This window comes from Novosphingobium mangrovi (assembly GCF_022818885.1).
In the GTDB taxonomy this organism is placed as follows: domain Bacteria; phylum Pseudomonadota; class Alphaproteobacteria; order Sphingomonadales; family Sphingomonadaceae; genus Novosphingobium; species Novosphingobium mangrovi.
In genome coordinates this window covers 1-55,502 of sequence record NZ_JALHAT010000041.1, presented here as the reverse complement: position 1 = coordinate 55,502, position 55,502 = coordinate 1, and the positions used below count along the sequence as shown (strand labels likewise).

47 protein-coding genes and 2 pseudogenes are annotated in these 55,502 nt (G+C 64.3%); 18 read left to right on the top strand and 31 right to left on the bottom strand.

The features are described 5' to 3' along the window. On the top strand, positions 1–205 hold a 205-nt coding region (locus MTR65_RS17460; RefSeq protein WP_243802478.1), incomplete at its 5' end, for a tyrosine-type recombinase/integrase. A gap of 586 nt (positions 206–791) precedes the next feature. Here the strand turns inward: MTR65_RS17460 and MTR65_RS17455 are convergent. Next, a complete protein-coding gene (locus MTR65_RS17455) occupies positions 792–1,532 on the bottom strand; it encodes a Crp/Fnr family transcriptional regulator (RefSeq protein WP_243802484.1) in 741 nt (246 codons plus the stop codon). Between the two features lie 277 nt (positions 1,533–1,809). Between MTR65_RS17455 and MTR65_RS17450 the strand changes: the two genes are divergently transcribed. Then, positions 1,810–2,007 carry a hypothetical protein gene (locus MTR65_RS17450; protein WP_243802476.1) on the top strand — a complete coding sequence of 66 codons (198 nt, stop codon included), beginning with the start codon at positions 1,810–1,812 and terminating at the stop codon, positions 2,005–2,007. Between the two features lie 93 nt (positions 2,008–2,100). Here the strand turns inward: MTR65_RS17450 and MTR65_RS17445 are convergent, their stop codons facing one another. Further along, complete coding sequence (locus MTR65_RS17445) at positions 2,101–3,498, bottom strand: alpha,alpha-trehalose-phosphate synthase (UDP-forming) (RefSeq protein WP_243802473.1); 1,398 nt, start codon at positions 3,496–3,498, stop codon at positions 2,101–2,103. A 373-nt stretch (positions 3,499–3,871) separates the two neighbouring features. Between MTR65_RS17445 and MTR65_RS17440 the strand changes: the two genes are divergently transcribed. Then, positions 3,872–4,102, top strand: a complete 231-nt coding sequence (locus MTR65_RS17440) for a DUF6894 family protein (protein ID WP_243802471.1) — start codon at positions 3,872–3,874, stop codon at positions 4,100–4,102. Positions 4,103–4,115: 13 nt separating this feature from the next. Here the strand turns inward: MTR65_RS17440 and MTR65_RS17435 are convergent, their stop codons facing one another. Continuing rightward, the gene (locus tag MTR65_RS17435; RefSeq protein WP_243802469.1) at positions 4,116–5,279 is read right to left on the bottom strand and encodes a MalY/PatB family protein; all 1,164 of its coding nucleotides are present in this window, start codon (positions 5,277–5,279) and stop codon (positions 4,116–4,118) included. 145 nt (positions 5,280–5,424) lie between these two features. Between MTR65_RS17435 and MTR65_RS17430 the strand changes: the two genes are divergently transcribed. Further along, on the top strand, positions 5,425–6,675 hold the full coding sequence (locus MTR65_RS17430; protein ID WP_243802482.1) for an MFS transporter: 1,251 nt from the start codon (positions 5,425–5,427) through the stop codon (positions 6,673–6,675). A gap of 4 nt (positions 6,676–6,679) precedes the next feature. On the opposite strand, the gene egtD is transcribed toward MTR65_RS17430, so the two are convergent. From egtD to MTR65_RS17415, 3 genes are all read right to left on the bottom strand, one after another. Continuing rightward, positions 6,680–7,678: an L-histidine N(alpha)-methyltransferase gene (gene egtD, locus MTR65_RS17425; protein WP_243802467.1), complete on the bottom strand. Its 999-nt coding sequence runs from the start codon at positions 7,676–7,678 to the stop codon at positions 6,680–6,682. Positions 7,679–7,680: 2 nt separating this feature from the next. Then, positions 7,681–8,979 (bottom strand): ergothioneine biosynthesis protein EgtB, encoded by a 1,299-nt coding sequence (egtB, locus tag MTR65_RS17420; RefSeq protein ID WP_243802465.1) that lies wholly within the window; start codon positions 8,977–8,979, stop codon positions 7,681–7,683. A 239-nt stretch (positions 8,980–9,218) separates the two neighbouring features. Continuing rightward, positions 9,219–10,331, bottom strand: coding sequence for a glycosyl transferase (locus MTR65_RS17415; protein ID WP_243802463.1), 1,113 nt, complete (start codon positions 10,329–10,331; stop codon positions 9,219–9,221). 132 nt (positions 10,332–10,463) lie between these two features. On the opposite strand from MTR65_RS17415, the gene MTR65_RS17410 reads away from it, so the two are divergent. From MTR65_RS17410 to MTR65_RS17395, 4 genes are all read left to right on the top strand, one after another. Next, positions 10,464–10,652, top strand: a complete 189-nt coding sequence (locus MTR65_RS17410) for a hypothetical protein (protein ID WP_243802461.1) — start codon at positions 10,464–10,466, stop codon at positions 10,650–10,652. Then, on the top strand, positions 10,633–11,304 hold the full coding sequence (locus MTR65_RS17405) for a response regulator transcription factor (RefSeq protein ID WP_243802459.1): 672 nt from the start codon (positions 10,633–10,635) through the stop codon (positions 11,302–11,304). The genes MTR65_RS17410 and MTR65_RS17405 overlap by 20 nt, the downstream gene beginning before the upstream one ends. Then, the gene (locus MTR65_RS17400) at positions 11,304–12,695 is read left to right on the top strand and encodes a sensor histidine kinase (RefSeq protein ID WP_243802457.1); all 1,392 of its coding nucleotides are present in this window, start codon (positions 11,304–11,306) and stop codon (positions 12,693–12,695) included. The genes MTR65_RS17405 and MTR65_RS17400 overlap by 1 nt, the downstream gene beginning before the upstream one ends. A 251-nt stretch (positions 12,696–12,946) precedes the next feature. Beyond that, a complete protein-coding gene (locus MTR65_RS17395) occupies positions 12,947–14,974 on the top strand; it encodes a TonB-dependent receptor (RefSeq protein ID WP_243802455.1) in 2,028 nt (675 codons plus the stop codon). A gap of 354 nt (positions 14,975–15,328) precedes the next feature. Here the strand turns inward: MTR65_RS17395 and MTR65_RS17390 are convergent, their stop codons facing one another. The 9 genes and pseudogenes from MTR65_RS17390 to MTR65_RS17350 form a co-directional block, all read right to left on the bottom strand. Beyond that, positions 15,329–15,502, bottom strand: a complete 174-nt coding sequence (locus MTR65_RS17390; protein WP_243802453.1) for a YbdD/YjiX family protein — start codon at positions 15,500–15,502, stop codon at positions 15,329–15,331. Next, positions 15,499–17,533, bottom strand: a pseudogene (locus MTR65_RS17385) (carbon starvation CstA family protein). Before MTR65_RS17385 ends, MTR65_RS17390 begins: the two are co-directional and overlap by 4 nt. A gap of 58 nt (positions 17,534–17,591) precedes the next feature. Further along, positions 17,592–18,779: a PepSY-associated TM helix domain-containing protein gene (locus MTR65_RS17380; protein ID WP_243802451.1), complete on the bottom strand. Its 1,188-nt coding sequence runs from the start codon at positions 18,777–18,779 to the stop codon at positions 17,592–17,594. 14 nt (positions 18,780–18,793) lie between these two features. After that, positions 18,794–20,944 (bottom strand): TonB-dependent siderophore receptor, encoded by a 2,151-nt coding sequence (locus tag MTR65_RS17375; RefSeq protein ID WP_243802448.1) that lies wholly within the window; start codon positions 20,942–20,944, stop codon positions 18,794–18,796. Positions 20,945–21,184: 240 nt separating this feature from the next. Then, positions 21,185–22,231 (bottom strand): c-type cytochrome, encoded by a 1,047-nt coding sequence (locus tag MTR65_RS17370; RefSeq protein ID WP_243802445.1) that lies wholly within the window; start codon positions 22,229–22,231, stop codon positions 21,185–21,187. After that, positions 22,228–22,818, bottom strand: a complete 591-nt coding sequence (locus tag MTR65_RS17365; RefSeq protein WP_243802443.1) for a cytochrome c oxidase assembly protein — start codon at positions 22,816–22,818, stop codon at positions 22,228–22,230. Before MTR65_RS17365 ends, MTR65_RS17370 begins: the two co-directional genes overlap by 4 nt. Next, positions 22,815–23,198: a hypothetical protein gene (locus MTR65_RS17360; RefSeq protein ID WP_243802441.1), complete on the bottom strand. Its 384-nt coding sequence runs from the start codon at positions 23,196–23,198 to the stop codon at positions 22,815–22,817. Before MTR65_RS17360 ends, MTR65_RS17365 begins: the two co-directional genes overlap by 4 nt. Continuing rightward, positions 23,198–25,720 carry a cbb3-type cytochrome c oxidase subunit I gene (locus MTR65_RS17355; RefSeq protein WP_243802439.1) on the bottom strand — a complete coding sequence of 841 codons (2,523 nt, stop codon included), beginning with the start codon at positions 25,718–25,720 and terminating at the stop codon, positions 23,198–23,200. Before MTR65_RS17355 ends, MTR65_RS17360 begins: the two co-directional genes overlap by 1 nt. Beyond that, complete coding sequence (locus tag MTR65_RS17350; protein WP_243802437.1) at positions 25,717–26,682, bottom strand: cytochrome c oxidase subunit II; 966 nt, start codon at positions 26,680–26,682, stop codon at positions 25,717–25,719. Before MTR65_RS17350 ends, MTR65_RS17355 begins: the two co-directional genes overlap by 4 nt. Positions 26,683–26,840: 158 nt before the next feature. Between MTR65_RS17350 and MTR65_RS17345 the strand changes: the two genes are divergently transcribed. Beyond that, positions 26,841–27,434, top strand: a complete 594-nt coding sequence (locus MTR65_RS17345; RefSeq protein ID WP_243802435.1) for a DedA family protein — start codon at positions 26,841–26,843, stop codon at positions 27,432–27,434. A 34-nt stretch (positions 27,435–27,468) separates the two neighbouring features. On the opposite strand, the gene MTR65_RS17340 is transcribed toward MTR65_RS17345, so the two are convergent. From MTR65_RS17340 to MTR65_RS17310, 7 genes are all read right to left on the bottom strand, one after another. Then, on the bottom strand, positions 27,469–27,651 hold the full coding sequence (locus MTR65_RS17340) for a YezD family protein (protein ID WP_243802433.1): 183 nt from the start codon (positions 27,649–27,651) through the stop codon (positions 27,469–27,471). Beyond that, positions 27,648–28,625, bottom strand: coding sequence for a sulfate/molybdate ABC transporter ATP-binding protein (locus MTR65_RS17335; protein ID WP_243802431.1), 978 nt, complete (start codon positions 28,623–28,625; stop codon positions 27,648–27,650). Before MTR65_RS17335 ends, MTR65_RS17340 begins: the two co-directional genes overlap by 4 nt. Then, positions 28,626–29,453 (bottom strand): sulfate ABC transporter permease subunit CysW, encoded by an 828-nt coding sequence (cysW, locus tag MTR65_RS17330; RefSeq protein WP_243802429.1) that lies wholly within the window; start codon positions 29,451–29,453, stop codon positions 28,626–28,628. It lies immediately after the preceding gene. After that, complete coding sequence (cysT, locus tag MTR65_RS17325) at positions 29,450–30,352, bottom strand: sulfate ABC transporter permease subunit CysT (RefSeq protein WP_243802427.1); 903 nt, start codon at positions 30,350–30,352, stop codon at positions 29,450–29,452. The genes cysW and cysT overlap by 4 nt, the downstream gene beginning before the upstream one ends. Positions 30,353–30,357: 5 nt before the next feature. Further along, the gene (locus MTR65_RS17320; protein ID WP_243802425.1) at positions 30,358–31,407 is read right to left on the bottom strand and encodes a sulfate ABC transporter substrate-binding protein; all 1,050 of its coding nucleotides are present in this window, start codon (positions 31,405–31,407) and stop codon (positions 30,358–30,360) included. 118 nt (positions 31,408–31,525) lie between these two features. After that, positions 31,526–31,981, bottom strand: coding sequence for an RrF2 family transcriptional regulator (locus MTR65_RS17315; protein WP_243802423.1), 456 nt, complete (start codon positions 31,979–31,981; stop codon positions 31,526–31,528). Positions 31,982–32,043: 62 nt separating this feature from the next. Further along, on the bottom strand, positions 32,044–33,783 hold the full coding sequence (locus tag MTR65_RS17310; protein ID WP_243802421.1) for an SLC13 family permease: 1,740 nt from the start codon (positions 33,781–33,783) through the stop codon (positions 32,044–32,046). A 146-nt stretch (positions 33,784–33,929) separates the two neighbouring features. Between MTR65_RS17310 and MTR65_RS17305 the strand changes: the two genes are divergently transcribed. From MTR65_RS17305 to MTR65_RS17295, 3 genes are all read left to right on the top strand, one after another. After that, positions 33,930–34,733, top strand: coding sequence for a lipid II flippase Amj family protein (locus MTR65_RS17305; RefSeq protein WP_243802419.1), 804 nt, complete (start codon positions 33,930–33,932; stop codon positions 34,731–34,733). Between the two features lie 522 nt (positions 34,734–35,255). Then, positions 35,256–35,906: an RBBP9/YdeN family alpha/beta hydrolase gene (locus tag MTR65_RS17300; RefSeq protein WP_243802417.1), complete on the top strand. Its 651-nt coding sequence runs from the start codon at positions 35,256–35,258 to the stop codon at positions 35,904–35,906. 210 nt (positions 35,907–36,116) lie between these two features. Next, positions 36,117–38,615 carry a TonB-dependent receptor gene (locus MTR65_RS17295; RefSeq protein WP_243802415.1) on the top strand — a complete coding sequence of 833 codons (2,499 nt, stop codon included), beginning with the start codon at positions 36,117–36,119 and terminating at the stop codon, positions 38,613–38,615. 45 nt (positions 38,616–38,660) lie between these two features. Here the strand turns inward: MTR65_RS17295 and MTR65_RS17290 are convergent, their stop codons facing one another. After that, a complete protein-coding gene (locus MTR65_RS17290; protein ID WP_243802413.1) occupies positions 38,661–40,574 on the bottom strand; it encodes an AsmA family protein in 1,914 nt (637 codons plus the stop codon). Between the two features lie 268 nt (positions 40,575–40,842). After that, a complete protein-coding gene (locus MTR65_RS17285) occupies positions 40,843–41,562 on the bottom strand; it encodes an SDR family oxidoreductase (protein ID WP_243802411.1) in 720 nt (239 codons plus the stop codon). Between the two features lie 65 nt (positions 41,563–41,627). On the opposite strand from MTR65_RS17285, the gene MTR65_RS17280 reads away from it, so the two are divergent. The 3 genes from MTR65_RS17280 to MTR65_RS17270 all read left to right on the top strand — a co-directional run bounded on the left by MTR65_RS17280 (position 41,628) and on the right by MTR65_RS17270 (position 44,028). After that, positions 41,628–42,260, top strand: coding sequence for a TetR/AcrR family transcriptional regulator (locus tag MTR65_RS17280; protein ID WP_243802409.1), 633 nt, complete (start codon positions 41,628–41,630; stop codon positions 42,258–42,260). A gap of 71 nt (positions 42,261–42,331) precedes the next feature. After that, positions 42,332–42,856 (top strand): TetR/AcrR family transcriptional regulator, encoded by a 525-nt coding sequence (locus MTR65_RS17275; RefSeq protein ID WP_243802407.1) that lies wholly within the window; start codon positions 42,332–42,334, stop codon positions 42,854–42,856. Further along, complete coding sequence (locus MTR65_RS17270) at positions 42,853–44,028, top strand: MFS transporter (protein ID WP_243802404.1); 1,176 nt, start codon at positions 42,853–42,855, stop codon at positions 44,026–44,028. Before MTR65_RS17275 ends, MTR65_RS17270 begins: the two co-directional genes overlap by 4 nt. Positions 44,029–44,277: 249 nt before the next feature. Here MTR65_RS17270 and MTR65_RS20325 read toward each other — a convergent pair. From MTR65_RS20325 to MTR65_RS17255, 3 genes and pseudogenes are all read right to left on the bottom strand, one after another. After that, positions 44,278–44,609: pseudogene (locus tag MTR65_RS20325) on the bottom strand (transposase); the annotation flags it as partial. 46 nt (positions 44,610–44,655) lie between these two features. Further along, entirely contained in the window at positions 44,656–45,156 is a 501-nt protein-coding gene (locus MTR65_RS17260; RefSeq protein ID WP_243802402.1) for a hypothetical protein, read from the bottom strand. Positions 45,157–45,222: 66 nt separating this feature from the next. Then, entirely contained in the window at positions 45,223–45,606 is a 384-nt protein-coding gene (locus tag MTR65_RS17255; RefSeq protein ID WP_243802400.1) for a hypothetical protein, read from the bottom strand. Between the two features lie 1,050 nt (positions 45,607–46,656). On the opposite strand from MTR65_RS17255, the gene MTR65_RS17250 reads away from it, so the two are divergent. From MTR65_RS17250 to MTR65_RS17240, 3 genes are all read left to right on the top strand, one after another. Next, on the top strand, positions 46,657–48,138 hold the full coding sequence (locus MTR65_RS17250; RefSeq protein ID WP_243802398.1) for a hypothetical protein: 1,482 nt from the start codon (positions 46,657–46,659) through the stop codon (positions 48,136–48,138). Between the two features lie 369 nt (positions 48,139–48,507). Beyond that, positions 48,508–48,831, top strand: a complete 324-nt coding sequence (locus MTR65_RS17245; RefSeq protein WP_243802396.1) for a hypothetical protein — start codon at positions 48,508–48,510, stop codon at positions 48,829–48,831. Next, positions 48,828–49,829, top strand: a complete 1,002-nt coding sequence (locus MTR65_RS17240) for a hypothetical protein (RefSeq protein ID WP_243802394.1) — start codon at positions 48,828–48,830, stop codon at positions 49,827–49,829. Before MTR65_RS17245 ends, MTR65_RS17240 begins: the two co-directional genes overlap by 4 nt. Positions 49,830–50,058: 229 nt before the next feature. Here MTR65_RS17240 and MTR65_RS17235 read toward each other — a convergent pair whose 3' ends face one another. The 4 genes from MTR65_RS17235 to MTR65_RS17220 all read right to left on the bottom strand — a co-directional run bounded on the left by MTR65_RS17235 (position 50,059) and on the right by MTR65_RS17220 (position 55,497). Then, positions 50,059–50,589 carry a hypothetical protein gene (locus MTR65_RS17235; RefSeq protein ID WP_243802392.1) on the bottom strand — a complete coding sequence of 177 codons (531 nt, stop codon included), beginning with the start codon at positions 50,587–50,589 and terminating at the stop codon, positions 50,059–50,061. Positions 50,590–50,755: 166 nt separating this feature from the next. After that, on the bottom strand, positions 50,756–52,609 hold the full coding sequence (locus MTR65_RS17230) for an FUSC family protein (protein ID WP_243802390.1): 1,854 nt from the start codon (positions 52,607–52,609) through the stop codon (positions 50,756–50,758). 43 nt (positions 52,610–52,652) lie between these two features. After that, the gene (locus MTR65_RS17225; protein WP_243802388.1) at positions 52,653–54,107 is read right to left on the bottom strand and encodes an HWE histidine kinase domain-containing protein; all 1,455 of its coding nucleotides are present in this window, start codon (positions 54,105–54,107) and stop codon (positions 52,653–52,655) included. Between the two features lie 127 nt (positions 54,108–54,234). Further along, on the bottom strand, positions 54,235–55,497 hold the full coding sequence (locus MTR65_RS17220; RefSeq protein ID WP_243802480.1) for a surface lipoprotein assembly modifier: 1,263 nt from the start codon (positions 55,495–55,497) through the stop codon (positions 54,235–54,237). Positions 55,498–55,502 lie beyond the last annotated feature (5 nt).

Here is a 55,502-nt window from a genome sequence, read left to right as displayed (position 1 = left end):
ATGGGTCACGGGAATTGGCTTGCCGTGCGAGGATTACGGCACGCATTCCTTGAGAAGGACCAAGGCATCCATCATCTACAAGGCCACGGGCAATCTCCGGGCAGTTCAGATCCTGCTCGGGCATACGAAGATCGAAAGCACGGTCAGGTACCTTGGGGTCGATGTGGAAGACGCCTTGGTTTTGGCGGAGGGCACCGAAATCTAAGATTTTCTGGCTCCCTGTTTAGGCGGGGAGCCAGAACCCTACTGCTACCGTTAACCGCAGCGAGTATTGCCCATCTACACAACGCGCACCGACGCATCGTTCATATCCGGCAAGGGGGAGCAGACCGTCCGCTCTTTGGGTGCCCAAATTGACCACCGATTGGAAAAGCAGGGTCGCGTGCTGAAATTCTGCCACGCGTCCATTTGGGGGGCTCGGCACAGGGCAATCGCTAATCACGAAGCTCCACTTGAATGCAGGCTTGGTATATGCCGGACTCGCCTTCTTCGCGGTGCCAGATTTCGACTACATGGTAATAGCCGAAATATCCGCCTATATCCTTCGATATGTATTCCCCAATTCGGGGCAGGAACGTGAACTCTCCCTCAAAAAGGGGGGTGTCTTCATTCTGCTCAAATACTTCAACTTTCGGCATTCGCATCCAGTAGAGCGACCCACAGATTCACGCAATATTCGCCGGAACGTGTAGGGTGCAACGCCCATGGAACGGCCGAGAGTTGTCAGCCTTACGCTGTGAACCTGACATTCCGCTACCGGCCCGTGTTGGGAGTCCAAATTGGAAATCTTGCTACGAAGTTGAACCGCTGCCCTTTGCCGTCAAAGCTTCCGTGTCCAGATAAAGGTAATGCGAATTGAAGTTGCCGCGTTGGGCGAGACCTGTGGGGTCGAGAAGTTCAACCGTGGGCGCATGAACCTCGCACAATCCGGCTTCGCGCAGCTGGCGCAAGGCGCGATTGGTGTGGACGGTGGTGAGGCCGCAGATTTCGGCGATATCGGCCTGGGTCAACGGCAAGGCAAATCGCGTGCCGTCAGATAGTCCGATAGCTTGGAGGCGCAGGTTCATCTCGCTCAGAAAGTGCGCAACGCGGCCAACCGCATCGAGCCGGCCAACCCGAAATAGCCAGGCACGATGCAGCGCTGCGTCAAGCAGTGTCGAGAACCAGAGCTTGCGGGCAAGCTCGGGGCGAGGGTCCAGTATGCGTCTCAGGGCTTCATGCGGAACAATCGCCACCCGCGCGGCGGTCAACGCGCCAATCCCGTGATCGAGCTCGCGCATGGGGTAGGCGTGCAGATCGACGAACTCGCCGGGCACGTGGATGGCGACAAGCTGGCGAAGCCCATGGCGGTCGTCGATGAAGCGAGAGACCAGACCCTCGATCAGCAAGGTGCTGATCTCGACCGTGGTTCGTGGAGGAACGATGACCTGTCGACTTTCGATCTCGCGGACTTCTGCAATCGCGGTTTCCAGCAGAGCCCGCTCTTCCAGACTGAGGTCAACATCGCGACGATTGGCAAGAAAGGCATCCATTAGCACGACGAGGAAGGCTCCATTCGAGTCTACGGCAGGCACCGAAGTAATTCGTGAAAGGGCAGGGTGCTCCCGGGATACGTGCCTTTTTATTGCCGGTCCGTGTCCGGGGCTGGCGGCGCATCACGCCTTGCGCCTCGCCGGGCTTCAGCCTGCGGCGCGTGTGGACTTGATAACTATCAAGGGGATTTGGGGCGTGGTGCCTTCGCTGTCATGCTATCCAGATGGCGCACGAAAGATGCTCGGGCCGTGCGAGCCGCGGGCAGAAAGGTACTCCATGCCCATCTATACGCTGACGTTTGCAGACGACGATCATGGCGTCGCCAAACGCCTGGATTTTACAGCGCCTGACGCCGGTGGCGCGCTCGCCGCGGCGAGGACCGAGGCCGAGAACCGGCCTGCCGAATTGTGGCTGGGAACCAAGCGGCTGTGCCGTGTCCAGCGCGCCGACGAGGTCTGGTATATTTCCCCCTGACACTGGGCTCCAACATCCCGTGCCCGGGGGGACGGGATGGCCGCGCTTCGCCCGTGGCCGACAATCGGCTTCGGCCCCTAGGAGCGGGCCCTGTCAGCCAAAAGGCTGCAGTTCCCCCTCTTCGAAATCGAGGTCGAGCGCCTTGAGGCTCGATCGCAAGACGTTCAGAAAATTATGCGCCCAGGCCGTGGCATCGGTCCTGCGAACAACTTCAATACAATGCCGATAGCGCCGCTGGCGTTCGTCCAGAGGCATGCGGAACGCGTCATCGATCCTGTGCGCCATGGCCTCGATGTCGTAGGGGTTGACCAGAAGAGCCTCGGTCATGTCTTCGGCGGCTCCGGCGAACTGCGACAGGACGAGCACGCCGGGATCTTCCGGATCCTGCGCGGCGATGTATTCCTTGGCAACCAGGTTCATCCCGTCCGCAAGAGAGGTGACGAGGCAGCAGCGAGCCGTGCGAAAGAGGCGCGCCAGACGGGCGCGCTCCACGGAGCGATTGATGAACCGGATCGGTGTCCAATCCAGCTCGGCAAACTGCCCGTTGATCTTGCCGGTCAGGCCCTGAAGTTCTTCCGTGATGTCCTCGTAAGCCTGTACGCCGAGACGCGTCGGAGGTGCTATCTGGACCAGGCAGGGGCGGATATCCTCGGGCCGCAGGTCCTCAAGGTATGTGCCGAAGGCCCGAAAGCGGTTCGGCAGGCCCTTGCTGTAGTCCAGACGATCGACCCCGATCGCGAAGGGAGCGGGACTGGCCCCGCCAAAGACATCGGGCAGCTCGCGCCGGGCTTCCTCCTCGAACGCGGCGGCGTCGATCCCGATCGGGAACGAGCGCACCTGTGAGACATGCCGCCCCAGCTTGATCGACCCATCCGACATGAACTCCGCGCGCGGGTCGTCGCGGAACATCTCCAGACAGCGCGCGACGTCTTCGCGAGTCTGCAATCCGATGAGATTGTAGTGCGCGAGGCATTCGGCAAAGGTTTCGGCCTGCGGCATGATCGAGAGGTCGGCCAAGACCGGAAAGGGAATGTGCAGAAAAAAGCCGATCCGGTTGGTGACACCTAGTTTGCGCAGCTCTCTTGCCAGTGGAATGAAATGGTAGTCCTGCACCCAGATGACGTCTTCGGGGGACACCTGCTGTGCGATCATCGCCGCAATGCGGCGATTGACCGCTTCATAAGCCTCCCGATAGGCGGGCCGGATCTTCACCAGGTCCGGACGGCGATGGCACAGCGGCCAGAGCACCGAGTTGGCATAGCCGAGGTAGTAGTTCTCCATCTCGCTTTCGGTGAGGCGGAAGGCAAGACGCTGGTAGGGCTTCTCGCCGATGCTCTCGAACGCTCCGTGATCGTCTCCGGGCTCGGGGTGTGAGCCGATCCAGCAGCCACCAGATGCCGCGAGCACGTCGTGCAGCGACACCACCAGGCCGCCTGAAGGCGTGTCTCCCATCGGCAGGCGGTTCGAAACCACGATCAGGCGCTCATTCATCGGTCTATCTCCACCTGCATGTGAAAGCTGGTGCAGCGAGAATGCGGCAGTGGAGCGCCTCGTTCCGTCTGGCGTTGGTCAATTGACAATTATCATAGGCTTTGACCGGACTGCGCACGGCATGCCTCATGGGAGCCCGTTCAGAGGCTTCTTTGGCCGCTGAGGAACTGATTGGATCAGATCACGTTCCGTTGGGGAGCGGGCAATGCATACACTCCTAACGGCTTGCGCGCTTTGACGAGGTTTCGTTCCTACCACGTATTCCGTGGCTGTCTGTGCCCTGCGCCAATCCGGCACATGAGTTCCCGGTTGGCGCGCCCATTTCACGCAACACCCGAAAATCGCAGAGCGTAGGGAGACTGGAGCAAGGTCCGTGAACCGTTTCTATTTTGAAGTTCGTGACGGCACGCCCGACGCTGGCGACGTGTCGGCGGACTTCGCGAACGAGGACGCTGCCATCCTTGCCGCGATTCAGCTTGCAGGGGAGCTCCTGCTCGAAGCTCCGCAGCGCTTCCGGCAAACCCAGCCCTGGCAGGTACGGGTTGTCGACGAGAGCCGCGAAGAGCGTTTCGCGATCGCACTCGGTTCGGAGCAGGACGGCTAACGGGCCAAAGCGGCTATCGCGAAAGTCCGCGGATCAGCCGGTCGAGGCCATCTTCGAGCCGTGCGCGCGGGCAGGCGAAGTTGACGCGGATGAAGCCTTCGCCCTGTGCTCCAAAGATCGAGCCGGGCGTGACGCGCACGCCAGCTTCGTGAACCAGTCGATCCGCAAGAGCCTCACTGGACATGCCCAGGCTTCGGCCGTCGATCCAGGCGAGGTAGGTTCCGTCCTGATCGATCACATCGATGTGGGGAAGGTGCCGGGCAAAGGTCTGGCGCAGCAGGCGCTCGTTGCCTTCCAGGTAGGCGATGAGTGCGTTCAGCCAGGCTTCCCCATGCGTGTAGGCCGCCGTCGTGGCGGCCAGCCCCATCGGGTTCAGGTCGCGGATCTGCTGTGCGGTCATGGCGGCCTCCACACGCGCTCGCAATTCGGGATCGTCTACGACCACAAACGCATTCTGCAGCCCCGAAATGTTGAAGGCCTTGCCAGCTCCGGTACAGGTGATGCAGCCCGCCGGAGCGTCTCCAGCCAATGCCGCGAAAGGGGTGAAAGGGTGGTCGCAGAAAGCGAGATCGCCATGGATCTCGTCGCTCACCACGCGTACGCCATGGCGCGCACAGATGCTGGCGACCTGCTCCAGTTCAGCCCGGGTCCACACCCGCCCGCCCGGGTTGTGGGGGTTGCACAGCAAGAGCACGCGCGCCCTTGGGCACGCCGCCTTTCGTTCCAGGTCGGTGAAATCCATTTCGTAGCGACCCTCGCGCAGGACAAGCGGGTTCTTGATCCGGCGGCAGCCCCTGTGCTCGATTGCGGAAAGGAAGCGGTTGTAGACCGGCGGCTGCACGATCACGCCATCCCCCGGCGCGCACAAGGCACCCAGAATGGCCTGGATCGCGGGTGCGACCCCGATCGTCGGGATGATGGCGCTGCGCGGCAGGCGAACGCCGTGGCGCCGCGCGAACCAGTTTGCGATAGCCTCGAAATAGGCCGTATCGGGTGCGGGGTAGCCGAACACGCCATGCGCCACCCGCGCTTCCAGTGCCGCACGCACGGCCGGTGCGCTGCGAAAGTCCATGTCGGCCACCCACATCGGCAGGATGTCTGGACCCTCCTGCCACTTGGCGCAGTCCGATCCGCTGCGCTCCACAGGGGTGTCAAAGTCGAAAAGTCCCTCAGTCACACAGAACGGCCCCATTCGCAGGCAAAGGTGCGGTCACGCTGGCCTTGTTCGGGCCGCTCGAATGCGGCACCCTTGGCAGATGCACGGCGAAGCCAGCCAAAGCGCGCGCAGCGCCGAACCCTTGCCTTCTGCTCATCACGTGCCGATGCCCCGGCGCTCGATGGTCATTGCCGCGCTCTCGACGATGGTCGAGTGGTACGATTTCACGCTCTATCTCTATTTCGCGACGGTCCTGGCGCGGGTGTTCTTCGCAGCGGACGGACATTCGATGACGCAGACGTTGGGGGGCTTCGCCGTCGCCTACCTGCTGCGTCCGATCGGCGCGCTGGTGTTCGGCCACCTTGGCGACCGCTTCGGGCGGCGGTTTTCGATGCTCGGCTCGATGGCGCTGATGACGGCGGCCATGCTGGCCACGGCCGTCTTGCCCACTTATGCGCAGGCGGGCCCTGTGGCGGGCGTGTTGCTGGTGCTCCTGCGCTGCGTGATGTCGTTTTCGGTCGGCGGTGAATATACCGGGGTTGTCGCCTACCTGCTCGAAGGCGCGCAGGCGCATCGCCGGGGCCTCGTCGCCAGCTGCGCGTCGGCATCGAGCGAAATCGGCGCTCTTCTGGCGGCGGGTGCCGCTGCGCTGACGGTGTGGGTCCTGCCGCCCGACGCGCTGGTCGTATGGGGCTGGCGCATCCCGTTCCTGTTCGGCGGGGCGCTGGCAGGCTCTGTGCTGATCGCCCGGGCCGCGCTTGCCGAAACCCCCGAGTTCCATGCCCAGAAACGCAGCGGCACGGTCCCGGAGCGACCGATCCGGCACATTCTGGCGGGACATCGCGCCGCCATCGCACGTGGCTTTGCGATCTCGGCCCTGGGTTCGATCACCTACTATGTGGGGATCACCTATGTGCCCGCGTTTCTCGACGCGACCGGAACCATGCCCGAAACGCAGGCTCTCTCGATCTCGACCCTGGCCGCGCTTACGGTGATCCTGGTGACGCCGCTGACGGGAATACTCTCGGACCGTATCGGCCGGCGCCCGGTGCTCGTCGTGTTGGCTCTTGTCGCGATCCTCCTGCCCTCGGCCCTCTTTGCAGGCATGACCACGAACGGGCTCGCGACCTGGACAGGCGCCCTGATCATGGCCGCGCTTGGCGGAGCGGTCAGCGCGGTGGGCGCGGTGACCACGGCCGAACTGTTCCCGGGCGAGGGGCGTCTCAGCGGCCTGGCTCTGGGCGCGACGAGCGCGACCGCCATCTTCGGCGGACTTACCCCCGTGCTCGCGCATCTTCTGGTGACCGGCACCGGTTGGGCGGGGGCACCGGGCGCCATGATATCGGCTGTTGCGCTGTGCGTGCTCGCGGTGTTCGTGCGCATGCCCGAAACGGCGCCTGTTCGCCAAGCCCGCTAACCTCTCAGCCACGCTCCTGATCGCAGGCTCGGGCGAGCAACAGGGAATAGTCCCCATCCGCATCGCTCCAGTGGCACTGCGTGGCCCAGCCTCCGGCGGCAAGCAGATCTTCCATGCCCTGAGGCGTGTACTTGTGGCAGTTTTCGGTGTGAATGGTCTCGCCATGGCCCATGGTGAACGGCCTGCCGGCAACTTCGAAGCGGACATCGCGAAGCGCTTCGAGGTGCATCTCGATGCGGCTACGCTCCTCGTTCCAGAGAGCCAGATGGCGGAAGCCGTCGAGCGGTATCGATCCCTCGAGTTCGCGGTTGATGCGGGTCAGGAGGTTGAGATTGAACCGGGCGGTGACGCCCTGGGCATCGTCGTAGGCGGCAATGAGCCGGTCCGGCTCCTTCGCGCGGTCCATGCCGATGAGCAGCCAGGCGCCTTCGCCGAGGGTACGGCGCATGGCGCGGAGCATGTCGAGAGCTTCGGCGTGCAGCAGGTTGCCGATGGTGGAGCCGGGAAAGAAGCCGAGCACTTCGGGTGACTCGCGGTCGGAGGACTTCACGCAGGAGGGCAGCGCCACTTCCTGCATGAAATCGCCTTCGACGGGCAGAATCTCCAGTCCGGGGAAGCGCGCGCCCAGTTCGGCGCAGGCGGCATCCATGAATTCGCCGCAGATATCGATGGGAACGTAGGTCGTTTTCGGCATGTGTTCGAGCAGGATGCGTGTCTTGAGCGAACTTCCCGATCCGAATTCGACCACCGGCGCGTCCGCGCCGCTCTGGCGCACGACGTCCGCGCTGTGCGCGCGCAGCAACGCGGTTTCGGTGCGCGTGGGATAGTACTCGGGGGCCTGCGTGATCGCCTCGAAGATCTCCGAGCCTGTCTCGTCGTAAAGCCAACGGGCCGGGATGGACTTGGCCCTCCCGCCAAGGCCGCTGAGCACATCGGCCCGAAAGGCGGGGTCGAAGCAGGGGGGGCGCGATTGCCGGGGTGCGTCGAGCGGTGATGTGGCCATGTCTAGAGATCCCTTGCAAGGCGCAGGCCGGTGAATTGCCAGCGCTGGTGCGGATGGAAGAAATTGCGGTAGGTCGCACGCACGTGGCCGCGCGGGCTCGCGCAGCTTCCTCCACGCAGGACGAACTGGTTGGACATGAACTTCCCGTTGTATTCGCCCACAGCGCCCGGAGCGGGGCGAAACCCCGGCCAGGGGCGATAGGCCGACCCCGTCCATTCCCAGACATTGCCGAAAAGCGAGGCAAAGTCCCCTTCCGGGAGCACGCCACGGGGGTGGACGGCTTCGGCGCGGTCGAGCTGGACTCCGCCCGTCGCGGCATGCGCGCTGGCGGCCGCTTCCCATTCCTGCTCGGTGGGGAGGCGCGCGCCGGCCCATGTGGCATAGGCGTCCGCTTCGTAGAACGAGATGTGCGTCACGGGCGCGTCGAGGTCGATCATTTGCCACCCCGAAAGCGTGAAGGTCTCACGCGCTTCGGGCTCGGCCTCCTCGCGCCAGTAGAGCGGAGCCGCCACGCCCTCGCGGCGGACCCAGTCCCACCCGTCGGACAGCCATAGGGAGGCCGTCGCATAGCCACCATCGGCGATGAAGGCGCACCATTCGCGGTTGGTGACAGGGCGATTGGCGAGGGCGTGGGGCGCAAGCCATTGCGTGTGCGCTGGCCCCTCGTTGTCAAACGCGAACCCCTCGCCGGTGTGGCCGAAGGTCCGGGCGCCTGTCGGTCCTTCGATCCACTTGAGATCGGCGGGAACGCAGGAGGATGTCCGGAGGCCTTCCTCACGATAGGAGGGCCCCAGCGGGTTGCACGAAAGGAGATGTTTCAGGTCGGTCAGCAGCAATTCCTGGTGCTGCTGTTCGTGCTGCAGGCCCAGTTCCAGCAGGGCGGCATGGTGTTCCTGAAGGTCGGGCCAGACGCGCTCGAGTGCGGCATCGACATGCGCGCGATAGGCGAGGACCTCCTCCAGGGTGGGACGGGTGAGCAGGCCGCGCTGGGGGCGGGCCAGACGGGCGCCTTCGGCTTCGTAGTAGCTGTTGAAGAGGAAGGGCCACTTTTCGTCGAACAGGCGATAGTCGGATCGCGTGTCGCGCAGCAGGAAGGTCTCGAAGAACCAGGTCGTATGGGCCAGGTGCCATTTGACCGGAGAGGCATCGGGCATCGACTGGACGGTCGCGTCGGCTTCGTTGAGCCCGCTGGCAAGCGCGACGCTGAGGTCGCGTATCGTCCGGAAATGCGTCAGGTCCGGCGGACCGGCCCGGACCTGCTCGGTTGCGGCGGACGCGATTGGAGCGCGGGGTGAATACATGCCTTCGGCCTCGATCCCGGTGGGTGGTCGATATGGCCGCCCTCCCCAAACAAAGGCCGTTCAGCGCGAAAGTTCCAAGTCGGAACGCAGGACATGGCCGCGAGGCCGCTTTGACGCCCCACATCGCGGCATGTCCGGGGCGCAATGCAATGGCGTCTTCCCGCCACATCCGCCGACAAAGCCGCCACTGCGGGCTTCAAAGTGATGCGCCTGCAGCAGCCTTAGGTTTATAGTCCCGATCATGGGGCGATCTGGCCAAACGAGATCGTGCCTGTCGTCCTTCCCGGGGTGCCCATCACGGGTTTTGCATTGCTCACATAGTGGGTGATCATGTGGGCGATGCGCTGGCACGGCTCCGTCTCTGCAAAGCCTGCATTGCCAGCCTCATCTCGTACAAGTCCGTCAAAAGCGGCCTCTGTACGTCTCTCCTGCACGGCACGATAGGCGGGCCAGCTTTCAAACGCATGTCGGATCGCCATATCCAGATCATCGTCTGGCTCGATCACGGGCCCGAAGTCCCACATGGCATAATCAGGATTGCCCTGCCATGCGGCATCGTGGCCGTTAATGAACAAGCACGGCCGCGGGCGAACCAGATATTCGTATATCTGGCTGCTGACATCGCCGACGTAGAGGTCGGCCGCCATTGTGTAGCTCATGTCCACCGACCGCTCCGACCCCAGATCGACAAGGACTCGGTCCTTCACGGCGAGTGCCTGCCAATCCTGCTTTAGCGTATCGCTCCAGTGCCTTGCCATGCGAATATGCGGTGCAATCACAAGGTTGTAGCGTTCCGATGCGCAGACTGCATTCGCTAGTCGGCGCGCCATTTTATGGCCCGAACCCATGCGAAGATGAAAATGCGGGTTGTAGAGAATGACAGGCCTGTCATCGGGAAACAGAGACTGACGCCTCAAGCCGGCCCGCATCGACGCAGCCAGTTTTACAGGACCGCCAACCACACACCTTTCCGGTGTGCAGCGTCCCCCGGCAATCAGTCGCTCGCGGTCCTTGGCCCCTGCCACAAAGACCTTGTCGAAATGACGGAACCGGTCTTCAAAGCCTACGGCACGATCGCCAGCCCCATGTGGAATATGGAACAAGGGAGGGCAGTGGCCAGGTAGTCGCTTCAGGATCGTGCTCGTCCGCTCTGCGCACAGGATGGCATCGCAATCGCGGATCCGGTTTGCCGCCAGCAACAGTTGCGCGGTTTTCTGCGTCGCAGGCGGTAACATAGCCCGCAGAGCGCTTGGCATCTTCATGATCACGATCTCAGGCAGCGGCATGGCCAGCTTGTCGGCCAATGCCGCGATGCCGTCCGCATCGTCAGAGGTCGGTGCGAAAATCCGCACCTGGCACTGCCTTGATTGCTCCAGCTCGAACGCGACTGGCAGAAAGTGGAGGTGCTGGTGGGAACCGCCGATCGCCGGCACATGCACAGTCACAGGCACAAGGCTACGCGCCGATTAGGATAGGCTGCAGTCATGCCGCGCATCTGGCAGCACCTCATGACCGGGGCATGGGCGATACATTTGATTTTGCCCATGTTCGCGCACCGCCGCGTCTCGACCACCGGGAGCGCACGCTCTATCGTCACGATTGGTGATGAACGCAGTACGGCGGGCAAGGCGATGGATCGGAGTGCGGGGCCGGATGCAGATATTGTTGATTGAGGATGACGATGCGTTGGCCGCGCATGTCGCAAACGGGCTGCGCCAAAGCGGGCATGTCGTTACGCATTGCCGCGACGGGCGGCATGGGCTCATGCAGGTCAGCTCTGAGAGCTATGACGTCATCGTTCTTGATCGGATGCTGCCACACGTGGACGGGATGAAAATTCTTGCCGCGCTACGTGCCACCGATGACGAAACGCCCGTCTTGCTGATCAGCGCGCTAGGGGATGTAGATGAACGAGTTAAGGGGCTGCGTGCGGGTGGCGACGATTACCTGCCCAAGCCCTTTGCGATGTCGGAATTGCTGGCAAGGGTGGATGTGCTGGCGCGCCGAAAGGCACCTGTTGTCGAGAGTGGGTTTCTGCACCATGCCGATATCGAAATCGACACATTGGCCCGCATCGTGCGTCGCGCTGGCCAGCGCATCGAACTGACCTCCCGCGAATTTGGCTTATTGGTCGAGTTGGTCCGCAATGTCGGGCGTGTCGTCACCCGTTCCATGTTGCTGGAGCGCGTCTGGGATTACAATTTCGATCCCCAGACCAACATCATCGACCAGCATATCAGCAATTTGCGTAAAAAGCTGGAGATTGAAGGACGAGCCTCGCCGATACAGACGGTGCGTGGCGCCGGATACATGATCACCCCTTGATGAAGAACTTGTTCCGATCTCTCTCTTTCCGGTTGGCTGTGACCTATGCGGCGCTGTTTTGCGGTTCGCTGGCGCTGTTGTTCGCCGCCTTTTTCTGGCTGGCCGCGTCCCGACCGCTTGGTGCGGTACGTACGCAGGTCAGCGCCGAGCTGGCCGAAATGGAAACGGTCTATGCCGAAGAGGGCATGCGCGAACTGGCCGAGCGGCTCGAAGCACGCGCCAGGCCAACGTCAGGTGTGGACCGCGCCTTTCATGCCCTGATCGCGGCGGATGGGACTGTGATTACAAGCAATCTGCCCAGCTGGCCCAGCCAGGTGCAGACCGGCTTCTACTCGATCGAGGCGGATGTCTATCTTGAAGGAGGTGAGATCGATTTCAGCGCTTTGTCGCGCGAACGCCAGTTTCCCGATGGGACGCGTCTGATCGTGGGCCGCGATGCCGAGGTTGTGGAGGATCGCCAGGAGGTGCTGTTGGCCACATTCCCTGTCTTGATTGCCTTGGTCCTGTTGCTGGCCGTGTCGGGTGGATATTTGATGAGCCGAGCGATTGGCCACCGGATTGAGGTCATTTCGGCCGCCGCCCGTCGCGTGATGGGGGGACGATTGGCAGCGCGTGTTCCAGTCCATGGCAGCGGCGACGACTTTGACCGGCTCAGCCATACCCTGAACCTGATGCTCGAGCAGAACGAGGTACTGTTTGAATCGGTGAGGCGCGTATCTGACAATATCGCCCACGAACTCAGAACTCCGCTGTCGCGCGTCCTTGCTGTTCTGGACGATGCGACTGCAGATGATGCCGCAGATGAAACCAGCGTAATGCGAGAGGCGCGCGAGGAGCTGGCTCGCCTGCAAGCGATTATCAACGCCACCTTGCGCATCGCACGGATCGAAGGCGGGCGTCATGATTCCGGTTTTGCAGCGGTCGATCTTGCCACAATTGTACGCGACGCAGTTGAGTTATACGAACCGGCAGCTGCGCTGCGGCATCTAAAAATCTCCGTCGAAGGGCCAGCAACCCTGTCGCTTTCGGCAGACCGCGATCTGCTGTTTCAGGCAATTAGCAACCTGCTCGACAATGCCGTCAAATATAGCCTTGGCGGTAGCATGATCGGCATCACACTGCGTGAAGAGGATGATCGCGCACGTCTGGAAATCGACAATGAGGGTCTGCCCCTGCTGGCAGCCGAGGCGGAACAGGTGACCGAGCGCTTTTTTCGCGGAGCGGCTGCGAGCGATCTGCCCGGCCATGGACTAGGCCTGACCCTCGTCGCCGCCATCGTCCAAAGGCATGAGGGTGAACTCAAAGTGCATGCCAACGGTGGCCATACCAAAGTCGCTATCGTACTGCGCCGACGACGTCCTGCTGATGCGTCGACAAAACCTCAGGAATGACCGCTATCCGCAAGCCACCCTCAAGCATGCCGCAAATCCCGCTCGTTGCCCCTCAAATGCGACAAGCGTCGATACAGGCGCCGCAACCACACCTGGGAACGGAAATCTTACAGCTGAGCGCCCGAGAAGGGTCGGGAGCTGCCTGGTAGGAACCTGCCAATTTCATGCATTTATTATTCTAATCAGCAATTTGTTGATTGCGAAGGTGGGGACAGGAAGGCATTTTGCGGGCCGCTGTCGAGGAAAGCTGGATGCAACACGCCACGGATCAACCCACTACTGCCCAAGTTGCTCCTGCGGACACATCCTCCGACATTATCGAAGTGATCGGCAAGCGCGTGGACACTGCGCTCGATTTAGACAGGCGGACCTATGAAGTGCGCGAAACGGCCCAGTCCGTGCAGAAGAATGCCCTGCAACTCCTGCGCGGATTGCCTGCCGTAACCGTGACGCCGGACGACAGTCTTCTCGTGCTCGGCGCCGGGGTGACTACGATCTATGTCGATGGACGTCCGTTTCTCGGTGACATCTGTCAGTTCCTGCGCTCACTGCACGGGAGTGACATTGCGCGGATCGAGGTGATCACCAACCCGTCCGCGCAGTTCTCGGCCGAAGGCGCAGGCGGCGTGATCAACCTGATCTTGCGCAAGACGCAGGAGGAAGGTCTCTCGGGAAACGCGAGTTACGAGGCGAGCAGCTGGGGCTTCGGTCTGCTCGACACCACGCTGAACCACAGGCACGCGGATTGGACCTACCAGCTCAAGGCCTCTGGCAATATCGGGCGCAGGCTGCGCCGTACGCATCACGACACGCGAAGTGTCCGTTCGGAGCAAGGCGCTCAGGCCACGATCAACCGCGAGGATGGCCTTGCCACCTATGACGGAACAGACGGACGCGTCACGGCCAAGGTGACCTACGATCTCGATGCGAAAACGAGTCTTTCCGGACAACTTCGAGGCGGCGGCGGCCACGACGTCACAGTCAACAGGCTGAACTTCTCCGCGATAACGCCCGATTTCGCACCGTTTTCGCAGCACACCCGCCTCGACAGCTACGGCGCATTTCTCGATGGCCAGCTCAGTCTCGCCCATACCGGGACCACCAAAGGCGAGGCGGTGAATGCGAGTGTGCAGTTCTTCAAGAGCACCCGGCTCCATGACATGACGCAGGCGCGGTTCAGCGACGGGCGAGTGTACGCGATTGATTTGAAGCATCCCGCCTACTCCATCGATGCCAAGCTCGACTGGAAGCATCCGATGGCCGCAGGACAGATCCTCTCGACCGGGGCGTCCTGGCACGTCGACGGCATTTCCCAGGACTATGCCTACACCAGCAACGATGCCGCTTCGCTGGGAGCGGACGCCCGGGATAGCTACGAAGCGCGCAGCAGCACTGTGGCGGCCTACGCGACGTTCCAACAGGCCCTTGGACGCTTGACACTCGCCCCTGGCCTGCGCGGGGAGACCAATCTGCGCCGGATCACGAACCCCGGCGACGAGACGCTGCGGCTCGACCGGACCAAGCTCTTTCCAAGCTTCCACGCCAGTTTCAAGGCCAGCACGACCCTCCGACTCCAGGCCAGTTACAGCAAGCGTATCGAGCGCGTTCCTCTCGACTATCTGGCCCCCTATGGCGCGGTGAAGGATGTCAACACGGTCTTTGAAGGCAATTCCGAGCTCAAGGACCAGAGCATTGATTCCTATGAGCTGGGCATTCAGTTCCGCCCAGGCAAGATCGAAGCGAGCGCCACCCTCTATCTGCGCCAGACAAGTCGGTTGTGGAACGAGAGCTACTCGGTCAACAACGCCGGAAACAGCGTCTACACATATGTGAATGCGGGAAGCCGAACGAGTGCCGGTGGCCAATTCGATCTGGCACTTCCCCTTCCTGCAGGTCTCAAGGTTCAGGCCAGCGCCAACCTTTTTGACGAACGCTCACCCGTCTATGGGGGGGAGGCTAGTCGCGTGCTCCATACGCTGCGCTATTCGACCAACGGAACACTTGAGTGGTCGGCCAAGGACCGCGGCACCATACCGGGCGACGTAGCTCAGCTGCAATGGTCGTGGAACAGCGCCTCGCGTGAGTACCAGATTCGCAAAGGTGCCTGGTACGATGCCAGCGTTGCCTATACCCACAATTTCTCGAAGACGATGTCGATCACCGGAACCTTTCGCTTTTCCGGAGTGAGCCAATATCGCCTTGCTGCACCGCTGGTGGAAGAGACCACACGGCGTCAGCGTACCCCGGAATTTCAGCTGAAGCTGTACAAAACCTTGTAGTCCTGGAACCGGCGATCATCGCTCACGGAAATCTGATTGTCTGCAGTTGGGCGATGTGATTCGGGCATAGAGCCAGAGATTCGCCTTCCGCCCCCCTCGTCTTACAGTAGCGTCAGAGGATAGCGAGCCGGCCCACTCATGGGCCTGGGCAGCTTTTGAGATCGCTTCTGACGATTTGGAGTGCGGATGCGGAACGCGACAGGCAATACGCGATCCTGCCATGTTGTGGCCTTGGCGCGAGACTTTGACCGGAAGCTCGCCAAATATACATCGGGGGCGCCACCCTTTGCAGGCCCACCGCATTTGTAAGGCCTGAAATTTCGCATGCAGCCCGGTCCGTGGGGAGTTGCGCCCTCAGCAGCACTTACCGCCGCCCGCACCGCCGAAGCGAGCCGCCTCGCGGTTGCGGAAGAATTCGACGCGGCTCATCGGCTCCTGCCCCGGGTGGTGGCGGGCCATGTGCGCCAGATAGACTTCGTAGGGCGGCTGCCCGACCATGAGCCGCAAGGTGTCGCGCAGGATCTTCATGACGCGGCCAGCATGTGCGCGGGGCTTTCTCGGACACTGGGCGCTTCGCTTCGCAGGGCGGCAAGGCAGGTGCGCACCGTGAAGCCGAGCAGCGAGAGGACCACGGCGAGGAAGATCACGCACAGCCCCGCATCCACCCGGTCGTTGAAGATGATCGCGTCCATCTCGGCCATCGATTTGGCCGGGGCCAGAACCGTGCCGCTTGCGGCGGCGGCGCCGAACTTGGCGGCGTGGGCGAGTAAGCCGACCGCCGGATCGGCCGAGAAGAGCTTGAGGAACCCGGCGCTCAGCGTGCAGATCAGCAGCCATACGGTGGGGATCACGGTGACGAAGGCAAAACGCTGGCGCTTCATGCGGAACAGTACGCAGGTTGCCAGCATGAGCGCGACCGCCGCCAGCATCTGGTTGGAAATGCCAAAAACTGGCCACAATGTGTTCACCCCGCCCAGCGGATCGGTGACGCCCTGATAGAGGAAGAAGCCCCAGCTTGCGACGCACAGGCCCGTGGCGACGACACCCGGCACCCACGACGTCCCGGCGCGGAACGAGGGCACGGCAAGGCCGATCAGGTCCTGGAGCATGAAGCGCCCCGCGCGCGTGCCCGCATCCACCGCAGTAAGGATGAAAAGCGCCTCGAAGAGGATCGCGAAGTGGTACCAGAAAGCCTTCATCGCGCTGCCGCCCGCGATGTGGCTGAAAATCTCAGCCATGGCGACGGCAAGGGTGGGGGCGCCGCCGGTGCGCGAAATGATGGTGTGTTCGCCCACGTCGCGCGCGGTCTGGGTCAGCAGCTCGGGCGTGACAGGGAAGCCCATGGCCGAAACCGCCTGCGCGGCGCTGGCGGGGTCGGTGCCCAGAACTGCGGCGGGGCTGTTCATGGCGAAATAGATGCCCGGATTGAGGATCGTGGCCCCCACCAGCGCCATGATCGCGACGAAGGCCTCCATCAGCATCGCGCCGTAGCCGATGAAGGGGGCATCGGTTTCGGCCGCGATCAACTTGGGGGTCGTGCCGCTGGCGATGAGGGCGTGGAAGCCCGAAACCGCGCCGCAGGCGATCGTGATGAAGAGGAACGGGAAGAGCGCGCCCGACCAGGCCGGGCCGCCGCCGTCCACGAACTGGGTGAGGGCGGGCATGCGCAGCGGCGGCGCCATGACCACGATGCCGATGGCCAGCGCACTGATCGCGCCGATCTTGAGGAAGGTGGAGAGATAGTCGCGCGGGGCAAGCAGCAGCCACACCGGCAGCAGCGAGGCGAGCGCGCCGTAGACGATGAGAATCCAGCACAAAGCCTCGGGGCTGAACGTGAAAAGCGGCCCCAGGACCGGTGAGGCCGCGATATCCTGTCCGAAGACGATGGCCGCAATCAGCCCCGCGCAGCCCAGGATCGAGACTTCGCCGATCCGACCGGGGCGGATCCAGCGGGTATAGACGCCCATCGCGAGGGCCAGCGGGATCGTGGCGGCGACGGTGAACATGCCCCAAGGACTTTCGGCCAAGGCGCGCACGACGATGAGCGCGAGGACCGCGAGGATGATGACCATGATGAGGAAGGCCCCGGCGAGCGCGATCGTGCAGTTCGCCCAGCGACTTGCCGTCGCGCCGCATCGAGATGAACAGCACCATGAAGTCCTGCACGGCGCCTGCCAGCACCACGCCGAAGATGATCCACAAGGTCCCGGGCAGATAGCCCATCTGCGCGGCCAGCACCGGGCCGACCAGCGGACCGGCTCCGGCGATGGCGGCGAAGTGGTGGCCGAACAGGACGCGCTTGTCGGTGGCGACATAGTCGAGCCCGTCGGCGCGGGTGTGAGCCGGTGTCGCGCGCCTGGGATCGAGCTGCATCACATGGCGCGCGATGTAGAGCGCATAGTAGCGGTAGCCGACAAGGAAACTGCTGATCGCCGCGACCACGATCCACAGCGCGTTGACATCCTCCCCGCGCGACACGGCCAGCACGGACAGGCACACGGTGGCGGCAAGGGCGAGCACGACCCAGGGGGCGTGGCGGAGAAGTGAGGAGGCGTTCATGCCCCGGGTATCGAGCGCTTTGGGCGTTCTGGCAATCCTGTGTGTGATGTGCGCTGGCTCACACGGCTCCGCCAATGGCATAGGGCGTGAGGACAAGGGCGAGGAGGATCAGCGCCAGACTGGCCCAGGCCCAGGCGCCCATCCCCTGCCAAGCGATGGTGACAGCGCCGCGCGCGCCGCGCTCCGCCTTTTCGAGGCGCTTGGCGTAGATGATGACCCCGGTCACCGACATCCCGGTGAGGATCAGGCCGAAGAGGAACCAGATGACCTTGGTGAAAAGCCCACCGAAGGTGCCGAAATGCAGCGGGTCGGCCATCTCCGAGATGCGCTCATGGAGGCCCAGCTCCTCGCCCGCCAGCTGCGTCAGCACCGCTCCGTCGGCCGGGTCGAGCGCGACCCCGTTCGCCCGGTCGCGCACCAGCCAGGCGGCGTCCTGCCCCAGCACGATCACGCCCTGCCGGGGTGTGAAGCGGATCTCGCGGATGTGGAGGTCCGGGCGCAGGTGCCGGGCCCGTGCGACGAGCCGGTCGAGCGCCGCTCCTGTCGGTGCCGCGCGCGCCTGTTCGGTCCGGGCAAGTTCGGGAACAGGCGCGCGGCCACCGAGCGTCTCGACCAGATACCACAGGCCGGTCAGCGAAATGAGGGCGACGAACCACAGGCTCCACAGCCCGCCAAGGCGGTGCAGGTCTCCGCTGAGGCGCCGGGCATCCCCGCCCCGTGGCCTCTTGAAGAAGCCGCGCCACCACTTCTTGTAGGTGACGATGCCGGTCACGAGCGAGGCCAGGAAGAGGAGCGCCAGCGCGCTGACGATGGGAATACCGATCTGCGTCGGCAACATCAGGTGCCGGTGGATCTGGCGCAGGAAGCGGTGCACGTTGGCCCAGCCATGCGTGCCGGTGACCTTGCCGCTCCACGGATCGACATAGACCCTGCGGGGGGAACCCGCGCCGGTATCGACCCAGGCTTCGGCGGTGAACCAGGGGTTGATCGGGGCGTGGAGCGACTGCAGGCGTCCCTCGGGCACCGCCCTGGCCGCAGCGGCGGCCAGCGTGCCCCAGCTGGCGCGCGGTCCCGTGTGCGGGGTGGCGCGCATGGCGGGCGTCACCAGCCAGTCGATCTCGTGGGCGAAGACCGCAAGCGTGCCGGTCGCCAGCACGAAGGTCATGAAGATCGAGAGCTTGAAACCCGCCCAGCTGTGGACCCGCCACCACAGCGAACGCCCCTTGGGCTTGCGCGTCTTTGCCATGCCTGCCGCCGCGCTCAGAACCGCACGCGCAGTTCGGCCAGGAACGTGCGCGGCGATCCGGGGAAATGGCCGCTGCGGTTGGAGAAGCCCGAGGCCGCATAGACCTTGTCGAAGATGTTGTCGGCGCGCAGCAGAAGTTCGGCGAAGCCCAGGCTCTTGGTGATCGAGGCGTCGAAGATGGTGTAGGGCTTCACAGTCTGGCCCGAGAGGCTGATCCGGCGTGAGACATGCTCGCCTCCGAAAGCGAAGGCCGCGGCGATGGCGGGCACCTGGTAGCGCGTCCAGAAGCCGACCTTGTGCCGCGGCGCGTTGGCGAAGCGGTCGCCCACGCCGTTGGTGATCGCCTGGCCCTCGACCGTGTCGGTGATGCGCGTGTCGTTGTAGCCGTAGTTCACCATCAGCACCCAGTCGGGGGTGAGGTCGGTGGTGAGGTCGATTTCGAAGCCCTTGCTGGTGACTTCGCCGATGGGCGCGAGCTGGTCGACGCCGTTGACGGGGGGAAGCGCGGGGTCGACCTGCAGGATGTTGCGGCGCACGATCCGGTAGAGCGCCGCGTTGGCCTGGAGACGGCCATCGAAGAGCTGCGTCTTCACGCCGCCTTCGATCTGGTTGCCGGTGACGGGCGCGAAGGGGCCGCCGGCATCGCTGTTCTGATCCGCCGCGCTCTGCGGCTCGAAGCTCTGCGACCAGCTGGCGTAGAGCGAGACGTCGGTGCGGGGCTTGAAGATCGCGCCGCCGCGCAGCGTCACATCGCTGTCGGCGTAGCGCGTACGGTCCTGCAGCGCGCCGCCAAGGCTGCGGATCACCTCGTCCTCGAAATGATCGTAGCGAATGCCCGCCACGAGCAACAGTGCGTCGGTGAGGCTGATCTGGTCCTGGAGGTAGGCGCCCTGGCGGCGGGTGCGCGTGTCGGTGGTGGTATAGGGAAGCTGCGCGGCGCGCTGCGCATCGCCCGCACCCAGGCCATAGACCGGATTGCTGAGGCTGAGCGGGGCGACGTCGGTGCGCAGGATGCGCGAATGCAGCACGCTCGTCTCGTCGTACCAGTCGGCCCCGGCCTGGAAGTTGTGCTCCAGTCCCAGCAGATTCACCCGCGCCGTCGTGTTGACCATGAACGAGAGCCCGTCGACGGGACGGATCTGGTCGCGGAATTCGCGCACGACCAGGTCCGGGTTGTCGGCCACGAGCCCGCGCGGCTCGTGGTACTGCTGCGTCTCCTTCGCCTTGAAGTAGCGCGCGCCCGCGTTGAAGGTCACCGCCTCGCCGATGCGTGTCTCATAGCGCGCCTGGTAAGCTTCGGAGCGCAGGTTCAGAAAATCGGTCTTCTCGTTCGCGTTCCAGCGGATGTCGGTGAGGAAGTTGCCGTCATCATCGACGAGCACCCCGCGCAGGCGGTTGGCCTGCAGCTCATTGTCGTAGACCGTGGCCTGCAGGGTCAGCTTGCCACCCTCGTTCGTGCGAATGGCAAGGCCCGCATCGCCGATGCGCGATTTGTTCTGGGTGTTGCGGCGGTAGGGATCCATCGATTCGTAGAAGCCGCCGAGCCGGTAGGTGAGGATCCCATCGCGGTCGATCGCTCCTGTCGCTTCGGCGGACAGGCCTATCCGGTCGTAGGTGCCGCCGGTGAGGACGGCGCGCAGGCCGGTTTCCTCGGACGGGGTCTTGGAGACGTAGTTGATGATGCCGCCGGGCGAGCCGGGGCCGAAGAACAGACCCGCCGGGCCCTTGAGCACTTCCACCCGCTCGATGTTGAAAAGCTGGGGGACGGAGAAGCCGATGAAGGGATTGCCGCGCTGCCCATCGTAGAAGGACTGGTCCTGCCGGAAGCCGCGGAAGGTGACGCCCGCATAGCTGAAGAAGCTGACGCCCGAGATGTTGCGGTAGATGTCGGTCGCATCGCGGGCCCCCTGGTCGGCGAAGAGCTCCGAATTGATAACCTGGAGAGCCTGGGGAATGTTCATCGGGTCCTGCGCGACCTTGCCGACGGTGGTCTCCTCGACACGGTAGAGGCGCTGTGCGCGGCCGGTGACGAGAATCTCGCCCGCTGTCGTGGTGTCTCTGGTCGGCGTGGACGCGGCCTCGGGGGCCGGGGCCTCCTGGGCCGCGGCGGGTATGGCAACGAAAGCGGCCGCCGACGCGATCAGCGCGGCCCGGAATGAAAGCACGTGTATCTCCCCTGTTACATTGCTGCGAATTGTTCGCAGCAGGGGCTTCGTAGCTACCACTACTCATATTGCAATAGCTATTGCGACTTATTTGCATTCTGGGGGGGGAGTTCGTTGCACCATGGGCGCTCAGTCTTGGAGGCAAACCATCGAGGCCGCAGACCAAGAACCGTGGCCACGCCCACGTGTGGCACAAGCCGTCTATCGCGGCAGGGGCAGGTCGCGATCTAACGGCCCCCGTCAGGGCGGCGTTAGACGACGGCCTTGTGAAAGAGCGCGAGCGAGAGGCTCGATCTGATCCTCGGGAATGCGCCTTGCGATGACCGGCATGGGCAGCTGCGACTTGTGTAGGTCGATGACGGTATCGTCCCCCTGCCAGGCCCGGAGGCGATCGGCGAGGTAGCCGGCCCGCTGTCCGGCCAGGATCGGGGCTGTCTTACCCGGCGCGTGGCAACGCGCGCAGGCAGGCAGCTGCCTGGCGCGATCCCCTCCATTTACCAGAGGATGCGCGGCGTCGAGCGGTGCATCGTGCAGTCCGGGCAGCTGCGCATAGTGCCTTGCCAGCGCCTGCATCTCGCTGTCGGTGAGCGTGGCTGCGGCGACCTGCATCGGACCGCTGTGGCGCGCTCCCGACGCGTAGCGGCGCAGCGCCGTGTAGAGGTGGGCACGCTTCTGGCCTGCAAGGATGGGGATGTCGGGCTGGCCGTGGCCAAGGCCATCGCTCCCGTGGCAGCCGGCGCATTGGCGGACGAGGGGGGGAGATAGTGCGACATCCGAAGTGGCGAGGCTCAGCTCGGCGTAGCGGCCCGCGTCCATCGTCGACAGCTGGCGCAGGAAGCCGACCATACGGCGCACCTCGTCGGGGCGATCCTGTGTCGGCCAGGCCGGCATGCCGGTGTATTTCACCCCGTGCGTGACAATCCAGAACAGTTCGCGGTCGGAATAATGGGTAACTGTCCGGGCCAGATCGGGGGCATGGGGGGTGGCGCTCTGCATGGCGGGGGAGGGGGCTACACCGGGCGCTCCGTGACAGACCTGACAGGCTTGCCGGAAGTGCCCAGCAGCGCTGATGAGCGCACCATCGTCGCGCACCTGCTCGGGGGTCTGAATCGCCGAATAGGTGCGGGCCGAATTCTGCATCGTCCAGTGCAGGAACCATTCGGTCACGGCCCAGTGGCCCGTTGTGGCCGCAAGCGGAAAGAGGCCGGACCAGGCGAACAGCAGGCCGGCGGCGGCAAGCGCGGAAAGGCTGGCAAGGACGCGTTTCCAGGTAAGGCGCAGGGTCATGCGGTCTCCTTGGGGCCAGCGCGCAGAAGGGTTGCAAGGAGGACGAGCCCCCCGATCAGGTAACTGGCGCCGCCGACCAGCAGCATCACCACTCCGCCCAGTTGCTGGTCACTCAGCGCATCGAGCCCAAAGGGCCCCGATCCGCAGATGTAGAGCGGGCGCGGGGCGAGGCCGATGAGAACGCCCAGCAGCGTCATGTGCATGGAGGTCAGCAGGAGGGCGCCGATCCCGGCGGCGCGCGCCTGCACGTTCAGTGCCGCGCACCATAAAAGCGTACCGGCTGCCAGAAAACTCGCCTGCTCCAGTACCGCAACCACCAGCGAGCTGTCTGCCAGGGCCCGCAGCAGCGGCAAGTGCCAGCCCCAGACCGTCATCAATTCGAGCAACATCATCGGCAACGGGGCGACAATACCGGGGTATCTGCGGGCAGGATCGAGCCCGCTTCCCGTCAGCCCCCAGGCAAGAAGCGGCGCGGCCACTGCGACCGCCAGCATGTGGCCAGCCATATGTCCCGTCATGCCCCACCGGGACGTCAGAGCTCCCAGTGGGACCAATGCGAGACCGAGGAGAACGGGCGCGCGCCTCATGTGCATTCCCGCAGGAAAACAACCGGGAGCGCGGTGAAGATCACGCCTACCGTGCTGAGCGCAGCCAGGAGCAGAGTGGCCGTGGCCAGAAAGCGCAGACGGTCGATCCGGGTGCTTTCCTTGTGCGGAGGGGGATCGCCCGGTGTGCGGGACTGGTGCCAGGCGACCCAGCCCGCAAGCGCAATCACCGCAAGGGCCAGAACCGTTCCGCCAATAAAGATCCAGGGCATTGTCGCGAAGTGACCTGTCTTGGCGCAGGAAATCGCCGCCCACAGGTACGAAAACAGGAAATGCGCCGCCCAGGCTGTGGGGGGCACGATCAGCACCCACAACGTGATGTGCAGGCGATGCTGCCACTTGCGAGGCGCAGGATCGGACATCACGATACCTCCGGAAACAGGCCGATGGTCGCATAAGTCACGACGACGCTCAGCACGAAGAAATGCATGAACAGGGTGACATTGCGGATATCGGCATCGTGCCGGGCGGTCATGCGCCCGGCCAGACCGCGCGCCAGGACATAGGCCTGCATGATCACCGCGAGCCCGGCGTGGGCGACCGTCCAGAGGGTCAGCGTCCAGACTATGGCGGGGTAGGAGTGGGCCTCGGGGTTCAGACCCGACAGCCATGGCCCGGCGAGACCGGCCACACCGCTTCCCAGCGCGGCGAGCATGGCCCCTGTCAGCAGCAGCGCCATGGCGCCCGTTGCCCCCCGGCTGTTGGCGCTGCGCGCCGCCAGGGTGAGGAGCCAGCTGACGCCGCCTGCGAGCAGTGCGACCATCGGCCAGAACCAGCCCGGTCCGTCGGCCAGAGCCATGGGGGGGAAGGTCTCGTGGCGGGTCCAGAAGAAGTAGTAGCCGAAGACAAGGCCCGAGAACGCCGTCGCGTCGGCCATCATGGTGATGAACATGGCCCACCATCCCGGCGCGCTGCGCCCCGAGATGTAGAGCGGTAGCTCCAGGCCATGACCGATGGGCTTGGAAGGTTTCTCGGGGATCTCGGCCGTGCCGGTCCAGAGCCACCAGACCACGCAGGCCAGCGTCAGCACAGAGCCGATCAAGGCGAGGCCATAGAGATGGTATGTCGTCAGGATGAACACCGAGCCAAGCACGAAGGCCGTCAGCATCGGCACCCAGGCCGGGGTGCCCAGGCGGATCACGGCAAGCGGGCGCGCGTCAATCACGCTGGTGACGATGGTCTCGCGTCGGCCTTCCTCGGCGTCGGGGAGAAAGTAGCGCCCCTCATCCACCTTGCGCATGAAGTCGGGCTGGTCCCAGATCGGGTAGCGGCTTTCGATAAGGGGGATCGAGCGGATGCCCCAGTGCTCGTCCTGTGGGTGGGCGAGCCATTCCAGCGTACCTGCGTTCCAGGGGTTACGGTTGGCGAGCGGGCGGCGCGGGCTCAGGCACATGTCGAGGCAGATCACCGCGACACCCGCAGCGAACAGGAACGCCCCGGCCGTCGAGGCCATGTTGAGATCGCCCAGGCCCAGTTCTTCGGGGTAGGTAAAGACGCGCCGCGGCATCCCCATGAGGCCGGAGAGGTGCATCGGGAAGAAGCACAGGTTCACGCCCGCGAACAGGATCCAGAAAGCCAGGCGCCCCAGCCTGTCGGAGAGTTTCTTGCCGGTGATCAGGGGCCAGTAATAGTAGAGCCCGGCAAACAGCGGCAGCAGCGTCCCCCCGATCAGCACATAATGCAGGTGCGCAACGACGAAATAGGTGTCGTGCGCCTGCCAGTCGAAGGGGACGACAGCCACCATCACCCCGGTCAGTCCACCGATGACGAAGACGCCCAGGCTTCCCGTGGCGTAGAGGAGGGGCGTCGACCAGTTGACCCGGCCCGCCCACAAGGTGGCGATGAACACGAAGATCTGGACCGCAGTGGGAATGGCGACCGCTTCGGAAGCGGCCGAGAAGAAACCGAGGCTGATCTTGGGCAGGCCCGTCGTGAACATGTGGTGGACCCACAGTCCGAACGAGAGAAACGCGGTGCCCACCGCCGCGAGCACGATCCAGGGATAGCCCAGCAGGTGCCGACGCGCGAAGGTGGGTACGAGCATCGCAAACAGCGCGATCGAGGGCAGGAAGACGATGTAGACTTCCGGGTGACCGAAGATCCAGAACAGGTGCTGCCACAAGAGCGGATCGCCCCCGCGCGTTGCATCGAAAAAGGGCCAGTTGAGCAGGCGCTCCATCTCGAACAGGACATCGCCCGCAATGAGCGGCGGGAAGGCGAACAGGATCATCACCGCCACCACGAGGATGTACCAGGCGTAGAGCGGCATGAGATTGAGGCGCATGCCCGGCGGGCGGCATTTGAGAACGCCGACGATCAGCTCCACTGCCGCCGCGATCGAGGAGACCTCGATGAAGGAGAGGCCCAGCATCCAGATATCCGCGCCGATCCCGGAGAGGTCGGTGCGGGTGGTAAGCGGGGGGTACATGAACCAGCCCCCGTCGGGCGCGGCGTTGAACAGGATCGAGCCACCCACGAAGACCCCGCCCAGGAGGAACGACCAGTAGCCAAAGGCGGAGAGGCGCGGGAAAGGCAGGTCCCGCGCGCCCAGGAGTTGGGGCAGGAGAATGATCGAGACCGCCTCGAACATCGGCACGGCGAAGAGAAACATCATCATCGAGCCGTGCAGCGTGAAAAGCTGGTTGAAGGTGGCCGGGCCGATCAGGTCGTTCTCGGGCACGGCCAGCTGTGTGCGCATAAGGAGCCCCAGCACCCCGGCAAAAAGCATGAAGACGAAGCCGGTCAGCACATACCACGCGCCCACCGCGTCGTTGTTGCAGTCCGTCCACTTGAGGAAGATGCCCTTGGGCGCGGCCCAGACGGCACGAAGGCGCTCCTCCTGGGCACAGCGCAGGGCCGGATCGTCCTGGTCGTGGAGGCTCATTCGCGGCCTTTCAGGTAGCGGGCGATGGCCAAGGCCTCTTCGCGCGAGAGATCAGTGTAGGTCGGCATCCGCGCGCCAGGCTTGAGGTCCTCCGGCGCACGGATAAAGTCGGCGGTGTTGGCGAGAGTGGGCTCCTGCGTGCCCGCGCCAAGGCTCTTGCGGTGGGCATAGCGGGTAAGATCAGGACCGATCTGGCCTGTATGTTCGGTCCCCTGGATGGCGTGACAAGCGCCGCAGCCTTGGTCCGCAAAGAGGCGTGCTCCTCGGCTGTCCTTGGGGGGAGCGGCTATGCCCGCCTGATGCTCGGCCAGCCAGGAGTCGAAGGCGACAGGCTCCACTGCGACGACCTCAAAAGCCATAAGTGCATGGGCAAGCCCGCACAGTTCCGCGCAGACCCCGCGGTATCGGCCTGGCTTGGTGGCCTTGACGACAAGGCGGTTCTCGCGCCCGGGGATCATGTCCATCTTGCCCGCAAGGCCCGGGATCCAGAAGCTGTGCACGACATCGTGTGCGGCCAGCGTGAAAACCACGGTGCGCCCGGTCGGGATGCGGATCTCGTTGGCATCGACGAGCCGCCCTTGCGGGTCTTGCGGATCGTAGATGACGCGCCACCAGAACTGTTCGCCCTCGACCCGGATCTCCAGATCGCCCGGCGCACTGTCCATCGGCCGCATGGCAGGCAGGGCGTAAAGGAGGAGACCTGCCAGCAGCACGGTCGGCACGATCGCGCCCATCCAAAGTACCAGCTTCATGCCGCCTGTGTGGCTGAGGCTGCCTTCGGGTGCCCGTACCGCCCGAAAATAGAGCGCAAAAGTGATCGCAGCGAGGCCGAGCGCGGCCAAGGCCATGACCAGCGTGAGTGTGCGTGTCTCCCCAGCCTCCACGCCGAAAGGGGCCAGTGCGGACTGGTGGGTATTGCAGGCCGTGGCCAGCAGGCAAGCTGGCAGGATCGCGTAGCGCACAGAAAGCCCCTTGCTATGAACTGGGCGCAACGATCCGCATACGGATTTGTTCGATCTTCCTTTGCGGCAAAAGTATTTCAAAGTGTGTCCGGGCCATGACCAGGCAACCCCGGTGCGCGTTCGGCCATTCTCTTCTCTCGCAGGAAGAGGATGCGCAGATGGCTGATTGGATACGCGATTTCGTGGCGGAAGGAGGCTATCCAGCCATCGCGCTCCTTATGTTCCTAGAGAACGTCTTCCCGCCCATTCCTTCCGAGATCATCATGCCGCTGGCGGGAGCGGAGGCGGCGAACGGAAAGCTTGCCATCGTTGGTGTAGTCCTGGCGGGCAGCATCGGATCCTTGGCTGGTGCGCTGCTGTGGTACGCTCTGGCCCGCTGGCTGGGTGGGGAGCGGCTGAAGGCCTGGTCAGCCAAACATGGGCGATGGACGACGCTGTCGGTCGAGGACATCGAATGGGCCGAGCGCCTCTTTCGCAAGTTCGGCACGCCGCTGGTCTTTGGCGGGCGCCTTGTGCCCACAGTGCGTACACTCGTTGCCATTCCTGCGGGGATCTTCGCCATGCCGCTTGTGCGCTTCGTGCCACTGACGCTGGCGGGCACACTCTTCTGGGAGGGCGGGCTTGCCTATGCGGGCTATGCGCTTGGCGAGGAGTACCGCCAGGTGCAGGATTATCTCAACCCCGCAACCACCGCGATCCTCCTCTGCCTGCTGGGCTATTACATCTACCGCCTTGTCACCTTCAAACACTGAAGGAGTGCGGGTGTCCTGTTGTGGTCGGTCTCAGCTAGCGTACGGGCATCAGACGCCGCTTCTCGGTCACGTCGATCTGGACCACGCGGCCTTCGTGAACGGTCAGCGAGACGCTGCCGAACTTTAGCCCGCTCAGCGCTTCGCGCACGCTCGCCAGGCTGGCTTCAAGCGCGTGGTCACCCGTCCCGGCGGTATTGGTATGCGACGGAGCCGTCATGACGCGCCCCCGTCCAGTCCGTGAATGATGTGAAAGCGGCGCGGGCGGATATGGACCGTGTCCCCCGCAGCAGGCGGAGAACGACGCCCATCGGAATCGAACTCGATGAGCCCGGCAAGCTCCTCACTGTGTGCCTCAATCCGCCAAAAGCCGCCCTTGCGGAAGACATTCGCGACCTGCACTGGATGTCCCACATCGCCCGACGTCTCGATCTCGATGTCGTGCGGTCGCACGAGGTGGCCACCCGGCAGGCGCGTGCTTTCGCCCACGAAGCGGGCGACGAAAGGACTGGCGGGCGCCATGTAGATCTCCTCAGGTGAGCCGACCTGCTCAATCCGGCCGCCCTCCATCACCACCACACGATCCGCCAGTTCGAGCGCCTCTTCCTGGTCATGGGTAACGAAGATCGTGGTCAGACCCATCTGCTTGTGAAGGTCTCCCAGCCATCGGCGCAGATGCTTGCGCACCTGCGCGTCGAGTGCGCCGAAGGGTTCATCAAGGAGAAGCAGCTGCGGTTCCGTGGCAAGGGCGCGGGCGAGCGCTACGCGCTGCCGCTGGCCGCCCGAGAGCTGTGCGGGATAGCGTGCGCCAAGGCCGCCCAGTTGGACCAGGTCGAGAAGCTCTTCGGCGCGGGCCCGGATCGCCTCACGGGAGGGGCGTTCGCGGCGGCCGCGCACCGACAGACCAAAGCCCACGTTGTCGGCCACGGTCATGTGCTTGAAGAGCGCGTAGTGCTGGAAGACGAAGCCAACCTTGCGCTGCGCGACCTTGAGGTCGGTCACATCCTCGCCGTTGAAGCACACGGTGCCCCGCTCGGGAAAGGCGAGCCCGGCAATGATGCGCAGGAGCGTCGTCTTGCCCGAACCGCTGGGGCCCAGGAGGGCAAGGAACTCGCCATCACGCACCGACAGGTCGATATCCTGAAGCACGGTCTGCGCGCCATAGCTTTGGGCTATTCCGGAAAGTTCGATCATCTAGGCATTCCTCCGTTGATGATGCTGGAACCGCGCCTCGACCAGGGTCTTGAGAACCAGGGTGACAAGGGCGAGGCCGGCCAGCAGCGAGGCCACCGCAAAGGCGGCCACGAAGTTGTATTCGTTGTAGAGAATCTCGACGTGGAGCGGCATCGTGTTGGTCAGTCCGCGCAGGTGCCCCGACACGACCGAGACCGCACCGAACTCGCCCATCGCCCGCGCGTTGCACAAGAGCACGCCGTAGAGCAGGCCCCAGCGCACGTTGGGCAGCGTGACGCGCAGGAACGTCTGCAGGCCCGAGGCTCCCAACGAGAGCGCGGCTTCCTCGTCGTCGCGTCCCTGTTCCAGCATGAGCGGGATGAGCTCGCGGGCGACGAAGGGGAAGGTCACGAAGATGGTCGCAAGGACAATCCCCGGCACCGCGAAGACGATCTGGATGTCGTGGCTGTCAAGCCAGGGTCCGAGCCACCCCTGTGCCCCGAAAAGAAGCACGTAGACGAGGCCTGCCACCACCGGCGAGACCGAAAAGGGCAGGTCGATGAAAGTGATGAGTAGGCTGCGCCCGAGAAAGTCGAACTTGGCAATGGCCCAGGCCGCAACGAGCCCGAAGATCACGTTCACCGGCACGCTGATTGCCGCCACCATCAAGGTCAGACGGATCGCGCTGCGCGCATCGGGATCGACGAGTGCGGCCCCGTAGGCGGCGAGACCATGTTTCAACGCCTCGACGAAGACCACCACGAGTGGAAGCAGCAGGAACAGGGCGAGAAAGGCCAGCGCGGCAAGGATCAGTACCGCCGGGCCTGCAGAACGGGGACGGGACGTCATCGCACGCTCCTGCGGCGGCTCCAGGCCTGGATGAGGTTGATCACCAGCAGCATGGCGAAAGCTGCCATCAGCATGACGGTGGCGATCGCACCGGCACCGGCGTAGTCGTACTGCTCAAGGTGGGTCACGATCAGCAAAGGGGCGATCTCCGAGGTGAAAGGCATGTTCCCGGCGATGAAGATGACCGAGCCGTACTCACCCAGTCCCCGCGCGAAGGCGAGCGCAAAACCGGTCAGGAGCGCGGGCAGGATCTCGGGCAGGATCACCCGGGCAAAGACCTGCGCCGGGACAGCGCCCAGCGAGAGCGCCGCTTCCTCGACCTCACGGTCGAAGTCTTCGAGCACCGGTTCGACCGCGCGCACGATGAAGGGGAGCCCCACGAAGATAAGCGCCAGGGTGATCCCCGCCGGATTGTAGGCAAGCGGCAAGCCAAGCGGCGCCGTGAAGCGGCCGAGCCAGCCATTGCTCGCGCAGATCGCGGTGAGCGCGATGCCCGCCACCGCGGTCGGGAGCGCGAAGGGCAGGTCGACCAGCGCATTCACGAGGCGTCGGCCGGGAAAGGCGTAGCGCACCAGCACCCAGGCGGTCAGCAATCCGAACACCGCGTTGACGCTGGCTGCAATCAGCGACGTGCCAAAGCTGATCCGGTAGGCCGCCAGCGCGCGCGCCGAGAAGGCCGCCTCGGCAAAGCGTGCCCAGCCCATTCCGGCGCTGGCGAGGAATACCGTACTGAGCGGGATCAGAACGATCAGGCACAGCCACAGGAGGGTCAGACCCATGGTCAGCCGGAAGCCGGGCAGGATCGAGCAGGGGCGGAACCTGGGGCGTGGCGGCGGAACCCTGTCGGACGGGGCAGGCCGCGTGTGGTGGTCGAGCACCACCGAAGTCGTCATGTCCATGGCCGTCACTGTCCGCCGGGGGCGTAAATGCGGTCGAACACCCCGCCATCGGCGAAGAAGCGCTCCTGCGCCGCTTTCCAGCCTCCGAATTCGCCGTCGACGGTCACGAGGTTGAGCGTGGGGAAGTCATCCGCATGGCGCTGCGCCACGTTGGTGTCGATCGGGCGATAATGGTTCTGCGCAATGATTTCTTGGGCTTCGGGGGAGTAGAGATAGTCGAGATAGGCCCGGGCGACCTCTTCGGTGCCATGACGCCGCGCGTTGCCATCGACCACCGCCACGGGGGGCTCCGCAAGGATCGAGAGCGAGGGCGTGACAATGTCGAAGCGGTCTTTGCCCAGTTCCTTGCGGGCGAGATAGGCCTCGTTCTCCCAGGCCAGCAGAACATCGCCGATGCCGCGCTCCACGAAAGTCGTGGTGGCCCCGCGCGCGCCGCTATCGAGGACGGGCACGTTGCGATAGAGGCGCTGCACGAACTCCTGCGCTCCCGCATCGCGGCCGCCTGCATGCGCCTTTCCGTAGGCCCAGGCGGCCAGAAAGTTCCAGCGCGCTCCGCCGCTGGTCTTGGGATTGGGCGTGATCACGGCGACGCCCGGCTTCACCAGGTCATTCCAGTCGGCAATGGCCTTGGGGTTTCCCTTGCGCACGAGGAAGACGATGGTGGAGGCGTAGGGCGTGCTGTTGTGGGGCAGGCGGGCCTGCCAGTTTTCCGGCAGCTTGCCGCCGGTGCGCGCGGCGATCGCGTCGATGTCGTAGGCGAGCGCCAGCGTCACCACGTCGGCCGAAAGGCCGTCGATTACCGCGCGGGCCTGCTTGCCCGATCCGCCATGGCTCATCCGGATGGAGACGTCCTTGCCGGTCCTGGCCTTCCAATGCTCTGCGAAACGTGGGTTGAGCGCTTCGTAAAGCTCGCGCGTGGGGTCGTATGAGACGTTCAGAAGTTCGATGGTCTCGCCCGCGGCACCATCACCGGCCTGCGAACAGGCGGACAGTACGAAGGGAGCCAGCAGCAGGACGGCGGCGCGCCGGGCGCGTGTCCTCAGGGCAGGTTTCATTACGCGGTCTCCTGGATGCCTTCCCTCCGCCCGTGTGGACGGAAAAGCGGGAGCGACTCGTTACCGCACTATTCCTATCTGGATGGTGGGGATTGTAAAGGCGCAAAAGCGCACGGGCTTAGCTAGCCCGGCGTTCCTGTGCGATGAAACCGGGATCCTGGCCTTCGCGCAAGGCATCCGCGATCGTGCGCGATTCCAGTACCTGTCGGCTCGCCTCGTAAGAGCGGGCGAGCTCGCGACGGATAATGCACCGGGCCTCGTTCTCGCAGTCCTCGCAGCGACGGTAGGCGTTGCGCGACAGGCACGGCAGCGGGGCAAGGGGGCCATCGAAAATGCGCAGGACCTCGCCAAAACTGATCGTATCCGCCGGGCGCAACATGACATAGCCCCCCGCCTTGCCTCGGCGGCTTTCCAGGATGCCGGATTTCTTCAGATCGAGCAGGATCTGCTCGAGGAACTTGTGCGGAATCGCGTGGCTACGGGCGATCTCGGTGCTGGTGATGGCCTCGCCTTCAGGCTGGGCGGCTACGGCAAGAAGGGCACGCAGGGCGTACTTGGCTTTGTTCGAGATCATGACCTGGTTGCAACTTCCCTACAACAGAACTGGACTTTACGCCGCCAAGGGCGCGGATACAACTAGACCATCAGGTCCAACGCGAGCAGCGCGGCAAGACAGCACAGCGCCAGGAGTGGAGCGCCAAAGCGGGGAAAGTCCCGAAAGCGATAGCCCCCTGCGCCCATCACGACCGCGTTGTTGTGGTGGCCGAACGGCGTCAGAAAGTCGAGCGAAGTGCCCATCGCGACGGCCATCAGCAGGGGCTCCAGCGCCACGCCCGTGCGCGCGGAGATGCTTGTGGCGATGGGACTGAGCACGATCGCGGTCGACACGTTGTCGATGAACGGGGTGATGGCGATGGCCATGAACAGTACCAACGCGATCACTCCGAGCGGCTGTTCCCCGGGGAGCCAGGCGACAATGGCGTTGGCAATCACCCGCGCGGCTCCTGTATCTTGCACCGCCAGGCCAAGCGGGATCATGCAGGCGAGCAGGATTACGATCGGCCAGTTCAGCTCTTGCAACGCGGTGCGCAGGTTGAGGCAGCGGGTCGCGGCGAGGAGGAACACGACCGCGCCAAAGGCGATCTCGGCCGGGATCAGTTCAAAGGCGGAGACGAGCACGCCGGTCGCGAAGACGCCGACACCCGTCGCCGCACGGGCGTTGAGACGGGGCGGCCGGTGCCGGGACAGGGGCAGGAGCGCGCCCTCGGCTAAGGTCGTTCCCAGCGCCTCGCGATCGCCCTCAAGGATGAGGACGTCGCCGACCCCAATCTGGAGATCCGCAAAGCGCCCCTCTATCCGGTGGCGTCGGCTCGCGAGCCCGACCACGCGGATCGCGTGCTCGGCAAACAGCCCGATATCGCCGATTCGTGAGCCGAGGAGAAAACTGTCCGGCATGACTACGGCCTCGCTGCGTTCGGGCGTGGCGGTCCCCTCGTGGCGTTCCGCAGGGGCAAGGGCACCTTCCAGATGGAGCTGGTCGACCAGCGCGAAGTCGGCCTCAAGGAGGAGAATATCGTCTTGGGCCAAGACGATATCTGCCCGGCGCGCGAAGACATGGGCGCCATTGCGCACGACGCCGTGGACGAGGATGTCGAAGCGGGCTTCCGCGTCCGGCAGATGCAGGCCCTTCGCCGCAGAACCGTCGGGTACGCGTGCTTCGGTGAGGAAGGAAGCGGGGCCGACATCGTTCCCGGCAGGGGCGTTCGCAGGCGCGCGCAGCAGGCGTGGGGCGGCGAGAACCAGCCAGACAAGGCCCACTGCCATGACCGGCAAGCCCACTTTGGCAAGGCCGAAGAAACCCATGTTCGCGCCCGTTTGCGATACCATCCAGTCATTGACGACAAGATTCGCAGGCGTGCCCGTGAGGGAACAGGTGCCCCCGAGCAAGGTTGCGAAGGAGAGCGGCATCAGCATGCGCCCCGGCGGCAGTCCGAGGCGCGCGCAAACCGACAGTGTGACCGGGAAGAAGAGCGCCAGCGCGCCGATGTTGTTCATGACCGTGGAAGCCAGTGCGGCAAGGCTGCACAGGACGGCGAGGATCGTGGTCTCTCCGTGCACGCGGCTGACGATGCGCCGTGCGAAGGTGTCGATCACACGCGATTGCGCAAGTGCGGCAACCACGAGCAGGATTTCCGCCACGGTGATGACCGCCGGATTGGCAAATCCGGCGAAGACCGCCTGCACCGGCACGAGGCCCAGTGCGAAGGCGGCGCCGAGACCGGCCATGGCGACAAGTTCGACGCGAAAGCGCTCGGACGCATAGGCCACGATCATGGCCAGGAGGATACCCAGGATTGCCCATTGCGCGAACGTCATGCCGTATTCTTCCTGATCGAACAGCCCGGCCAGACGCTACCCGGGCGTCGGGGCCGACGGGTTCGCCCTATATCCCGATTAATTTAGTAGGCCAAATCTTTTGGCCCGTCTATGTAGGCGTCGTCCCCCCATACGAGGCGTGACTCTTGGATCTGCAACTGCTGACGATCTGCTTGCTGACGTTCGCCATCAATTTCGTGGGAGCGCTGGCCTATGCCGCCCGGATCGCCGGGGTTCGAACGCAGCGAATTGCGCTGGCATTTGCGCTTTTCAACGTCCTTGTGCTGCTCTCGCGCTTGTCCAATGGCTTTCTCGGGCCGTTCCTTGCCAAGCGGATCGAAAGCGCGCTGCTGGCCGATTCGGGCGATGGGTTGCTTTTCGACTTTCGCTTGGTCCTGGCGGCGGCAACGGCCGCCAGCGTCCTGGGCACGCTGTTTATTCCGACCGCACAGCGGTGGTTTTCCCGCGCCATCGGTGATTTTCAGCGTCACCGTTCGGTTCTGACGCTGGTGAAAGTGGCTGCCTCGCCACGTGGTCTGGCCTTTCTGTGGCGGGCCGGTACGCCCCCGCGGGCCGCGCATTTGCGCGGCCTTTGCGGCCTGAACGGCGTCGGCTTCCCGGTCATCGCGCTCAATGTCCTGGCGCAGGCCTTGTTGGGGGTGGGCGTCCTTGCCTCGCTCTACGCAGGCTATCTGGTCCCCGAATACCGGGTCACGGCCTCTCAATTGTCGGCCATCGTCAACGGATTTGCGACAATTCTTTTGTTCGTGCTGATTGATCCGCAGCTCTCGGTCATGACCGACGATGTCGTGTCCGGAAGTGTCGGAGAGGGCGTTTTCCGGCGTACCGTGGTCCTGCTCGCCTTAAGCCGAGTCTGTGGGACGGTGCTGGCACAGGTGCTTTTCGTACCGGCGGCGTGGTTGGTGGTGGCCTGCGCGCACCTCATGTGAGGGCCAGTGAGGCGTTCGCGCGCCCGCCATCCAGATCGGCTTGACATTATCCCCACTTAAAAGGTAGGGTTTAAATCTGCAAAAGGCGACTGGCCGGGACGCCCCCGATTTCTCCCGGCTCGCGGCATTTGATCGGGAAGCAGCTTGCTCCGCGTTACCAACCGCTAAAGCGCGCGATGCTCGGGCGACAACGCCAGGCCTCGTGTTCCCCTCACGTCCCAAATCTTGAGGTGATACGATGCAATGCACGTTCAGATCCCTTCATACTTCGCGGCAGCACACCCGCCGTCGCGCCGCCGTCCCTCGTGTACGGCAGGCAGGCTCGACCCGCTTTGGTCCTGGCCCCCATGCCGCCGCGTCACGGCTGCAGGAGGCGGGGACTTTCCTGCACGTAGACCCGATTGCGCGCATGGAGCCAGGCCCCTTTTTTCGCGGCCTCGCTCTGGCCCTGCCGATTTCGCTGACAGCCTGGGCCGCGCTGGGCCTTGTCCTTTACGCGGCAGGCTCGTGAGGAGAAGGGCCATGAACGATCTTGCAAATGCGGCCTTGGCACCTGCTCTGCTCACCGTGCCGGGCATCGACAACAGCGGCCCCGGCCACTGGCAAACCATCTGGGAGCGCGAGGATGCGGCCTGCCGACGCGTTCACCTGGGAGCCTGGAGTGCGCCCGGCCGGGAGGCCTGGGTGAGCCGCCTCAACAGCGCCATTGCCGCCGCGACACGGCCGGTCATCCTGATCGCCCATTCACTGGGCTGCCACGCCGTGGGCTGGTGGAATGCGGCTGAACCGGAACTGCTGTCTCGCGTGGCAGGCGCCTTGCTCGTCGCTCCGCCCGACGTCGAGTATGCTCCGATCGATCCACGGCTCCGTCCCTTCGGTCCGGTTGTCCGCAAGCGGCTCGCCTTTCCCGCGTTGCTCGTAGCAAGCCGGAATGATCCGTACGCCAGCTATGGCCATGCCCGGCGGATGGCGCGGATCTGGGGGGCGCGTATGGTCGATGCGGGGCCGATGGGGCATATCAATGCGGCCTCGGGCCTGCGCGATTGGCCTTACGGCAAGTACCTCGTCCAGCGCCTGATCGCGGCAGTAGCGCCCCCGCCGCGCCCCCTGCTGGAGGCCGGCGCGCTAGCCACGTTGCTGGGGCAGGGTGAGGCCCCGCGCTCGCCACGCTGATATCTGGCACCACGTCCGGGATGCCGGACGCATCCGGACGCAGTACAAATTCTCCGACGGGAGGTGGGAGAGTGCACGGGCACATCCTGTCTCCCGCACGGCTGCCAGCGCCCCGCAAGCGTGTGGGCGCAGCTTTTCCAGAACACGATCAATGGCCTCGATCGCGCAGACCGGACCACCGGATGCAGGGCACACTTCATGAGGGACCCAATGCATCTCACTTCGCGCCGATCCGGACTTCCCGGCTCCAACCACCTTGCATCGACCGCTCTTGCCACAGCCCTGATCCTGACCTTCCCGGTGAGCGCCATGGCCCAGACCCTGGAAGCGCCACCGCAAGGCGCAGAGGCGGGTGCAGGGCCGGATAATCCCACGTCGGTCGGCACCGGCGCGGCGGACCATGGCGAGATCTTCGTGACCGCACGGCGGCGCACGGAAACCGTGCAGGACGTCCCGATCGCGATCTCGGTCGTCGGCGGCGAGCACATCGACGCCACCGGCTCCTTCAACGTCGGACGCCTGCAGCAGTTGACCCCTACCTTGCAGTATTACAGCACCAATCCGCGCAACACGGCCGTGAACATCCGCGGCATCGGCGTGCCGTTCGGCCTCACCAACGACGGCATCGAACAGGGCGTGGGCATCTACGTGGACGATGTCTACTTCGCGCGCGTGGCTTCGGCGACCTTCGACTTCCTTGATGTCGAGCGGATCGAGGTGCTGCGAGGCCCGCAAGGAACACTCTACGGAAAGAACACCACGGCGGGCGCGATCAACATCGCCACGCGCCAGCCCACCTTCGACTTCAAGGGGCGTGCCGAAGTTTCCGTAGGAAACCTTGATTTTCGCCAAGCCAAGGCAGCTGTCTCGGGGCCGCTCTCCGAAACGGTGGCGGCCCGCCTCGCGCTTTCCTCGACCAGTCGGCGCGGAACCTTGTGGAACACGACCAGCGGACGCTGGATCAACGCGCAGGACAATCTGGGCCTGCGCGCACAGCTCCTGTGGCAGCCAAGCGCAAGCCTTTCGATCACGCTGGCCGGAGATTATTCGCAGCAGGACCCGGAGTGCTGCGGCACGGTCTATGTGCGGATCGGCCGGACGCAGCGTGCGCTCAACCGGCAGTACGAGGCGCTAGCCGCCGCGCAGGGTTATGCGCCGCCCAGCACCGATGCCTTCGACCGTCTGACCGATCTGGACGCGTCGCTCAACGCGGGCAACAAGGTCGGCGGCGCGTCGCTGAAGGCCGTGTGGGACACCGGCATCGGCACGCTTACCTCGGTCAGCGCCTGGCGTTTCTGGGACTGGAAGCCCGAGAACGACCGTGACTTCACCGGCCTTGGCATCACCACCCTTAGCCAGAACCCATCCCAGCAGGACCAGTATACCCAGGAACTGCGCGTGTCGGGCGGGGAGGGGGCACTTGGCTACACCCTGGGCGCGTTCTTCTTTCAGCAGAGTGTCGACACACAAGGTAGCCAGCAGCAGGGGCCCGCAGCCAGCGCCTGGCTGATCAACCCTTCCAATCCGCTGAACGCGGACCCGAGCGTGCTCGACGGGCTGACCGCGACCAACACCATTGGCCTCGATAACACGAGCGCCGCACTTTACGGTCAGGTCAATTGGCAGCCGCTGGCGGGCCTCACGCTACGCCCGGGCGTGCGACTCAACTACGACAGCAAGGACGGGAACTACGCCTCGGTCGTGACCAACGGGGAGGGGCAACGGGTCACGTACCAGAGCACGGATCCCCGGATCGTTGCGCAGCGTGCGGTGCTCGCGCCGCAGGCCTTCACCGTCGACTACGAGGACTGGAACTTCAGCTACGACCTGACCGCCAGCTACGAAGTCTCGGACGAGGTGCTCGTCTATGCGACCTATGCGCATACCTTCAAGTCGGGCGGGGTGAACCTCAGCGGGGTTCCATCCGATGCTGATGGGCGGCCCATCCTGGAGGCCGCGACGGTCGCCCCGGAAACGGTCAACCACTACGAGATCGGCATGAAGGCGCGCTTCTGGGATCGCCGCGCCACATTGAACCTCGCGGCTTTCCGCACCGACATTGCCAACTACCAGGCGCTCGTGACGAACGGCAGCCTGGGTGTCCTGCGTGGCTATCTCGCCAATGCCGGGCAGGTGCGTACCCAAGGGCTGGAGGCCGACCTCTCGATACGGCCGAGCCTGCGCTTCAACGCCTATGCCAACGCGGCCTGGACCGACGCCACCTACCGCAGTTTTACAGATGCACCGTGCCCGCCCGAGTTGTCTGGAGGGGCTTCGCCACAGCCTGGACAGGATCCCGACCGGCCGGGAACGCCCGGCGGGATAAGCCCCGTCAATTGCGACATATCGGGCGCGCGGCTGCCCGGTGTCTCCAAGCTGGCGCTTGCCTACGGGGCCGAAGGGAATGTTCCGGTCACGCTGCTTGGGCAGGAGGGCGCCGTCTATCTCGGTGTCGACGGCAGCTACCGCTCGCGCTTCTCGAGCAATCCCACGCCCTCCGCCTACACCTGGGTAGAAGGCTATGCGCTCACCAACCTACGCCTGGGCTTTCGTGGTGAGGCCGGCTTCGAGATCTTCGGATGGGTGCGCAACCTGTTCGATACCCGCTATTTCGAGCAGCTGCAGGTGCCCGGCGGGAATACCGGGCTGATCGTGGGCACACCGGGCGACCCGCGTACGTACGGGCTCACCTTGAAGCATGTCTTCTGAGAAAAGGCCTTAGGCCGCCCTCGATCCTGAAAGGGCGGCCGAACTCTATAAGACCTTCCGGGCCAATGCGCCGCAGTCGAGCTTCTGGGGCAGCGGTGCTTGTTCGTCTTCCCCGTTGCCGTTGAGCCCTAGCGCGCTTCCCACCGATTTGCCGATGGCCGTCAGGACCGAGCCCGTATTGACCTTGCTACCCGGAGGTTTGCCCGCGGCGCCAAGTGCCGGGGCGGAGAGGGTTCCACTTACTACAATCGGGTCCTTGAGGCGCAAGCCGCTAGGCTCACGCGTGCGCCCCCGGATGAACAAGGCGATGGCTTCGGAGGCGAGGGATATCCGGCCTTTACCTTCACCGATGGAAATCTGCGTATCGGCCAGGAACGTACGCGGCGTCAGTATGCCATCGTGGGCCTCAAATCCGATAGCAAGGCAGCGTAGGGGGACCATCTCCTTCTTGTTTTTGAGCAGCAATCCCAGCGTTTTGCCGAGATCTTGCCCCAGGACCACGGCAACCGTCTTCTTCACCGATCCATCTTGGACGATGAGCCCCGCGCGGCCGTCGGCATGGCCCAGCGCGTCGCGTATGGTGTCGCCGGTCCCGACAAGTCGAATGTGGCTGCGCAGAGGGCCTGTCGCATCGGGCGAGCCCATGACGGTTTCAAGGCGGGCGCCCTCGACGGAAAGATTGAGAGTCAGCTTGGGGTGTGCAACGCCGCCGCGCTGGTCGACGTCCATCTCGCCTGTCAAACGGCCGCTTTTCATGCCTGCGACAATCTCTCGTACCGTGAGGTGTTTGCCTTCGAGACGAATGCGTCCTGAGAGCGAGCGGAACGCCGATCCCGACATGAGCAGCCGGTCGGCCCGGAACTCGATCGTGCCATCCGTCGGGCCGATCTTGGACAGGTTTATGCGGGTTCCAGGAAGGACGCGCGGACCGATGCGGGCTTCACGTGCCCTGGCTTCAGCCTTGCCTTCGGCATCCGACAAATCGTCGAAATCGAAGGTGGAGAAATGCGTGACGGCCTCGATCTTCGTGCGTCCGTTCCGTTTGTGGATTTGGGCATTCGCGTCGAGCCTGGAGCGGCCGATAGAACCGGTCATGTGATCGATGAACCAGCTTGATTGCGCATGGCGCACGCGGGCCTTGAGATTGATCGGCCGGGAGCCAAACAGGCCAGCCTCTATGATATCGTCAAGGTAGGCGAGGTTTGGGCTCGTCGCGCGTATATCCAGCGTCATTGCGCGCAGGTTGAGAGCGCCTTGCGTATGGCCCGAAGCACGCAGATGGAGGAGCGGGGATTTCAGATCAAGGTGCAGCGGATAGCGCGCGTCTGTCTCCAGGCTGGCAATCGGATCGCCACGCAAGGCTAGCGTTGCAGGAGCATCGTGAAACTGGCCGCGGGCATCCACGCGCAGGCCCTTGGCATCGGAGGCGAGCCTGCCGTCAAGCTTGAGGTGGCGCTTTTCGTCACGGAGGGTCACGCGTGCATCGTGAATAATCAGCTTTCGCAAGGCCATACCGCTGTCCCTTCCGGACGCTTCCTTGGACTGCCGTCTACCCCAGTTCGCACGGCCGCTGGCGTCGCGTACAAGGTTCACCGAAAGGGCATGTGCGACGAGCCGGTCAATGTCCGGGCTCCGCCCGACAAGAAGCGGCAGGATCGAGATGCGGGCCTCGATCTTCTGCGCGTCGAGCATGTTGCCTCGGCCCGCCCAGGCAGGCTGGCGCACGGTAACATCCCGGAAGTTGAGCGTCGGCGAAAATGACAAGAACTCCTGCCGCTCGATAGAACCGATAGCCACGTGCGCGCCCAAAGCCGCGCCGAGCCGATCGGCAATCGCTCCCCTGGCGAGATCGAAGGGAAACGCGGCGACGACGCCTAGCCCCGCTAAAAGAAGGCCTCCTAGGACAAGACTTCCTACATAGAGGTACTTGCCCTTTCGGGCGTCGTGTTCAGATGACATCGACGGGAAACTCGCTCCCACAGATGAAGTTTCCGACGCAATTGGCCTAGGGAGGAGAGTAGAGAGAATTCTGCTCGAGAATGGGATGGGGCCCGCATATCCGAACGCTTCGGATACTTACTGTTTGAGAACCCTGAACCTTACCCCAAACTGTTGGCCTCGAGCACGCAGCTCCAGCTCATATTGGACCATGTTTCAGTGCCTTGCACATAGGGTCTACTTTGGGTCGAAGTTTGAAGCGACTATCACAGCCGACACTGAGGAGCGTTCACCAAGGCGTGACGCCATCCGGTTCGACGAACCGGCCATTTTCCTCGCCGCCGAGTGCGAATTGGACGGGAAGCCGTGCCCCTTCTTCGGCGGTCATCGTGCCGTGGCCGGTGAGATCGGTCTTGACGAAGCCAGGGCTCACCGAGTTGACCTTGATGGCGGTGTCCTTGAGCTCTTCGTGAAGCTGGACGGTGAGCATGTTGAGCGCAGCCTTGGAGGCATTGTAGCCGATGAATTGCTGCGAATAGTAGGTCGAGGCCGGATCGCCGTTGAGCGTCAGCGAAGCCAGTGAGGTCGACAGGTTGACGATGCGCCCCTCGGGCGCGGCGCGCAGCAGGGGCAGCATCGCCTGGGTAACGGCCAGGGTCCCGATAAAGTTGACTTCCATCACCCGGCGCACCGCTTCGATCGACGCCTTGCCTGGCACGGCATCGGCGAAATCGAAGATACCGGCATTGTTGACGAGAACGTCGAGCCGACCATGGTCGCGTGCGAGGTGCTGAGCGGCCTGCGCCAGCGTATCGCGGTCATCGAGATCGAGCCGGAGGAAGCTGGCCTCCAGCCCCTCCCTGGCGAGGTCGGCGACGGCGTCCTGTCCCCTCTGCGGATCGCGCGCTCCAATCACGACGCGAAGTCCCGCCTGGGCCAGTTGCCGTGCGATCTCAAGGCCGATGCCCTTGTTGCCCCCGGTGACGAGGGCGATGCGTTCCTGTGCCATTGGTCTTTTCCTTCCTGTTGGTTTTCCTCAAGATATGAAGGATTTTCCGGCTTTTGGATTCGCATATGACCGAGACTGTTCCCCCGGCGCTCAAGGCCCGCAAACGGCCGGTTCAACGCCGTTCGGGTGTGACCGTGGACGCCATTCTGGAGGCGACCCTTCAGGTTTTGCTGCGCGAGGGAATGAAGCGCCTGACCACCACCCGTGTCGCGGCGCGCGCGGGAGTGTCGGTGGGGACGATGTACCAGTATTTCCCCAATAAGCAGGCGCTCGTCTACGCGCTGAACGCGCGCTACCTCGACACGCTTGCCGAGCGGATCGAGGCGACGTGCACGGTGCAGCGGGGTGTGCCCATGGCCCAGATGGTCGACGCGCTGATCGACACGTACTGGGCGGCCAAGACCGAGCGCGCGGACGTGACCCGCGCGCTCTACCGTTCGGTCACCGAGCTCGACAACGACGCTCTCGTTCACGCCTTCGCGCAACGAGTCGATACGGCGACCCACGCGATGCTGGCGAGCGCCTGCGACCTCCCGCCGGTTGACGTGCGCGCGATCAACCTGGCGCTGTCCAGCGTTATCTACGGGACCGTGCGCAATGCCTTTGAACGGGGGTTGCCGGATGCTGAAGCAGAGGCGTTGCGAGATAGCCTCGGCGCCATGTGCCGCGCCTATCTCCAGACACTGGCAAGCTGGTGAAGGCCGCTCGGCGGGGTTGAAAAGGAAAACGATCGTTTTACATGGAGGTCCTGCAGTGAAGGAGACTTCCCATGGAAACGACCGCGCGACTCGCCGCCGCAGCCGAGCAACTCTTCAACCGCCACGGCTATACCGCCACCGGGATGGACCGGCTGACCGAGGCGGCGGGCATGTCGAGCCGGACGCTCTACAAGCACGCCGGGAGCAAGGCACAACTCATGGCTCTCGTTCTTGCCGAGCGCGATCGCCGGTTCATGGCCCGCCTTGCCGTCGGTGATGTCGATGCGCTGTTCGCTGCGCTCGAGGACTGGGTGGCCGAGGAAGGGGCGCGCGGCTGCCTGTTCCTGCGCGCGCGCGCCGAAACCGGCGGCGAGATACCCGAGATCGCGCGCGCCGTCGCCGCCCACAAGGCGGCCTTTCAGGCGCATGTCGCAGCTATTGTCGAACACGATTTGGGAGGCCGCGCGCCCGCCCTTGCCGAGCAGATCCTGGTGCTCTTCGAGGGCGCGACCCACGCTGCGGTGTACCGCGGCGTCGATGCGGTCCGCGCGGCACGAGCGGGCGCGGCAATCCTCATGGACGCGGCGCGGCCATGAGCCCGGCGCTGCGCATCGGAGCGGTGGGCTTTGGCCTGATCGCCATCTGCTATGGCCTTGCCCGTTTCGCCTTTGGCCTGTTCCTGCCGCAGATTGATGCGGACCTGGGCCTGGGATCCTCACTCGCCGGGATCATTTCGGGTGGTTCCTTCGCCGGATATTGCATCGCGATCCTGGTTTCGGCGGCCTTGACGCAGCGGTTCGGAGCGCGGGCCGTCGCCACTCTCGCGGCTCTGGTGGCGGGGATCGGCATGGCGGGTATCGCGCTGGCACCCAACCCGATCCTGCTCGCGGTCTCGGTGCTGGTGGCCGGGGCAAGCACGGGCCTCGCGTCTCCGCCCATGGCCGCAGCCGTGGTGGCAGCCGTACGCGAGGAACGGCAGGACGCGACGAACACCACGATCAACGCCGGGACGAGCGTGGGCGTGGCCGTGTCCGGTCCGATTGCCCTCGCCATGGCCGGGCAATGGCGCCTGGCTTTCGGCGCCTTTGCGGTCCTGGCCTTTGCACTTGGTGTGTCCGCCGCCAGCCTACTGCCGCAGACGCCCACGCAGAGCCGTTGGCCACGCACGCTGCCAAGGTTTGATAGGGCCATGCTGCATCTGATCGCGGCCACGTTTCTGACGGGCGCGGCGAGCACCGCCCTGTGGTCCTTTGGCAGCCAGCTTGTCGCGCAGCGCCTCACCTGGGGGGCAGCGGCCAGTGCGGCCCTGTGGAGCGTGATCGGCGCAGGTGGTATCGTCGGGGCCATGGCCGGCAAGCTGGTGGCCCGCTCCGGTCTCGAGAATGTCCACACGACGTTTCTTGCCGTCATGGCTCTGTCCATCTTCGCGGTGGGCTCGGAGTTGGTGCCTGCCCCGGTCGCCCTTGCCGGAGGAGGCCTGTTCGGCGCCGCCTATGTCACCCTGACCGGTGTTTACCTGATCTGGGGCGTGCGCTTGCTCCCGGATCGTCCCGCCACCGGCCTGACGATTGCCTTCCTGATGTTGGCCGTGGGCCAGACGGCCGGAGCTCCCCTATTCGGATGGCTCCTCGCGGCGCTGGGCAGCAACGCTTCCACGGCCGTGTTCGCTGGTATCGCGATTTTAGCAGCCAGTTTGGGCAAGTTTCATCGACTGTTGCCGGCTTCTCGAAAGACGCAGCATGTTTCCTGCCCCGTTGCCGGTCCGTAAGCGGACAGACAGCAAATGGGCGTCGCCTCTGCAACGCTTAACATCGCTTAGCGGCCGGGCGCAGAAGGTGAAGGGTTTCGGGCGCTTGCGTACGAAAGCCTTCCATGCAGGCACCCGCGTGGGCTATGGGGATCTCCGCTTACGTGTGGTCTGACGGGGTGAAGTGCGCAGGTTGATGGACGCAGGACAGCAGCGCAGTAGTGGGTGTCTGGATGTGCCGAAGGTGTATTCGGCGCGCTGGCGCTAATGCGGCTTGGCATAGACCACCCAGCGCTTGGGGCAAGGTGAGGCGAAAGGCACGCCGCTCTGTCAGATCGGTCAGGGAGCCGAAGAAGGCGAGCTTGCAGGCACCGTTCAGCGCGTTGAGCCGGATGAGGAACAGGCGCCGGAAAAGTGCCCCCCAGCACGCGCACCGGTGGGAGAAAGGCGGGATGCGAGGATATCCAGCGACTTGCATCGGGCGCGATGCCGCCGCCCGGCACGATCATGTGGACATGCGGACGGTGGGTCATCGCCGATCCCCGAGCACGCAGCACAGCGGTGATCACGATCCGGGCGCCGAGCAGGGCGGGCGGGAAAGCTTATGCCAAAGCTCGATTGTAGCCCAAGGCACATTTATGCAAAGTCTCAGCCACTGTCGCCGCCGGCCGACAAACTGCGGCCAATAAATTCAGTCAGCGCCTCATCAGAGGTAATTACGTCCCAAGTGAGGCCATTGAAACTGAGAATGACGGTGTAGTCGCGGCTCTCGTACCAGACCTCGGTGCACGCGGGAATGTCGCGCTTGGCGAGGATCTCGAGGACGACATCCACGGCAGAGCCGGGCCCGGACGCCTTGACCAGGATCTCGGAAAAACCGTCGGCCCAGGATCCGCCGCCATCGACACTACCAAGATCATGTGTGGCCAGCGCGGCCTCCAGTGGCACCTCGAATGCGTCACCCCGGACGTCGACGGGAAGAAGGCCGGGGAAACGGATCTCGATCCAGGCGGAGGTGTCGAAATCCAGAGCGGGAAACGGGGGCGTCGCGCCGCCGGCCGGTGGCCTGGCGGATACCACGGCGGCCTGGCGGGCGGCGATCAACGGAGCGTAACGGGTCGAAAGAAGGAAAAGGGATGGGAAAGTCATCAATATAAATCCAGAGCATGTGGGGGAGATAGACAGCGGGGCGCCGGGATGGCAGCGCGTCGATCCTCAGAACGGGTGCACGCCCCGGCCGGGTGTGTAACGGACGGCAGAGAAGGCGAGGTTGGTCTCCCCCACCGGGACAGACACCAAGTGCCGCTGCCAGACAGCCCAGGTTGTCGTGCCAGTCTGAAGTGTGCCGATCTGTGTGTCGTCAAAACCGATGAGAATGCCTCGGCCGGATGTCGCATACACGTGCCCATCGTAGGCCATGCTCATGCTGCTATGGCGATCGTAGCCGAACTCGATCATCGCGATTGCGGCGATGTGCTGGTCGTAGGTCAGGAACTGTTGGAATACGAGTTCGTCATAGCCCTCGGTGAACTGAAACGCGAACATGCGCAGACCCATTTCGGCAGCAGGTTCGCAGAAATCAGCGATCTGGCTGGTCATGTCCGCGGGGAGGCGCGCGGCGCGAATGACGGGTGGGTGTGCGTGTGTTGATACCGAGTCGTGGGGATTGAAATCTTTCATAAATTTTCCAGTATTTTGGACGCACATGTTCGTATCGAACCAGTGGGTCGATCGAACAAGCGCGCGATGTCTTAAATTATGAGCCCAACATGGCCGTTTCGGGCTGAATGTATTCGGGTCAGGAATGAGGCGTGGTAGTCGTACCTAGGTCACTGCAGGATGTGTCCATGTCGTTGTCGGAATCTGTCTAGCGAATCAGAGAATCCGAAATCCATAAACTTCGCCGGCCTCGTCGAAATAATCGACCGGGGCCTCCAGGTAACGAAACTCTGCCTGCACCCGGGGTGGATGCGACACTACTCATGGCGCCCGCAACGGCCTGGTACCTGAGCTACACGACAAGCTATAACGCAAGGAACGCCGGTAGGGATGGAGCAACCGATCGCAAGAAAGGGCGTCCATCACGCGCCAGCGCCGGTCCATGACGTCGGTAATTGATCAGGACGCACGCGCGATAGCGGACAGGATAAAGCCTCGAGGGACGAGCGGAACGTGAGGCCCTCGAGGCTTTATCCTGTCCGTGAAGCATGACGTGCCTGGCGACCGGGCGCGGTCCCAGTTCTATTCCTCCAGGCCCCATGACCTCGTTGACGGGATGGAGGCCCTATCGACCTTACAGGCCCCTCCACTGCGTGCGCGTTCCGCCCGCAGCTGCGGTCCTGCCAGGCCTCCGCGAATGCACGGCTATCGGTACACCAGGCGCGTGCCCTCGTTACCTCAGACACACGTCTGGCGCACCGATATCCATGCCTCGAAATAGTTTATCGACTTGGCGGGAACGAATTCGTTATCTCGATCAACAATGAGACGAAGAAAGGCTCACACCTTTCGACGTCACAACACCTATCAATTATTAAAACAATTATCTGTGACATACACAGTATTGTGCGTGTGACGGGCAAAAGGAAACACGTGCCTAGATTATACTACGATGACCGCGTCTGTGGCGCGGGCAAAACTCACGACGAAATGACGTACATTCTCGAAAATCCCGGCCGTTATCTCTACGCGGTCGAGCGGCGTGCGCGCATGCACGAATTTGCGGTAAAATTAGCCGAGCGCGCCCGCATGGACGGAGTCGACATCCGCATCCGCCAAATCCATTCCCGCCATTCCGGCCTGCTCCAGGTCGACGGGACCGTGCGCCAGGAAGGCTCCACCAACGTACGTTACGATATCGAACGATTGCCATACGAACACCCCAATCCGGTCGAGCACGTCCTTGTCCTGATCACGCATGAGGGGCTCAAGATGGCGGACACCCGGACATTTGAAGACTGGCACCTCACCATCGACGAGACCATCTCGATCTGGGATCGGCAATCAATCAACTGCACCACAGATACCACCCGAGCTTTCTTCGCGACGAACTACGAACTCGTGCCATTGACCAAAAGCCGCAGGCAAATCGTGGCCAAGACCCAGCGCATGGGCTTTGTCACAGACGACACGATCAGTGGTACCTTGCCCGCGCTGAAGGTGCGCGAGGTAGCCAGCGACGACATGACCCGGGTTGCCTCGGTCTTGCACAGCCGGGTCTTGAGCGATCGGATCACCGTCATGACCAACTTGGAATCCTGGGCTGACCTCGAGGGTATGACGGCCCTTGACTGGTCCTCGCTCTGGTGCCCCCAAGGGCTTAAAGCGTTTGCGCGAGTGCATGTCCTGGCAAATGGTTTCGGCCGATCGGTCACGTACCAGATGATGGAGAAGAACTGGCCCGAACTCACGTGGCAGTCACTCAATCGGCCAACGCCGATTCGACATCGCAATCGCCGCGTCATGATCCGGTATTTTGCGGCCGCCCACCTGGCACAGCGCACGCTGTGGGACACCGAGGTGGGCAAGGCACGGTTGCGCAAGATTGCTCTCTTTTTGCGCGAGCACCACGGCGATGATCTGATCTGGATGTGCACGCGTGCCGACGAAGCGACGTTGCGATACCCCGGCCGGGACGAATACATCGTACCGGGGGTAAGACTGAGTCCGCGACAGCAAGGGTCGAACGAGTGGTCGCATGTGTCCCAGGTGGCGATGGTCTACACCGTCAAGCCCAGCCCGGCGGATCGGGCGGCACTGACAGAAGCTGGCATTGATCCACAAGCTTACATTGACAGTCACGAGCGCGAGGTGATGACGCAGTTCGCGTGCCGGTCCTCTGTCCGAGTCCCGGAGAGTGCCGCGCCCGTGCTGATCAATGTCTACGACCACGCGCAGGCCGCGCACCTAGCCGAGTATTTTCGTGCGACCGGCTACTGCGAGGTCCATCTCGAGCTCATCGACCTTGGCTTTGCCTACGACATCAAAGTACCCGCAAAACCCGGCCCGAAGCCCAAGGCGCCGAAGATCTTGTCCGACGAGGACATCGCCGAGAGGCGCCGGCAGGCAACCGAACGGCAGCGGCAATGCCGGGCCCGGCGCAAGGCGCTACAGGCGCCGAACGATGTATAACCCGGATGGCTCAGGTCGGACGTCCCGGGAGCACCCGCGTGTCCGCGAGCGCATCGGATGTGAGCAGCCGGAAATCGCCGCGCCCATGCTGCTCCGCGGCCCCGACGAAAAAAATTCGCTCGTGGGCATTTCAATTTTGACTTCGGATCTACCCATTCGTTAAATTGATTATATCAACGGAAATAAGAGAAATAACACACATAATAACGTTTATTTAGACCTCCGGTGCCGCGCAGATCGGCACTCAATTAACATCATGATGCGCGGAATGTATTTCCCGCAAAGAACCAAACCACCAGTCGCAGGGCCCATATTCGTCGATTTCGGCGAGGGATGGTCTTGCGCGTATTATAAATCGAACTGAAATTCATGAAAATTGGAGACACCATAACCTGGCACGAGTCCATTCGTCGCCGGGATAAGCATGGCCGCCGGCGGACCGTCGGAACTCGGACGCTGACCGGCCGGATCGTGAGCGAGGGCAAATCCCGCCGTGGCGCCATCACCTACAAGATCGAGGTCACTGCCGTTGCCGGCGATGGCGTCGACATCATCGGGCTCGTCGTGAGCCGTAAGCGCCGCGTCATGACACACGGACGCTCGTGGCTGCGCCACCTCGAGAGAGTAGCGAAGCGCGCGACACGTGGCCGGCCCCAAGCAAAAAAATCACCGAAAAAAAGGAACTCAAAATGACCTACCGTACCGGCGATCGCGTCAAGATCGCACCAGCTTCCATCGGCTTTGCCGACGACACAGCACCACAGGATTTCCTAATCGTAAGCGAGAGCCTGCAGCGCGACGGAAGCAGCTATTTCAAATATCAGGCTCTTGACCAAGGGCACACTCATGGTCCCGTTTTCCAGGCGCCGGCCGTGCGGATGCGCGACATCTGTGTCGATCACACGTCGTATGCACCGCCGCGCTATTGCGCCGCAGATCTGGTGGACCGTATCCGTGCACACAAACTACGCCGTGATGGCGCCTCCTCGGCGGTACCGGCAGTCCGCGAGGTTCATAAGGTCGGTGACAATGTGACCTGGCTTTCCGATGAGAGATGCAACGATTTCGCGTTGGGCGATCCTGCGCAACCCACTCGCTGCAGTGGGCAGATCATCGCCGAGCACCTTCGATCCGATGGTCACCGCGAGTTCGAGCTTAGCGTCGAGCGCGTCTCCGGCCCTATCGATGCTCGACACAAGGTTCGGCTAATGTCGCATCGAGTATCCACACAGTCTTCGCAGGATGAGGCCGAGATGAGCAGCATTCTCGAGGTTCAGGTCGCAGCCGGCCAAGTCGCAAGCCGAGCTCCCGAGCTGCTTCGTTTGCCCAGTGTTCAAAGTGTTCAAAGCGCCGAGACGCTGTGCGCGTCACCTTACCTCATCTATTGTGAGGCCTTCGATGGCAGCGATGCCGGTGATCCCAGCTTTTGGTCCGTTGCTGGCCGGATGTCGCGTGATGCCGCCGTCGTCGAGGCCTACCGTACCGTTCGAAAGATGGGTTACCGGTGCGGGGATGGTCGCGGGTATGTTCTCGACCAAGCGACCGGACAGTTCGTTGCCTACCTCGATTTCGCCTGTGATGATACTGGGCGAGTTGATGCACATTTCTGTGCGATGCCGACCAAGCTTACCCTCGATCGCATTCATGCCGAGATCTGCGTCGCGCTCAAGAGCCCGCCAACCGGCGGGTGACCCCGAGCCCACGAGGCCCGAATACAAGCAATGTAAGGCGGCGGAGCATATGCATTTTGCGTAAGTGTATGCTCCGCCGGGCAGGCTACTGTACAACGAATTGGAAATCCTGCGACGCAGGGCGTAGCCAAGAGGCCTTTCGCCACGGCGCGAAGGGCTTTTCCGACAGGTGTGTGCACGGCGCCAGGCTCAGACCCCGTTGAGCGACCTGGCGCGCGTGCCTGCTCATTCAGCTCTCAGGGGCGATCAGGCGGTAGGCCTCGGCCATGCGCGCGTTGAGGGTCTGGGCATCGAGCACGGCTTCGGGGCGGTAGGTGAGCCCGGTGCGCTTGGTGCGCGACCAGTGATCGACGTAGAGCGCCTTGCCTTCGCCGAAGACGCGGTGGACGTGGCGGGACAGCTCGGCCGGGCCGCTTGCGCTATAGGCGAGGCGAAACAGCGCGATGTCGGCCACGTGGGGGCCGACCATGACCCAGCTGTGGCTGTCGAGGACGGGCGCGCCCTCGACCAGCAGCGAGCCGGTGACGACGTGAACGGGCGCGGCCATGCGCTTTTCCAGGCTGACCGCGAGCGCCGCGCTGAGGGCCGGGGCGGGGTCCTCGAGCGCGGGAAAGACCTTGAGCAGGTCGAGGCCGGTGCGCGACAGGATCGCCCCGTCGGCTTCGTCGAGGGTGTAGGCCTTGAAGGCACGCGCCGCGTCCCAGCCATGGTGGGCGGCGATATGGCGGGCGAGCTGGGCGAGGTCCTTGATGTGCGGCATGGTCCGCGCCCTTAGTCGCCAGAGAACGGGGATGCCAGCGAAACCGTGCGTTCGCGCCCCGACCGCCAAGCTCACCTTCCACGCGCCACCGGAGCCGAGGCAAGTGACGTCGCCCATTCTGGGGTCAAGGGGCGATGGCCCCTTGGACTATATCGTCCTTTTTCCCTTAATCGTCCGGACCTTCGCCCCCCAGCTGGATCAGCCGGGCCATCGCCGCCTGCCCTGCGATTGTGCGCAGTTCCAGCTGGGCCTGACCCAGATCCTCGGAAAGGCGTGCGCGGCGTACCAGGTTACCCAGTTCATGGCGCGCGAGTTCGGCCTCGACACTGGCGAGGCCGGCGGCGCGGCGGCGGGTCTCGATCTCGGCTGCGTCCTCTCCATCCTCGACCGCCCCGAGGTACGCGCGGTTGGCGGCGATCCCGACGCGCAGACGCTCCTCCAGCGGGACGCCGAGGTCAGGCCAGAGCGCAAGGACCGCCAGCAACGCGGCCAGGCTCCCCACGATATTGTCGAGAATGCGCGCCCAGGCGATTCCGCTGCCTGGTTGCAGCATCTCGGTCACGATCACGAACAGCATGGTGAGGAACAGCACAAAGAGCGTGTAGTTCACCGCGCGCAGCGCAATCGCGATGGCCGCCAGCAAGGTTGCCAGAAGCGAGAGCGAGAGCGCGTCTCCGCCATTCAGGTAGACCACACCCATGGCCGCGGCGCCGCCCAGCGCTGTGCCGGCAATGCGCTCCAGCGCGCGCGTCCAGGTCACCCGCGAGCCGCCCTGCAGGACCACGATCACGGCAAGCGCAGCCCAGTAGGGATAGCCCAGATCGAACCCGCGCGCGACGAGGTAGACGACCAGGAGCGCGGCGGTGAGGCGCAGGGCCCGTCGCAGCGGGACGCTGCGGGATGAGGGATTGCCCGGCGGGGCCTCCTGCGTGACAGGTGCCGTGAGCGGCAGGGCCAGAGCCTGCTCGAAGGCCCGCAGGCACCCGCGCAGGAGGGCGCTCGTGCTGGCTGCGCGGTGGCGGCCAAGGCGCCGGGCCGTCCAGTCGAGCACGGCCTGGGCCTCGTTGACGCGTCCCGCAGAGGCCCGGCGATAGGCGACCTGCCAGGCGCGCAGCGCAGTGCGGCAGGCGCGCGCGGTCCGTTGGCGCTCCCCGGCGGTTTCGCGGCCGTCGATGAAGGCCTGATCAAGCGCGATGAGCGCGGCGAAGAGCTGCTCCCCGGCCTCGAGCGCGCGCTGCTGGCGCGCAATGTCGTCGTGTGGAGAGAACTGGTTCAGGAGGCCCCGCAGCCGCTCGATGGCCAGGCGCACGGCGCGCCGGTGCTGGCCGTGTTCGCTGTGCCACTGCGCGTCACGGTGGGTCTGCCCGCCCAGATTCGCCAGCTCGCCCGCCATGTCCTGGAGGCGCAGCAGCACCGAGAGATGCGCGCGCTCGAGCGGCTTTCGCGCGTCCCGCCGCCAGATCCCATTGATGAGCAGCCAGGCCCAGGTTGCCCCGGCGAGGAAAGCCAGCGCCTGAACCAGAGCGAGAGCCGGGGCTTGCGGGAAGCCGACCGCCACCACCGCAACAACGCCGAGCAGCGTGGCAAAGAGCCCCTCGCGCGCCAGGAAGGGACTGACCAGAACGATCGCGAAGACAAGCGCGGGCCCGGTCAGGACCGGCAGACCGGGCAGCGCGTGGGCGAGGAGCGCACCCACGAACGTGACCAGCGTCCCGCACAGGGCAAAGGCGCCCAGCGTGCGGCGATGGAGGCGGTCGGGTCCGCTGGGATCGCACAGGCAGGTCCAGAACGCGGCGAAGACGGCCCAGGAGAGGATCTTCTCCTCCAGCGCGACAGCCAGCGCGAGCGGCAGGGCCACCGCCAGCGCGGCACGGCAGCCTTCTGCGGCGCTGAAATGTTCAGGGACGAGACCATAGGAGCGCAGCTCCAGGCGCCGGGCCAGCGCGCGCAGCGTACCTCCGGCCCGCGCGCCCGGGGGGCGGGACGGGCTGGTGTACGGGGAGGGTGTCGGCGCAGTCATGGCAACGGGCCTAATGGCTGCCAAAGGGATTGAGAAGGGCGGGTCAGGGCGTCAGCGCGCGCTCGTCCACCGTGGTCTCCTCCGGCACCAGAAAGCCCATGGTGCAGTGAACGCCGGTGGGCAGGTAGTCGAGGGTGACCGTACCGCCGTATTCGGCCGCGAGGCTGCCTTCGATGAGGCGGGATCCAAAGCCCTTGTGGGCAGGCGGCGTGACCACCGGACCATCCTCCTCGTTCCAGTCCAGCACGATCCGGTGCGGGGCCTCGGCCTCACGGTGCCAGCGGATACGGACCATGCCCCGCTCGTTGGAGAGCGCGCCGTACTTGATGGCGTTGGTAGTCAGTTCGTGCAGCGTCATGGAAATGGCGACCGTCAGGCGCGGGCTCAGCACGGTGTCGGGCCCCTCGAGAGTGATGCGCGCGGGATCGCCGCTCGCCGCGGTTGCTTCGCGGATGACCTCGCCAAGCGCGCTCGATTGCCAGCTTGCTTCGGTCAGGAGGTTGTGCGCGCGGGCCAACGCGCGCAGGCGGAAGTCGAAGGCCTCGCGTGCCGCGCCTGCCCCCTCGACATGGCGGAACGACTGGTGCGCCAGGCTCTGGACGATGGCGAGAGTGTTCTTCACGCGGTGGTTGAGCTCGTTGATGAGCAGGTTTTGCTGGCGCGCGGCGAGCACCGTCTCGGTAACGTCCTGCCCCTGGACCAGGATCGTCGAGATATCGTCCTGCGAGATGATCGGCTGATAGATGAAGTCGATATAGCGGCGCACCGGCGCGCCTTCGGGGCCGACTTCGAAGACGATCTCCTGCGCCTGGCCGATGTAGGGCTGCCCGCTGCTCCGGACATTGTCGAGGATAGCGACGAAGCCCTGGCGCACGACTTCGGGAAGGGCCTCGGCCACGCTCTTGCCGAGCAGATCCTGGCGTCCGACCAGTTCGCAGTAGGCGGCATTGGCCATTTCGAAGACGTGCTGCGGCCCGCTCAGCACGCACACGAAGCCCGGCGCCTGCTCGAACATGGCGGTCAGGCGCTTCATCTGCGTCTGCAGATCGAGATTGCGGGTCTGGACGGCCTCGGCGCGGCGGACGAGGTCGAACTCGTCGCGCATGGTGCGCAGATTGTGCAGTTCGGTGACGTCGACGGTGTGCTGCAGGAAGACCGAGACCTCTCCGTTCTCGTCAAGGATGGGGGTGTGCGTGGCGCTCCAGTAACGGGCTTCCATGGTCCCGTCGGGCCGCGCGATGTCGTAGCGGATCAGCGCGATCTCGTCGGGTTTCTTCTCGGTGAGAACGCGCGCGAAGGAGGACACGAGGAGTTCGTGGCTTTCGCTGCCCGGCTCGCTGGGGAAGGCCTCCAGCACGTTGGTCCCGACAAGGTCCTCTTCGCGGCGCATCGTGCTGCGCTGGTAGGCCGCATTGGTCCACACGATCGTCAGGTCCGGGGCCAGGACCATGTAGGGATTGGGCGAGAGCGCGAGGAGCGCCTTGAAATCGATGTTCATGCGCTGGAACTCGCGTCGCAGGAAGGGAGAGGTACCAGCGTGGGGGGCGCCCCGTGCTTTGTCAATCGGATGAAGAGGGATCGCGCAGGGGTTGGCCTTGTTCCCGTGGACAGGGCCTGTTTGGAACCTAGAAGCTGCTGGTCACCCCGAACTCGCTGGTGAGGCGCCGGTAATCGTAGAGGGCGACGTTGGACGCGTTGCGCTCGTAACCCACGCGCACATAGGGCGCGATGCCGTGCACCGCGAGCGCGCGCAAGGTCGCCCCGGCGCGCGCGTTCACAAACCACTCGCGGCGCCGCTGCCCAAAGAGCGCAAGGGCCGCGTCGCCCTCAGTGCGCTGCACCATGGCCGAGGCGTAGAGGGTCGTGTGCCCGGCCTCACGCCACCCCAGCAGGCGCAGCCCTCCCGCCGCGCTGGCATAGCCCGGATCGCGGGCGGTCTGGCGCGAGGCGGTGAGCGTGGCGCTGATGCCGCTGCGTGCCGAGAGCGCACGCTCGATGCCCACGCTCGCCGTATAGAGCGCCCCGTCCTGCAGTTCGTTGCGGGGAAAGTCGGTGCGGGCCGCGCCCAGCGAGGTCGTCACCTGGGCGCGGCGGCCCAGGACGTGGATCCAGTCGAGCGTCACCATGTCGCTGTGCATGTAGGCCTGCTGGCCGTACCAGCGCCAGGTGTGTCCTATCGAGGGAACGATGCGGTCGTGCTCGCGCTGCACTTCGAAGCCGATGAGCCCTGTCGCGGTGACATCGTTGAAGGCGCTCTCGCGGTAGAGGGTGGCGAGGGTGTTGACGCGCGGCACGAGGCTCAAGCCCCGGCCTATCGGCACCTTCCAGTAGGCATCGCCGGACACCCGCAGGCCCAGGCCCGACTGCGCGCGCGCGTCCTCGGACAGGGTGAGCGGGGCGATGACCGTATCGAGCGTGCGCACCTCGGTCGCCCGGTTGATGTTGCTATCGGGGGCAAGGGCGAGTTCAAGGCGCAGCCCCGCGCGCTTGTGCGAGCGTAGCGCTGCGTCGAACTGTCCCACCGCGCGGGCGACCTCCTCGGGCAGGCCCGTGGCCTGGACCTGGCGCAGTTCGCGCCGCGCGGCGCCCTCGTTGCCCATGGCGGCGAGCACCCGGGCCAGTTCCAGGCGGACCCGTGAGGCCTCGGGCTGCTCGTCGAGCAGCGCCCGGAACGCGATGGCCGCCTCGCGGTAGCGCTCCAGCGAGGCGAGCAAGAGCCCCTTGCGAAAGCGCGCTTCGGCGCGCACGTCCGCGTTCTGGTCCTGGTTCAGCGCCTCGTAGAGGCGGAGGGCCTCGTCGGGGTGGTCGGCCTTCGCCATCCTCTCGGCGACGCCGAAGACCTCGATCGCGGAGAGGTCGCGCGCGCGGACCGGCGCGGCCACCGCCACGTCGG

Coding starts and splice junctions, on each gene's coding strand:
- MTR65_RS17455 (WP_243802484.1), bottom strand. CDS start 1,532: ATGGATGCCTTTCTTGCCAATCGTCGCGATGTTGACCTCAGTCTGGAA.
- MTR65_RS17450 (WP_243802476.1), top strand. CDS start 1,810: ATGCCCATCTATACGCTGACGTTTGCAGACGACGATCATGGCGTCGCC.
- MTR65_RS17445 (WP_243802473.1), bottom strand. CDS start 3,498: ATGAATGAGCGCCTGATCGTGGTTTCGAACCGCCTGCCGATGGGAGAC.
- MTR65_RS17430 (WP_243802482.1), top strand. CDS start 5,425: ATGCCCCGGCGCTCGATGGTCATTGCCGCGCTCTCGACGATGGTCGAG.
- egtD (WP_243802467.1), bottom strand. CDS start 7,678: ATGGCCACATCACCGCTCGACGCACCCCGGCAATCGCGCCCCCCCTGC.
- egtB (WP_243802465.1), bottom strand. CDS start 8,979: ATGTATTCACCCCGCGCTCCAATCGCGTCCGCCGCAACCGAGCAGGTC.
- MTR65_RS17410 (WP_243802461.1), top strand. CDS start 10,464: ATGCCGCGCATCTGGCAGCACCTCATGACCGGGGCATGGGCGATACAT.
- MTR65_RS17405 (WP_243802459.1), top strand. CDS start 10,633: ATGCAGATATTGTTGATTGAGGATGACGATGCGTTGGCCGCGCATGTC.
- MTR65_RS17400 (WP_243802457.1), top strand. CDS start 11,304: ATGAAGAACTTGTTCCGATCTCTCTCTTTCCGGTTGGCTGTGACCTAT.
- MTR65_RS17395 (WP_243802455.1), top strand. CDS start 12,947: ATGCAACACGCCACGGATCAACCCACTACTGCCCAAGTTGCTCCTGCG.
- MTR65_RS17390 (WP_243802453.1), bottom strand. CDS start 15,502: ATGAAGATCCTGCGCGACACCTTGCGGCTCATGGTCGGGCAGCCGCCC.
- MTR65_RS17380 (WP_243802451.1), bottom strand. CDS start 18,779: ATGGCAAAGACGCGCAAGCCCAAGGGGCGTTCGCTGTGGTGGCGGGTC.
- MTR65_RS17370 (WP_243802445.1), bottom strand. CDS start 22,231: ATGACCCTGCGCCTTACCTGGAAACGCGTCCTTGCCAGCCTTTCCGCG.
- MTR65_RS17365 (WP_243802443.1), bottom strand. CDS start 22,818: ATGAGGCGCGCGCCCGTTCTCCTCGGTCTCGCATTGGTCCCACTGGGA.
- MTR65_RS17360 (WP_243802441.1), bottom strand. CDS start 23,198: ATGTCCGATCCTGCGCCTCGCAAGTGGCAGCATCGCCTGCACATCACG.
- MTR65_RS17355 (WP_243802439.1), bottom strand. CDS start 25,720: ATGAGCCTCCACGACCAGGACGATCCGGCCCTGCGCTGTGCCCAGGAG.
- MTR65_RS17345 (WP_243802435.1), top strand. CDS start 26,841: ATGGCTGATTGGATACGCGATTTCGTGGCGGAAGGAGGCTATCCAGCC.
- MTR65_RS17340 (WP_243802433.1), bottom strand. CDS start 27,651: ATGACGGCTCCGTCGCATACCAATACCGCCGGGACGGGTGACCACGCG.
- MTR65_RS17335 (WP_243802431.1), bottom strand. CDS start 28,625: ATGATCGAACTTTCCGGAATAGCCCAAAGCTATGGCGCGCAGACCGTG.
- cysW (WP_243802429.1), bottom strand. CDS start 29,453: ATGACGTCCCGTCCCCGTTCTGCAGGCCCGGCGGTACTGATCCTTGCC.
- cysT (WP_243802427.1), bottom strand. CDS start 30,352: ATGGACATGACGACTTCGGTGGTGCTCGACCACCACACGCGGCCTGCC.
- MTR65_RS17320 (WP_243802425.1), bottom strand. CDS start 31,407: ATGAAACCTGCCCTGAGGACACGCGCCCGGCGCGCCGCCGTCCTGCTG.
- MTR65_RS17315 (WP_243802423.1), bottom strand. CDS start 31,981: ATGATCTCGAACAAAGCCAAGTACGCCCTGCGTGCCCTTCTTGCCGTA.
- MTR65_RS17310 (WP_243802421.1), bottom strand. CDS start 33,783: ATGACGTTCGCGCAATGGGCAATCCTGGGTATCCTCCTGGCCATGATC.
- MTR65_RS17300 (WP_243802417.1), top strand. CDS start 35,256: ATGAACGATCTTGCAAATGCGGCCTTGGCACCTGCTCTGCTCACCGTG.
- MTR65_RS17295 (WP_243802415.1), top strand. CDS start 36,117: ATGCATCTCACTTCGCGCCGATCCGGACTTCCCGGCTCCAACCACCTT.
- MTR65_RS17290 (WP_243802413.1), bottom strand. CDS start 40,574: ATGTCATCTGAACACGACGCCCGAAAGGGCAAGTACCTCTATGTAGGA.
- MTR65_RS17285 (WP_243802411.1), bottom strand. CDS start 41,562: ATGGCACAGGAACGCATCGCCCTCGTCACCGGGGGCAACAAGGGCATC.
- MTR65_RS17280 (WP_243802409.1), top strand. CDS start 41,628: ATGACCGAGACTGTTCCCCCGGCGCTCAAGGCCCGCAAACGGCCGGTT.
- MTR65_RS17275 (WP_243802407.1), top strand. CDS start 42,332: ATGGAAACGACCGCGCGACTCGCCGCCGCAGCCGAGCAACTCTTCAAC.
- MTR65_RS17270 (WP_243802404.1), top strand. CDS start 42,853: ATGAGCCCGGCGCTGCGCATCGGAGCGGTGGGCTTTGGCCTGATCGCC.
- MTR65_RS17260 (WP_243802402.1), bottom strand. CDS start 45,156: ATGACTTTCCCATCCCTTTTCCTTCTTTCGACCCGTTACGCTCCGTTG.
- MTR65_RS17255 (WP_243802400.1), bottom strand. CDS start 45,606: ATGACCAGCCAGATCGCTGATTTCTGCGAACCTGCTGCCGAAATGGGT.
- MTR65_RS17250 (WP_243802398.1), top strand. CDS start 46,657: ATGACGTACATTCTCGAAAATCCCGGCCGTTATCTCTACGCGGTCGAG.
- MTR65_RS17245 (WP_243802396.1), top strand. CDS start 48,508: ATGAAAATTGGAGACACCATAACCTGGCACGAGTCCATTCGTCGCCGG.
- MTR65_RS17240 (WP_243802394.1), top strand. CDS start 48,828: ATGACCTACCGTACCGGCGATCGCGTCAAGATCGCACCAGCTTCCATC.
- MTR65_RS17235 (WP_243802392.1), bottom strand. CDS start 50,589: ATGCCGCACATCAAGGACCTCGCCCAGCTCGCCCGCCATATCGCCGCC.
- MTR65_RS17230 (WP_243802390.1), bottom strand. CDS start 52,609: ATGACTGCGCCGACACCCTCCCCGTACACCAGCCCGTCCCGCCCCCCG.
- MTR65_RS17225 (WP_243802388.1), bottom strand. CDS start 54,107: ATGAACATCGATTTCAAGGCGCTCCTCGCGCTCTCGCCCAATCCCTAC.